Raw genomic sequence first — 57,671 nt, 5'->3', positions numbered from 1 at the left:
GTAGTCGACGCCGGATTTGCGCAGCGCGATCCGGGCCCGGTGCGCCGACTTGCGCGTCCGTGCCGAGAACGATTCGGTTCCCACTCCAGCTGCCATTGCGGTGGACCCTATCCATCCCCGCCGCTCCTCCGCAGGGGGACCCCTGTGACATTGTGTTCGAAATTGGGTCGCTCGAATGCCGGTGGCCTGGTAGGCATGGCATATGACCACCGAATTACGCGTGTTGCGTGCGAGTGAGTGGGACGACTGGTTCGAGGCGGTCGAGCTCGCCTTCGGGGGTGTGCCCGAGAGTGCGGAGGAGCGGGCGTTCGACCGCGCGGTGACCGAGCCGGCCCGCAGCCTCGGCGTCTGGGACGGGCAGCAGTGCGTCGGCACGGCGAGCGCGTTCTCCTTCCGGCTGTCCGTGCCGGGCGGCGCGCTGGTGCCCGCGGCCGGTGTGAGCCTGGTGAGCGTCGCGGCGACGCACCGGCGGCGCGGCGTCCTGACCGAGATGATGCGGCGCCAGCTCTACGACGTGCGGGAATGGGGCGAGCCGCTCGCGCTGCTCACCGCTTCCGAGCCAGCGATCTACGGACGTTTCGGGTACGGCGCGGCAACACAGCAGCTGGCCGCGGAGATCGACACGGCGCGGGTGCGGCTGGAGGTGCCGCCCGGGACGGACGACGTACGGCTGCGGTCCGCCGCGCCGGCGGACGTGCGGGACGCCTGCGAGACGGTGTACGCGCGGAACGTGCCGGCCCGGCCCGGGATGCTCGCCCGCAGGCCGCACTGGGACCGGATGCCGCTGCTCGACCCGGAGAGCGACCGGGACGGCGCGTCGCCGCTGCGGTGCGTACTGGCCGAGCGTGCGGGCGATGTGGTGGGGTATGCCCGGTTCCACTTCAAGCCGGAGTGGAAATGGGCCGGTTCCGACGCCACGGTCGTGCTGCGGGACCTGGAGGCGCTCGACCCCGCGGCGAACGCCGCGCTGTGGCGCTTCCTCTTCGACATCGACCTGGCATCGAAGGTCTGGGTCCGCAACCGGCCCGTGGACGACGCCTGGCAGCACCTTGTCTCGGACATCCGGCGGTGCGACGTACGGGTGCGGGACTCGCTCTATGTGCGGCTGGTGGGGCTGGGGGCGGCGCTGGAGGCGCGCGCGTACCAGGCCCCGGTGGACGTCGTCTTCGAGGTGGCCGACGCCTTCTGCCCCTGGAACGAGGGGCGTTGGCGGCTGACCGGAGACGCGAAGGGCGGTGCGTCGTGCAAGCGTACGGACGAGGCGGCGGATCTGGCGCTGTCCGTACGGGAGCTGGGGGCGGCGTACCTCGGCGGCGTCAGCCTGGCCTCGCTGGCGGCGGCGGGGCGGGTGCGTGAGCTGCGGCCGGGGGCGCTCGCCGAGGCGTCGCAGGCGTTCGGCGCGGGGGTCGCGCCCTGGCTTCCGCACGGGTTCTGACCGGTTCCGGCAACGCAGGTTCCGGCAACGCAGGTTCCGGCGCGTACGTTCCGGCAACGCAGGTTCCGGCCGTGCCGGCTTGGTCGGTTTCCGGTTGGTCGGTTTTGGTCAGCCCTGGCAGCCCGGGCACCAGAAGAGGTTGCGGGCGGCGAGACCGGCGGTGCGGATCTCGCCGCCACAGATGTGGCAGGGAAGGTTCGCCCTGCGGTAGACGTAGACCTCGCCGCCGTGGTCGTCGACCCGGGGCGGGCGGCCCATCGCTTCGGGCATGTGTGCGGGGCGGACCGTGTCGATGCGGTTGTTCCGTACGCCCTCGCGCATGAGGACGGCAAGGTCCTCCCAGATCGCGTCCCACTCGCGGCGGGTGAGGTCCCTGCCCGCGCGGTACGGGTCGATGCCGTGCCGGAAGAGGACTTCGGCGCGGTAGACGTTGCCGACGCCCGCGACGACCTTCTGGTCCATGAGCAGCGCGGCGATGGTGGTGCGGCTGCGGGAGACGCGCTGCCATGCCTTGTCGGGCGCAGCATCGGGGCGCAGGGGGTCCGGGCCGAGGCGGTCGTGTATCGCCTGCTTCTCACCGTCGGTGATCAGGGCGCAGGTGGTGGGACCGCGCAGGTCGGCGTAGTGGTCGGCGTTGACCAGGCGCAGGCGGACCGTGTCGGTGGGGGGTGGAGCGGGGGCCGCGCCGAAGCCGAGCTTGCCGAAGAGGCCGAGGTGGATGTGGACCCAGCCGGTGTCCTCGAAGCCGAGGAAGAGGTGCTTGCCGTGTGCGTCGGCGGCGTTCAGCCCGGCGCCGTCCAGGAGGGCGGCGCTGTCCGCGAACTTGCCCTGGGGACTGGTGACGCGTACCGGCGTGCCCAGGAAGCGGGCGCGGTGGTCGTCCGCCAGGCGGTGGATGGTGTGCCCCTCGGGCATGGCTGCGGTCTCCTGCGGGTCCTGCGGGGTCGGTACCGCGGCGGGTTCGGGCTGCCGGGGGCGCGCCGGGCGTCTCCTCGGGCGTTCGAAACACTCGGGTACTGCCGGGCCGGCCCGGTCGTCCCGCTGCCGGTGTGACGGGTGCGGGAGGCGGTGCCTGTCCCCCGGGCCGGTGGGGCTCGGGAGCAGCTGGGACCCGCACCGGGCGCTGGGGCCCGGTGCGGGACTCGGGCTGCGGGTTACGGCTGCTGGGGGTGGTGGGCCGGAATCGGGGGAGGTCGCCGGTCTGCTCGTACGCCGCCAGCATGTCGATGCGGCGCTGGTGGCGCTCCTCGCCCGAGTACGGGGTGGCGAGGAAGATCTCCACGAACTTCGTCGCCTCGTCCTGGGTGTGCATGCGGCCACCGATGGAGATGACGTTGGCGTCGTTGTGCTCACGGCCGAGCGCCGCGGTCTGCTCGCTCCAGGCCAGTGCGGCGCGTACGCCCTTGACCTTGTTCGCGGCGATCTGCTCGCCGTTGCCGGAGCCGCCGATCACGATGCCCAGGCTCTCCGGGTCCGCGGCGGTCTTCTCCGCGGCACGCAGGCAGAACGGCGGGTAGTCGTCCAGGGCGTCGTAGATGTGGGGGCCGCAGTCGACGGGCTCGTGCCCGTGGGCCTTCAGCCACTCGACGAGATGGTTCTTGAGTTCGTATCCGGCATGGTCGGAACCGAGGTACACGCGCATGGGACGAGTGTGGCACGGGCGGCTCCGGGTAGCCGTCGCCGGGGTGAGGGCCGGGGTGCGCGCCGAGGTGTGGATCCGGGGGCGGATCGGTGCTTGCTTCGGATTTCGTACAACGATCCGGAATCGGGCCTTCCGTCTGCCGTCACTTCCAGTTTGAATGCGGGGGCTCGTAACCCGAGTGCCCCAAGAAGCTAAGGATTGTGCATGAGCGCGCAGCCGACCCTTGCGAAGGCAGGCGGAAACCCGGTACAGCCAGGGAATCCGCAGTCTTCGGACGGTCTCCAGGCCGGTCTCAAGAACCGCCATCTGTCCATGATCGCCATTGGCGGTGTCATCGGCGCCGGTCTGTTCGTGGGATCGAGCGGCGGCATCGCGGCCGCCGGTCCGGCGATTCTTCTGTCGTACACACTCGTCGGCGCCCTTGTCGTCTTCGTCATGCGGATGCTCGGCGAGATGGCCGCCGCGAACCCGACGTCCGGCTCCTTCTCGGCGTACGCGGACCGCGCGCTCGGGCGCTGGGCCGGGTTCTCCATCGGCTGGCTCTACTGGTTCTTCTGGGTCGTGGTGCTGGCGGTCGAGGCGACCGCGGGCGCGAAGATCCTCGAAGGCTGGATACCCGCCGTGCCGCAGTGGGGCTGGGCGCTGATCGTGATGGTCGTGCTGACCGCCACGAACCTGGTGTCCGTCTCGTCCTACGGTGAGTTCGAGTTCTGGTTCGCCGGGATCAAGGTCGTGGCGATCGGCGGCTTCGTCGTCATCGGTCTGCTGGCCGTCTTCGGTGTGCTGCCGGGGTCCGACAACCCGGGCACCGGGTTCGCGCACCTGACCGACAGCGGCGGGTTCTTCCCGCACGGGCCCGGCGCGATCCTGACCGGTGTGCTGATGGTCGTCTTCTCGTTCATGGGCAGCGAGATCGTCACGCTGGCCGCCGGCGAGTCCTCGGACCCGCAGCGCGCCGTGACCAAGGCCACGAACAGCGTGATCTGGCGCATCGGCGTCTTCTACCTCGGTTCGATCTTCGTCGTGCTGACGCTGCTGCCGTGGAACGACAAGTCGATCCTCAAGGACGGCTCGTACGTCGCCGCTCTGAACTCGATCGGCATCCCGCACGCCGGCCAGATCATGAACGTCATCGTGCTGACCGCCGTGCTGTCGTGCCTGAACTCCGGGCTCTACACCGCCTCGCGGATGGCGTTCTCGCTGGGGCAGCGCGGTGACGCGCCGAAGTCGTTCGCGGTCACGAACAAGCAGGGTGTACCCACGGCGGCGATCCTGTCGTCGGTCGCCTTCGGCTTCGTGGCGGTCTTCTTCAACTACAAGTGGCCCGACACGGTGTTCGCGTTCCTGCTGAACTCCTCGGGCGCTGTGGCGCTGTTCGTCTGGCTGGTCATCTGCTTCACGCAGCTGCGCATGCGCGGCATCATCCTGCGCGAGGCGCCGGAGAACCTGATCGTGAAGATGTGGCTCTTCCCGTACCTGACGTGGGCGACCGCCGCGATGATCACCTTCGTGATCGTCTACATGGCGTTCGACGACGCGGCGCGCGAGCAGGTGCTGCTGTCGCTGCTGGTGGCCGCTGTCGTGGTCGGCATCGCGTTCGTGCGCGAGAAGCTGCGGCGCGGCCGGGAGGCGAACGGCCTCGCGGGCGTCGAGACCGTCGAGACTGTCGAGAAGTAGGCAGACATACCGAAGGGCCCGCACCTCAAGGACGAGGTGCGGGCCCTTCCGTATGACCAGGGGGCCTCAGCCGCGGTCGACGAGCTTCCACGCCGTCGGCAGCGCGCCCATCGCCAGCGCCGCCTTCAGCGCGTCGCCGATCAGGAACGGGACGAGGCCCACCGCCACCGCCGCGCTCAGCGACATGCCGGTCGAGAGGGCGAGGTACGGGACGCCGATCGCGTAGATGAGCGCCGAGCCCAGGACCATCGTGCCCGCGGTGCGCAGCACCGAGCGGTCGCCGCCCCGGCGGGCCAGTGCGCCGACCACGGTGGCGGCCAGCAGCATGCCGAGTACGTAGCCGAAGGAGGCGCCGCCCGCGCCCGAGGTGCCGCCCGCGAACCACGGCACGCCGGCCATGCCGACCAGGGCGTACAGCGCGAGGGAGAGGAAGCCGCGGCGGGCGCCGACGGCGGTGCCGACCAGCAGCGCCGCGAAGGTCTGGCCGGTGACGGGGACCGGGGAGCCCGGGACCGGGACCGCGATCTGGGCCGCGATGCCGGTGAGCGCGGCGCCGCCGAGCACCAGGGCCGCGTCGCGGGCGAAGGCCCGCGCGGCGGTGGTGGTGGAGGGCAGCAGGTCGGCGAGGACCGCTCCGGGGCGGGCGGTGGCGGCAACAGTGCTCATCGGGACTCCGCGGGAGGAAGGGCTGGGGCAGGAATGGACCATGTGACCGTAGCCCAGGGGTTAACGAGCGATCACCGTCAGCCGCCGACAAAGGGGAGGTTGACGGTGTGGTGGGGTTCGCACAAAGGGCGGACGGTAATCCGGTGATGGCGTGATGCTCGTCACTGAGGTCGGGGGCTTGGAGCGCGGTTTTGCGGAAGTGGCGCGTGCTCGGCCAGACTGTAGGTTCTTGCCAAATGGCCACTTGGCCCCCTGAACATCTCCAGAGCTGCGAGCACCATGCAAGACGTCACGGCCGAGCCCCTCGCCCACGGGCTCAAGCAGCGCCACCTGACCATGCTCGGCCTCGGCGGGGTGATCGGCGCCGGTCTGTTCGTGGGCTCGGGCGCCGGCATCGCGGTCGCGGGCCCCGGCATCGTCGTCTCGTATCTGATCGCGGGCGCGCTGGCGATGCTGGTGATGCGGATGCTCGGCGAGATGTCCGCGGCGATGCCCGCGTCCGGGTCCTTCTCGGTGCATGCCGAGCGGGCACTGGGGCGTTGGGCCGGGTTCAGCGTGGGGTGGCTGTACTGGTTCCTGCTGGTCGTGGTGCTGGCGGTGGAGGCCACGGCGGCGGCGCAGATCGCGCACGGGTGGCTGCCGGCGGTCGCGCAGTGGGCCTGGGTGCTGATCTTCATGGTCCTGTTCACCTGCGCGAACCTGGCGGCCGTGAAGAACTTCGGCGAGTTCGAGTTCTGGTTCGCCGCGCTCAAGGTCGCGGCGATCGTGCTGTTCCTCGGGCTGGGGCTGCTGGCGGTCTTCGGCGTGCTGCCGGAGACGGAGCCGGTCGGGTTCACGCATCTGACGGGCGCTGCGGGCGGGTTCCTGCCGAACGGGTGGGAAGGCGTCGTCTCCGGCGTGCTCGCCGTGGTGTTCGCCTTCGGTGGTCTGGAGGTCGTGACGATCGCCGCCGCCGAGACCGAGGACCCGGCCCGCAACGTCGCCCGCGCGGTGCGCGCCGCCGTGTGGCGCATCCTCTTCTTCTACGTCGGTTCGATGCTGGTCATCGTCACCGTGCTGCCCTGGACCGCGCAGCAGGCGGGGCTCAGTCCGTACGTCACCGTGCTGGACGCGATCGGCGTTCCGGCGGCCGGGCAGATCATGAACATCGTGGTGTTCGTGGCACTGCTGTCCGCGCTCAACGCGAATCTGTACGGCTCCTCCCGGATGGTGTTCTCGCTCGCCGAGCGCGGCGAGGCGCCGAAGGGGCTGCTGAAGGTATCGGGCGGCGAAGGCGGCGGGGTTCCCCGGCGGGCCGTGCTGGCATCGGTCACCTTCGGATTCGTGTCCGTACTCCTCAATCTCCTGTGGCCCGACACGGTCTTCCTCTACATGCTCAACGCGGTGGGCGCGGTGCTGCTGTTCGTCTGGGGGCTGATCGCGGCCTCGCAGCTGCGTCTGCGCCGACGCATCGAGCGCGAGGCACCGCAGACGCTGACGCTCAGGATGTGGGGCTTTCCCTGGCTCACCTGGGTCACGCTGGCCGGGCTCGGCGGCGTACTCGTGCTGATGCTCACGGACGACGCGGCGCGGCCGCAGGTGATGTGGTCGGCCGGCGCTACCGGGGCGGTGCTCGTGGTGGCGATGGTGAGGGAGTTGCGCGCTCGGCGTGCGTGAGTGTTCACAAGGTGTGAGCGTGGTGTCCGTATAGCGGTCAAGTGTTCCCTGTGAGCGGTGCGCGTACCCAGACTGTGGCGTCTGTTCCCCCCGGTCTCAGCTAATGAACAGGGCACACCCATGTCTCGGACTTCCGCGCCGGCGCCCGTCGAGGGTACCGACGCCGTCGGTTCTGCCGACAACAAGGTCGACTCGCCGCTCACGCACGGACTCAAGCAACGCCATCTGTCGATGATCGCCCTCGGCGGTGTCATCGGCGCGGGCCTCTTCGTCGGTTCGGGTGCGGGCATCGCCGCCGCCGGTCCCTCGATCATCGTCGCGTACGCGATATCCGGGCTGCTGGTCATGCTCGTGATGCGCATGCTCGGAGAGATGTCGGCCGCCAACCCGGCCTCCGGCTCCTTCTCCGTGCACGCCGAGCGGGCGATCGGTCCGTGGGCGGGCTTCACGGCGGGCTGGGCGTTCTGGTTCCTGCTCTGCGTGGCGGTCGGCCTCGAAGGCATCGGCGCCGCGAAGATCATGGTGGGCTGGTTCCCGGACACGCCCGAGTGGGCGTGGGTCGCCCTCTTCATGCTGGTGTTCTGCTGCACGAACCTGGCGGCCGTGAAGAACTTCGGCGAGTTCGAGTTCTGGTTCGCCGCGCTCAAGATCGGCGCGATCACCCTCTTCCTGAGTATCGGCGCCCTCGCGATCCTGGGCATCCTGCCGGGCTCCGACACCCCCTCCCCCGGGGCGGAGAACCTCACGGGCATCGGCGGCTTCATGCCGAACGGTTCCGAGGGCCTCATCGTCGGTCTGCTGGCCTCGGTGTTCGCGTACGGCGGCCTGGAGACGGTCACCATCGCCGCGGCCGAGTCCGAGCGTCCGGTCGCGGGCGTCGCGAAGGCCGTGCGTACGGCGATGTGGCGCATCGCGATCTTCTACATCGGCTCGATGGCGGTCATCGTCACGCTGGTGCCGTGGAACGACAAGGCCGTGGTCGCCAAGGGGCCGTACGTCGCGACCCTTGACCACCTCGGCATCCCGGCCGCCGGTCAGATCATGAACGTGGTCGTGCTCGTCGCCCTGCTGTCCGCGATGAACGCCAACGTCTACGGTGCCTCGCGCATGGCCTGCTCGCTGGTTTCACGCCGTCAGGGGCCGAAGGCCCTGGGCGCGGTGTTCGGCGGCGTTCCGCGCATCGCGGTGCTGGTGTCTTCGGTGTTCGGCTTCGCGTGCGTGCTGCTGAGCTACTGGCGGCCGAACGACATCTTCCTGTGGCTGCTCAACATGATCGGCGCGCTGATCCTGGTCGTATGGATCTTCATCGCCGTCTCGCAGCTGCTGCTGCGGCGGCGGACCGAGCGCGAGGCGCCGGAGAAGCTCGTCGTGAAGATGTGGTTCTACCCGGTGCTGACCTGGGTCGCGCTGGCCGGCATGGCGGCGGTGTTCGTCCTGATGGCCCGTGAGGAAGGCACGCGGCTTCAGCTGTACTGGAGCGGCGGGCTGACGCTGTTCTTGGCTGTGGTGGGCTTCGTGCTGCAAAAGGTGCGGAAGCCGGAGGCTGGCGCCGGCGACGAGGTGACGCCTCCGGTCGCGGTTTCTGTTGCCAAGGCCGATGCCGATGCCGCTGATTCCGGCGCGGACGCTGCCGGCGACGCCGCCGGCGACGGCAAGGCCGCCGGCTCGCCCAAGGACGACTGAGCGATTCGCCGCTGTACGAACGGACCCCCCGGCCCTGGTGGCCGGGGGGTTCTGTGCGTACTCCCCAGGAGGGCCGGGTGGTCCGGGGATCAGGTGTCCAGTCTCGCCAGGGCGTGGGCCGCCACCGGCTTCGGCAGCCAGGACCGGTGTTCCAGTTCGGTGACCAGGCGGGCGTACGGGTCCATGAACGCGGCTGTGCGGGACGGGTCCGGGTCCAGGGTGTGGCGGATGCGGACCATGGAGCGCGCCGCCCCGGCCAGGTCGTCCGCCTCGCCCGCCCCGTACGCCGCCAGTACCGCCATGCCGAGGGCCGGTTCCGTGTGTTCGGGGATGCGGGACGGGCGGCCGAGGATGTCGGTGCGCAGACGGTTCCAGTACGCGCTGCGGGCCGCGCCGCCGGTGAACGTCAAGGGGCCCTCCACCGGCGCGCCCAGGTAGTGGAGGTAGTCCAGGCACAGGCGTTCCGCGTACCCGATGCCCTGGAGCGACGCGGCCCACCGGTCACCCTCCGACGTACCGCCGCCGAGGACGAAGGCCGTGGCCTGCGGGGCGCGGAACGGGAAGCGCTCGCCCCGTGAGGTGAGGGGGTAGGCCAGGGCCACGGAGGGTTCGTGACGGGCGGCGAGGCGGTCGAGGCGCGCCGGGTCCGCGCCCGGGAAGGCGGTTCGCAGGGCGCCCGCGCCTACGCTCGACGCGCCGCCGGGGAGCCAGTTGCCGTCCGGGGAGCGGTGGTTGTAGACGATGCCGGCGGGGTCGCGCACGGGGGTGGCGGCCACGCCCTTGAGGACGAGCGTGGTGCCGAGTACGGAGTTCCAGGCGCCGATGTGCAGGGCGCCCGAGGCGATCTGGGCCGCGCAGCCGTCCGTCATGCCGGCGACGACCGGGGTCCCGGCGGGGATCCCGGTCTCGGCCGACGCCGGTCCGGTGACCTCGCCCAGGCGGGTTCCCGGGCGTACGACGTCGGGGAAGAGGGCGGCGGGCAGGCCGAGGAGGGCGAGGGCTTCCGCCGGCCAGGTGTCGCGCTCCAGGTCGTAGCCCGTCTTCAGGGCGTGGCTGGAGTCGGTGGCGACCGGGCCGCCGGTGAGGCGGGCGGTGACCGTGTCGGCCTGGTGGGCCAGCCGCACCGGACTCCGGCCCACGGTCCCGGCGCGCCGCCGGACCATCCAGAGCGCCTTGGGCAGGCCCCAGCTCGGCGGTACGCCCGCCTCGCCGGCCTCCGGTGCGGCGCGCCCGTCGTCGTACATCAGGCCGGGGGTGAGCGGGTGACCGTACGGGTCGGTGAGCAGGACCGTGCCCGAGGTGGAGCACACCGCCAGCGCGCGGAGTCTGCGCGCCGGTACGCCGCTGAGCGCGGCCCGGGTCGCGGTGCGGACGGCCACCCACCAGTCGCCGGGGTCCTGCTCGTGGCGTACGCCGGTGCGCCGGCCGGTCAGCGGCGCCGAGCCGCTGCCCAGCACGTGGCCGCGAGTGGTCACGACCACCGCCCGGGCGCCCTGCGTACCGAGGTCGATGCCCAGCCAGGCCGCGTCGTCGTGGGACCCGCCGGCCCCGTTGGACCCGTTGGACTCGTCGGACTTGTCGGACCGCACACGAGCCTCCCGCGCGTATCGGCGGCGTCTGTGAAGTTCTCACTGTGCACCGAGATATTCCGTTGCGCGAGGGATTGACGCCCAACTACCGCTGTTCCAAGCTCTGTTAACCAATCGACTGCACGTGTTGGCGGAGGTCGTGATGGAGATGCGCGTACCTGACCGGCGGCGGTTCCTCGCCCTCACGGCGGCCGCTTCCGCCACGCCGCTGCTGAGCGCCTGCGGCGCCGGCTTCGGCGGTGACGGACAGAGCGGGGGCGGCGGGTCGGCCGCCGACGACGTCACCGGCTCCTTCGACTGGAAGAAGGCGAAGGGCAGGACGGTCAAGGCGCTGCTCAACAAGCACCCGTACACCGATGCGCTGATCGCCGACCTCAGGTCCTTCACCGAGAAGACCGGCATCAAGGTCGAGTACGACGTCTTCCCCGAGGACAACTACTTCGACAAGCTCACCGTGGACCTGTCCAGCGGGCGCGCGTCGTACGACATCTTCATGCTCGGCGCCTACATGGTCTGGCAGTACGGGCCGCCCGGGTGGCTGGAGGACCTCGGCCCGTGGATGAGCAACTCCTCGGCCACCGGCGCCGAATGGGACCAGGGGGACTTCTTCCCGAACCTCCTCCAGGCCGACCAGTGGTCGCTCAAGGCCGGCGCGCCGCTCGGACAGGGCGGGCAGTACGCGCTGCCGTGGGGCTGGGAGACGAACGTCGTCGCGTACAACACCGAGGTGTTCAAGAAGCTGGGGCTGAAGCCGGCCGAGACCTTCGACGAACTGCGCGAGATATCCGGCGCCATCAAACGCAGGGCGCCGGGAGCGGGCTTCGACGGGATGTACGGCGTCGCGGTGCGCGGGTCGCGGAGCTGGGCGACGATCCACCCCGGCTTCATGACGATGTACTCGCGGTACGGGCTGAAGGACTTCACGGTCGACGGCGGGAAGATCAAGCCCGCCATGAACACCCCGGAGGCCGTGGCCTTCACCCGGGACTGGGCGGAGATGGTCAGGAAGGGCGGGCCGCCGTCCTGGACGTCGTACACCTGGTACCAGTGCTCCAGCGACCTGGGCGCGAAGAAGGCCGGGATGCTCTTCGACGCCGACACGGCCGCGTACTTCCAGGCGGTGAAGGGCGCGTCGCCCGCCGCCGGGAAGATCGCCTTCCATCCGGGGCCGAAGGGGCCGGGCGGGTCGCTCGCCACGAACATGTGGATCTGGTCGCTCGGCATGAACGCCAAGAGCAAGAACAAGCACGCGGCGTGGCTGTTCCTCCAGTGGGCGACCGGCAAGGAGCACCTGCGCAAGGCGGCGGTCGAGGGCAACCACATCGACCCGGTCAGGAAGTCCGTCAGTCAGGACCCCGCGTACAAGGACAAGATGAAGGGGCTGGAGGGCTTCATCGAGACCTTCGAGACGGTCGTCGACCAGACGAAGATCCAGTTCACGCCGCAGGAGCAGTTCTTCGACGCGACGACGAGCTGGGCGGCCTCGCTCCAGGAGATCTACGGCGGCAAGAACGCCAAGTCGGTACTGAACGGCCTGGCGAGCGACCTGGCCTCCAAGGTCGGGTGACGGCCCGATGTCCTCGCCCCTCACCGAGACCGACCACGGGGCGGCCTCGCACGGGGGAAGCGGGCCGTCGGCGCGTGTCGTTCCGCGCCGACGGCGCGCGCTGCGGCCGTACCTGCTGATCGTTCCGGCTCTGCTGCTGACCGGCGGGATCCTCTACCCCTTCGGGCTCGGGCTGTACTACACGCTCTTCGACTTCGCGGCGAGCAAGCCGAGGCCGGACATGGTCGGGCTGGACAACTACCGGCGGATCTTCGGCGAGTCGTCGTTCTGGGACTCGGCCTGGGTGACGGTGCTGTACGCCGTGGGGGCGGCGGCCGTCGAGACGGTGCTCGGAGTCGCGGTGGCGCTGCTGCTGCACCGGTCGACGCGGGTCGGGCGCGTACTGGAGAAGATCCTCATCCTGCCGCTGATGATCGCCCCCGTGATCGCCGCGATCATGTGGAAGCTGATGCTCCAGCCGAGTGTCGGCGTCGTCAACTACCTGCTGAAACCTTTCGGTATGGGCGGGGTGCAGTGGACGGACACCCCCGCCGGCGCGCTGCTCTCGTCGATCGCGGTGGACGTGTGGGTCTACACGCCGTTCGTGGCGATCCTGGCGCTGGCCGGGCTGCGGTCGCTGCCGGTGTCTCCGTTCGAGGCGGCGGCGGTGGACGGGGCCGGGTGGTGGTTCACCTTCCGGAAGCTGACGCTGCCGATGCTGTGGCCGTACGTACTGGTGGCGGTGATCTTCCGGTTCATGGACTCGCTGAAGGTCTTCGACATCATCTACGCGCTGACGGAGGGCGGCCCCGGTGACTCGACCGTGGTGCTCCAGATCCGGGCGTACCTGGAGGCGATCCGCTTCCAGCGGTACTCGTACGGCATCAGCTACATGATCGTGCTGTGGGCGGTGGTCTACCTGGTGACGATGGTGCTGGTGCGCTATCTCGGGAAGATCCAGAACCGGGCGGCGGAGGTGCCCAAGTGAAGCGCCGGCTCATCGCGATCGCCGCCGACGGGGCGCTGATCCTGTACTTCGTCTTCGCGCTCTTCCCCGTCGCCTGGATGATCATCCTGTCGCTGAAGCCGGCGAACGAACTGTTCAGTACGTACTTCTCGTTCGCCCCCACGCTCGACTCGTACCGGACGGTCCTCGGGGCGGGCCACGACGAGGGGGTGCCGTTCCTGCGGTTCTTCGTCAACAGTCTGGTCGTGTCGCTGGGGGCGGTGGGGCTGTCGCTGGCGATTGGGCTGCCCGCCGCCTACGCGGCCGCGCGGTGGCGGTTCCGGGGCTCGGAGAACCTCATGTTCACGCTGCTGTCCTTCCGGTTCGCGCCCGAACTGACCGTGATCATCCCATTGTTCGTGCTTTACCAGAAGCTCGGGCTCTTCGACACGTACGTCGGCATGATCTGGGTGCTCCAGCTCGTCACGCTGCCGCTGATCGTCTGGATCATGCGCTCGTACTTCTCCGACCTCTCCCCCGAGGTGGAGCAGGCCGCGCTGCTCGACGGCTACACGCGCAAACAGGCGTTCTTCAAGGTCGCGCTGCCGCTGGTCAGGCCGGGCATCGCGGCGGTGTCACTGCTCGCCTTCATCTTCGCCTGGAACAACTTCGTCTTCCCGCTCATCCTCACGTCGTCCGAGGCCCAGACGGTGACGGTCGGCGCGCTGTCCTTCCTCGGCGGCGACCGCCCCAAGTACAACCTGACGGCCGCCGCCGCTCTGGTGTCGGTGGTCCCGCCGCTGCTGCTCGCGCTCACCATCCAGCGCTACCTGGTGCGCGGGCTCTCCTTCGGGGCGGTGAAGTCCTGATGAGCACCGCCGCGATCTCGCTGCGCGGGATTCACAAGACGTACGGCAAGAACATCGCGCTCGACGGTCTCGATCTCGACGTCGGGGAAGGGGAGTTCTTCTGCCTGCTCGGGCCGTCCGGCGCGGGCAAGACCACGACGCTCAAGACCGTCGCCGGGCTGGAGGAGCCCCAGTCGGGGACGGTCTCGCTCGACGGCACCGACATGACGGGAGTCGAGCCGTACGACCGGGGCGTGGCGATGTGCTTCGAGTCGTACGCCCTCTACCCGCACCGCAGCGCGTACGACAACCTCGCCTCGCCCCTGCGCTCCCCCCGGTACAAGCTGCCGGCCGCCGAGGCGCGGGAGCGTATCGGTGAGATCGCCGAGCTGCTCGGCATCGGCGCGCTGCTGGAGCGCCCGGTCGGCGCGCTGTCCAACGGGCAGCGGCAGCGCGTCGCGCTCGGCCGCGTCCTGGTGCGCCCCGCCCGCGCGTTCCTCCTCGACGAGCCGCTGTCCCACCTCGACGCCAAGCTGCGCCAGGCGATGCGCGCCGAGCTGAAGGCGATCGGGGCGGTCCGGCGCACCACCACCCTGTACGTCACGCACGATTCGGTGGAGGCGCTGGCGCTGGGCGACCGTATCGGGGTGATCCGGGAAGGCAGGATCGTCCAGACCGGTACGCGCGAGGAGATCTGGCACCAGCCGTACGACACCTTCGTCGCCCGCTCCTTCGGCAGGCCCCGCATCAATCTGCTGCCGGGGACGGTCACCGCTCACGGGACCTTCCTGTCCGCGGACCGCTTCTTCGAGATCCCGTCGGCCCCGGCGGCGGTACGGTCCGTCGCGCCCGGCACTCCCGTGCAGATCGGGGTCAGGCCGCGCGACCTGTCGCTGGGCTCCGCCGGCCCCGGCCCCGGCGGCATCGAGCTCATGGGCACGGTCTACATCACCGAGGTCCTGGGCCGCGCCACCGAGGTCACCGTGCGGCTCGGCGCGCAGCACCTGTCGCTGGTCGTGCCGCGCGCCGACGCCGCCGGGCTGCGGCCGGACGCCCCGGTGCGGCTGACCGTACGGCCGGAGAGCCTGCTGCTGTTCGAGGCGGACGGCGCGGACGGCGAGCCCGGGAGGAGGATCACCGGATGAGCGGCGACCCGCGGGCGCGCGGCCCCGCACCCCGCCAGGCGGCCATCGCCGAGCGGGTGCTGGCGGCGGGGTCGGCGACCGCCGCCGAGCTGGCCGAGCGCTTCGACGTCAGCCTGATGACCATCCACCGCGACCTGGACGAGCTCGAACGGCAGGGGCTGGTACGGAAGTTCCGGGGCGGGGTGACCGCCCAGCCGTCCGGCGTCTTCGAGTCGAACGTCGCGTACCGGCTCAAGACGATGCGCGCCCAGAAGGCCGCCGTCGCCGAACACGCTCTGCGGCTCATCGAGCCGGGCATGGCGGTGATGCTCGACGACTCGACCTCCACGCTGGAGATAGCACGCCGGCTCGTCGCCCCGGGCGGCTCCCCGGCCGTCACCCCGCTGACCGTCGTCACCAATTTCCTCGAAGCGCTGACGCTGCTGTCGGGGGAACGCGGCATCCACCTGATGGCGCTCGGCGGCGACTACGACCCGCTGCACTCGTCGTTCCTGGGCGTCTCCTGCACGGAGGCGATCCAGCTCCTCCAGGTCGACATCTGCTTCACGTCCACCTCCGCCGTCTCCGGCGGCTTCGCCTACCACCAGGAGCAGCACATCGTCTCCGTCAAGCGGGCCATGCTCGACTCGGCCGCGCGGAACGTGCTGCTGCTCGACCATTCCAAGCTGGGCCGCGTCGCCCTGCACCGGCTCGCCCCGCTGTCCCGCTTCGATCTCGTACTGGTCGACGACGGGGCGGCGCCGGAGCTGCTGCGCGACCTCGACGAGCACAAGGTGCCGTACGAGGTGTGTCCGGCGCTCACCGCCGCGCGTGGGGCGACAGGAGGCCCGGACCATGACTGAGCTGGTACTGCGCGAGCTGCGCAAGACCTACACCTCGCGGGGCCGCCCCCAGGTGGAGGCCGTGCGCGGGATCGACCTGGAGCTGCGCCCTGGTGAACTGCTCGGGCTGCTCGGGCCCTCCGGCTGCGGCAAGTCCACCACACTGCGGATGATCGCCGGGCTGGAGTCGGTGACCGGCGGGGACATCCTCGTCGGCGGCGCGTCGGTGGTGAAGGTCCCCGCCCGGCAGCGCAACATCGGGGTCGCCTTCGAGAACTACGCGCTGTATCCGCCACTCACCGTCGCCGGCAACCTCGGCTTCGGGCTCGCCGCGCGCGGCAGGCCACGGGGCGAAGTGGCGTCCCGGGTACGGGACATCGCCGAGCGGATCGGTCTGTCGGAGCTGCTCGACGCGCGGCCGGGCGGGCTCTCCAGCGGGCAGAAGCAGCGGGTGGCGCTGGCGCGGGCCCTGATCCGCGAGCCGGACGTACTGCTGCTCGACGAGCCGCTGTCGCACCTGGACGCGGCGCAGCGTGACACGACGCGCCGTGAACTGAAGCGCATCCAGCAGGACCTGGGGCACACCACCATCCTCGTCACGCACGACCAGGAGGAGGCCCTGTCGCTCGCCGACCGCATCGCGGTGATGAAGGACGGCGTCATCCAGCAGCTCGGCACCCCGTACGAGATCTACGACAGCCCGGCGAATCTCTTCGTGGCCGACTTCGTCGGGGAGCCCGCGATCAATCTGCTGCCGGGGGTGGCCACGGCCGACGGGTGCGTACGGCTCTCGGACACGGTGCGTCCGGCCGTTCCCGTGCGGCTCGCGGCGGGGCGGGAGGTGGTGCTGGGCATCAGGCCCGAGGATCTGCGCCTGGTGGCGGACGGGGCCGGAGTACGGGCGCGGGTGAGCGCGCACGAACCGCTCCTGGAGTCGGGCATCGCCACGCTCGTCCTCGACGGGGTGGCCGAGCCCCTCGTCGTACAGACCGGTCCCGAGGTGCGCCTCGACCGGGACGACACCGTGCGGGTGGCCGCGGACCCGCGGCTCACGCACGTCTTCGACGCCGAGACAGGAGAGGCCCTGCGATGAGAATCCTGGCAGCCGGTGACCACTTCGTCCTCAACTCGCTCATCCGCGAGGCTCTGGAGGCCGCCGTCACCGCGTCCCCCTTCGAGCTGACCGAACTCACGCTGCCCTGGCCGCTCGAACCCTTCACGAAAGTGGCGGAGGTCGACGAGGCGAGTGACCGCCAGGACGCCCTGATCGAGGCACTGCGGGGCGTCGAGGTGTGCGTGACGCAGATGGCGCCGTTCACCGAGCGGGTGCTGGACGCCTCCCCCGAGCTGCGGCTGATCGTCGTCTGCCGCGGCGGTCCGGTCAATGTCAACGTGGAGGCGGCGCGGGCGCGAGGGGTGAAGGTGTGCTTCGCGCCGGGCCGCAACGCGGCCGCCACCGCCGAGTTCACGGTCGGGATGATGCTGGCCGCGATGCGCCGCATTCCCGAGGCGCACGACTCGCTGGGGCGGCGCGGGGTCTGGGACGGCTCGTACTTCACGTACGAGCGGTGCGGGTCCGAGCTGGAGGACACGCGGGTCGGGCTGATCGGCTACGGGGCTGTCGGCAGCCGGGTGGCGCGGGTGCTGTGCGCGTTCGGCGCGGAGGTGGAGGTGTACGACCCGTACGTGCGCGGTGATGTGCACGGCGTACGGGTGGCCTCGCTCGACACGCTGCTGTCCCGGTCGCGGGTCGTCACCCTGCACGCGCGCCTCACCGACGAGACCCGCGGCCTGCTCGGGGCCCGCGAGCTGGGCCTGCTGCCGCAGGGGTCCGTGCTGGTCAACGTGGCACGGGGGCCGCTCGTCGACACGGAGGCGCTGTGCGACGCGCTGGAGAGCGGGCGGCTGGCGGCGGCCGCGCTGGACACGTACGAGCAGGAACCGCTGCCGGCCGGGACGCGGCTGCGCGGTGCGCCCGGGGTGGTGATGACCCCGCATCTGGGCGGGGCGAGCCGCCAGGTGGCGGAAAAGGCGGCGCGGATCGCTGCGGCGGAGGTGGCGCGGTACGCCGGGGGACCAGCATTGGCGCACTGCCTGACGTGAGGGCGGTGCGTGAGCGGGGTGGTCCTGGTGGGGTCCGCGTCTGGCCCGGCCTTCGTGTGACCTGACCTTGAGGAGGTCGTCCGGGATGTTGTACGTCGGTATCGATGTGGGCACGTCGATGGTGAAGGCGGCGGCCTTCGACGCGGCGGGACGGGAGATCGCGGTCGAGTCCCGATCCGTCGCGCTCGACATCCGTGACGGCTTCGTCGAGCAGGACATGGACGAGGTGTACGCGGCGGTGGTCGAGGTCCTCACGACACTGACGGCCGGCCTGCCGGGCCCCGTCGCCCTGGCCGGGCTCACCGGCCAGGGCGACGGGGTGTGGCTGGTGGACGGGCGGGGGCGCCCGGTGCGGCCGGCCGTGTCCTGGATGGACGGCCGGGCGCACGAGATCCTCGACGCGTGGATGGCGTCGGACGTCTTCACCTCCGTTTTCCGGCGGACGGGCAGCGCGATGTTCCCGGGGTGTCCGGGTCCGGTGCTGGCATGGCTCGACCGGCACGAGCCGAAGGCGCTCGATACGGCCGCCACCGCCCTGTACTGCAAGGACATGGTGTTCCAGCGCCTGACGGGGGTCCGGGCGACGGACGTCTCGGACGCGTCCATGCCGTTCCTCGATCCTCGGACCCGGACGTACGACGACGAGACCCTGGAGTTGCTGGGCCTCGGCCACCGGCGCGGTCTGCTCGCCCCGGTCGCCGACCCCGTCGCGGTCGGCGAGACGCGCGGCCCCGGTCTGCCGCCGGGGACGCGGATCGCGGACGGCCCGTACGACCTGCCCGCGTGCGCGCTCGGCGCGGGGTGACGCGGCCGGGGGACGGGCTGCTGATCATCGGTACGTGCCTGGCGTCGCTGGTCGCTACGGACGTGCTCGACCTGGAGGGCGGTGAGCCCGCCGGGCTCCACATCTCGACCGACCGGCAGGGGCAGTGGCTGCGGGCCATGCCGGCGATGGTGGGCACGGCGGCGCTGGACTGGGTGCTGAAGACGACCGGCGTACGGCACACGGAGGTCGACGCGCTGCTGGAGGCGACGCCGCCGGGGGCGAACGGGGTGCGCGTCCTGCCCTACTTCGCGCCTTCGGGGGAACGGGCGCCGTTCGTCGAGCCGCGGCTGCGGGCGGAACTGACGGGCGTTTCGCTGGAGACGACGGCGGGGGACCTCGTACGGGCGACGTGTGAGGGCATCGCCTTCGCCGCCCGGCACTGTCTGGAGGCTGCGGGCCTCACCGGCACGCTGGCGGTGTGCGGGGGAGGAACGCGTTCCCCCGCGTGGCTGCGGCTGTTCGCCGACGTGCTCGGCCGTCCGATCCGCGTGGTCGAGGGCGAGGTGGGGGCGCGGGGCGCGGTGCTGGCGGCTGCGGCGCGGTACGGGGTGGAGCTGGACGTGACGGAGTGGACCCGCCCCACGGCCGTGGCGGAACCGGACGCGGGGCGGGTGGAGCTGTACGGGGTGGAGTACGCGGCGCACTTGGCACGCCTGGCCGAGTCCCGCGTACGGGCGCGGGCACGGGCGGCGGGTCGCGCCGACGGCGCGCGTTGAACTCCCGTGCCCGGGGCTCCCGCTGGGTACTTGGCGGCTCGGCGGGCCGGCTTCGGGGGCGGTGCCGCGCCGGGGCGTCTCCTCGGGCGCCGAACCTTCGGGCAGCGCTGCAGCACGTACGGGCCCGCCGCGTTCGACACCCTGCGGGGAGCACCCCGCCACGCCCCCTCCCGGCACCGTGGCCGGGTCGCGGGGTCGGGCTGTCCGCTCCGGCGTACCGAGTGACGCCGGCGTGGCCTGCGACCGGCCACTGCGTGAAATGAGGGCTTAGCGCCGCCCGGGACAGCAGAGGGGCGGCCTATCGTGCACTCGCGCCGCCCCGAATCCACCTAGCAGGGAGACTCGTATGCCCGCATCACAGCCGAGACGCCGCTCCTTACTCCTCGCCGTCGGGGCCACCACCGCCGCCGTCGCCGCGACCTCCCCCACGGTCGCCGCCGAGCCACGGCGGCCCAGGGGCCCCGTGGTCATCGGGCATCGCGGCGCGGCCGGCTGGCGCCCCGAGCACACCGCCGCCTCGTACATACACGCCGTCCAGTCCGGTGCCGACTGGATCGAGCCCGATCTCGTACCGACCAAGGACCATGTCCTCGTCGTACGGCACGAGAACGAGATCTCCGGGACGACGGACGTCGCGCGACACCCCGAGTTCGCGTCGCGTCGTACGACGAAGACCGTGGACGGGCGGTCCGTCACCGGCTGGTTCACGGAGGACTTCACGCTCACCGAGCTGAAGACGCTGCGCGCCGTCGAGCGCCTGCCGCTCGTCCGGAACAGGAACACCGTCTTCGACGGCCGCCTGGAGGTCATGACCTTCCAGGAGGTCGTGGATCTGGCGAGGAAGCTGTCGAAGCGGTACGGGCGCACCATCGCCGTGTTCCCGGAGACGAAGCACCCCGGCTACTTCCGTTCGATCGGCCTGCCCCTCGAACCGGCGCTCGTCGAAGTCGTCCGCCGCAACCGGCTCGGCGCCCACGAGTGCGTCGTGCAGTCCTTCGAGCCGTCGAGCCTGCTGCGGATGGCCGACGCGCGGCTGCGGCTGCCGCTGTGGCAGGCGCTGGGGACGGCGGGCGGGCCCTACGGGCACCCGGAGACGTACAAGGACATGATGACGCCGGACGGTCTGCGCCGGATCGCGGAGTACGCCGACTGGATCGGGCCCGACAAGTCGTCGGTGGTGGCGCCGTCGCCGCTGCTCGCGGACGCGCACGCGGCGGGGCTGAAGGTGGGGGCGTACACGTTCCGCTGCGAGAACCAGTTCCTGCCCGCGCAGTTCCGCCGGGGCACCGCGCCCAACGACTTCGGTGACGCCTTCGCGGAGTACGCCCTGCACTACGGGCTCGGCGTCGACGCGGTCGTGACCGACTTCCCGGACCTCGCGGTCCTCGCGCGCGACGCGGCCCGGTCCCGAGACCGGGGGACGACCGGGGACTGATCCACTTCGAGCCCTCCTGCTGCTAATCTGCACTTGCACATCGGTCGCAATAAGCAGTCGGAGGGCTCGGACATGGCCATTTACACACTTCCTGAACTTCCGTACGACTACGCGGCGCTCGAACCCGTCATCAACCCGCAGATCATCGAGCTGCACCACGACAAGCACCACGCGGCCTATGTGAAGGGCGCCAACGACACGTTCGAACAGCTCGAAGAGGCGCGCGACAAGGAGTCGTGGGGAGCGATCAACGGGCTGGAGAAGAACCTCGCGTTCCATCTCTCCGGCCACATCCTGCACTCCATCTACTGGCACAACATGACCGGCGACGGCGGCGGCGAGCCGCTGGAGAAGGACGGCGTCGGTGAGCTGGCCGACGCGATCGCCGAGTCCTTCGGCTCCTTCGACAAGTTCAAGACCCAGCTGACCAAGGCATCCGCAACGACCCAGGGTTCGGGCTGGGGCGTGCTCGCGTACGAGCCGGTCAGCGGCCGCCTGATCGTCGAGCAGATCTACGACCACCAGGGCAATGTCGGCCAGGGGTCGGTGCCGATCCTGGTCTTCGACGCCTGGGAGCACGCCTTCTACCTTCAGTACAAGAACCAGAAGGTGGACTTCATCGAGGCGATGTGGAAGGTCGTCAACTGGCAGGACGTGGCGAAGCGTTACGCGGCGGCCAGGAAGAGCTCGTACAACCTGCTGTCGGCTCCGTAAGGGCCGGGAACGCGCCGCACAAGGACCTCCTGCTCGTGATCGTCTTCTCAACCTTCACGTGCGGGCGGATGAAAACGGCCGGCCCCCACGAGGACGTGACTCGTGGGGGCCGGCTGCGTCCCGGGCGGCACCTCGCCCGGGACGTCAGTCGAAGACAGGGCCCTGCGTGCGCGTGCGCTTGATCTCGTAGAAGCCGGGGATCGACGCCACCATCAGCGTGCCGTCCCACAGGCGCGCCGCCTCTTCGCCCTTCGGCGCCGGGGTGACCACCGGGCCGAAGAAGGCGATCTCGTCGCCGTTCGGGCCGGGGACGGAGATCACCGGCGTGCCCACCTCCTGGCCGACCTTGTCGATGCCCACCTTGTGCGACGCGCGCACCTCCGCGTCGTACGTGTCCTTGTCGGCGTACGCGATCAGGTCCGCCGGAAGGTCCACGTCCGCCAGCGCGCCCGCTATCGCCTCCAGGGTCGCGCCCTCGTCCTTGTTGTGGAAGCGCGTGCCGAGCGCCGTGTAGAGCGGGCCGACGACGTCGTCGCCGTGCAGCTCACGGGCCGCCGTCACCACACGCACCGGGCGCCAGCCCTTGGGGCCGAGCAGCTCGCGGTACTGCTCCGGCAGCTCGTCGAGCTTGTCCTCGTTCAGTACGGCCAGGCTCATGACATGCCAGCGAACCTCGACATCGCGGACCTTCTGGACCTCCAGCATCCAGCGGGACGTCATCCAGGCCCACGGACACAGCGGGTCGAACCAGAAGTCCGCCGTGGTCTTGCCGTTCTGCGAGCTCTCCGACATGTCTCTCCTCAATAGCGCGGTCGCAACCTGACCGTGCCAACACCACCGGCCACCGGAGGCATTCCCCCGCTCGGGGCGCCGGCGCCGCGTGCGAGGATCGGGAGGTTCAGACGAGACACGAAGGAGTGCCCGTGCCCGGTGAGAATCTGTCCCGCGACGAGGCCCGCGAGCGGGCCGAACTGCTGTCCGTCGACGGGTACGAAGTTGCCCTCGACCTGCGATCGGCGGTCGGCGAGACCGGGGACGGCGGGGAGAGTGCCGCGGACGGGCCACGGACGTTCCGCTCGGTCACCACCATTCGCTTCCGGTGCGCGCGGCCCGGCGCCGCCACCTTCGCCGATCTGCTGGCCCCGTCCGTGACGGCCGTCACCCTCAACGGCGAGCCGCTGGACCCCGCCGCCGTCTTCGACGGCAAGCGCGTCGCCCTGTCCGGGCTGCGCGAGGAGAACGTGCTGGTCGTGGACGCACAGTGCGCGTACAGCCGTACCGGCGAGGGCATGCACCGCTTCGTCGACCCGGAGGACGGCGAGGTCTACCTCTACACGCAGTACGAGCCCGCCGACGCCCGCCGCGTTTTCGCCAACTTCGAACAGCCGGACCTGAAGGCGCCGTTCCGGTTCGAGGTGACCGCCCCCGACGGGTGGACCGTCTGGAGCAACGGCGCCGGCGAGGTGGCGGACGACGGTGTCTGGCGGTTCGCGGAGACCAAGCCGATCTCGACGTACATCACCGCCTTCGTCGCCGGGCCGTACCACTACGAGAGCGATCTCTACCGGCGGACGTTCGACGACGGCACCGAACTGGAGATCCCGCTCGGCGCGATGTGCCGCAAGGGACTGGCCCGGCACTTCGACGCGGACGACATCTTCACCGTCACGAAGCAGGGGCTCGACTTCTTCCACGACACCTTCGATTTCCCGTACCCCTTCGGGAAGTACGACCAGGCTTTCGTGCCGGAGTACAACATCGGCGCCATGGAGAACCCCGGCTGTGTGACGTTCCGCGAGGAGTACGTCTTCCGCGGGAAGGTGACCCGGGCGTCGTACGAGCGGCGGGCGAACGTCATCCTCCACGAGATGGCGCACATGTGGTTCGGCGATCTCGTCACCATGCAGTGGTGGGACGACCTGTGGCTCAAGGAGTCCTTCGCCGACTTCATGGGGTCGTACTCGATGGTGGAGGCCACCCGCTTCACCAACGGGTGGATCACCTTCGCCAACAACCGGAAGGCCTGGGCGTACCGCGCCGACCAGCTTCCCTCGACGCATCCGATCACGGCCGACATCCACGACCTGGAGGACGCGAAGCTCAACTTCGACGGGATCACGTACGCCAAGGGCGCGTCCGTGCTGAAGCAGCTCGTCGCGTACGTCGGGAAGGACGCCTTCATGGAGGGCGCCCGGCGGTACTTCAAGCGCCACGCGTACGGCAACACCCGGCTCCAGGACCTGCTAGCCGTACTGGAGGAGACCTCGGGACGGGATCTCGCGTCCTGGTCGGGGGCGTGGCTCCAGACGGCCGGGGTCAACTCGCTGACGCCGCAGGTCGTGTACGACGCTGCCGGACGGATCACCGAGCTGGCGGTGTTCCAGGAGAGCGCCGAGTCGCACCCCGAGCTGCGACCGCACCGGGTGGCCGTCGGGCTGTACCGGCGCGAGGAGGGCACGGGTGCGCTCGTGCGCTACGCGCGGGCCGAGGTGGACGTCGCCGGGCCGCGCACGGTCGTGGCGGAGCTCGCGGGCAGCGAGAAGCCGGATCTGGTGCTCGTCAACGACGACGACCTGACGTACTGCAAGATCCGTTTCGACGCCGAGTCGCTGGCCACGCTGCGCGCCCACCTCGGCGAGGTGACCGACCCGCTGGCGCGCGCGCTGTGCTGGTCCGCGCTGTGGAACCTGACGCGCGACGCGCTGATGCCGGCGCGGGACTTCGTGGATCTGGTGCTGCGGTTCGCGGGGCGCGAGACGGACATCGGCGTGCTCCAGATGCTGCACGCGTGGACACGGTCCGCGCTGACGCACTACGCGGCGCCCGAGTGGCGCGAGCAGGGCGGGCAGTCGCTCGCGGAGGGCGCCCTGCGGGAGCTGCGGATCGCGGAGCCGGGCAGTGAGCACCAGCTGACGTGGGCGCGGTTCTTCGCGGCGACGGCCTGCCGGGCCTCCGACTTCCAGCTCCTCCAGGGGCTGCTGGAGGACACGGCCAAGATCGACGGGCTGGAGGTGGACCAGGAGCTGCGCTGGGCGTTCCTCGGACCGCTCGCGTCGCACGGCGTCGCCGACGAGAAGGTGATCAACGCGGAGCTTGCGCGGGACGACACCGCTTCCGGCAAGCGGCACCAGGTGCGGTGCCTCGCGTCGCGTCCCTCCGAGGCGGTCAAGGCGCAGGCGTGGGCGGCGGTCGTGGAGTCCGACTCGCTGTCGAACGCGCTGGTCGTGGCCACGATCGACGGCTTCGTGCAGCCGGGGCAGCGGGAGCTGATCGCCCCGTACGCGCAGAAGTACTTCGCGGCGATCGAGCGGGTGTGGTCCGAGCGGTCCATCCAGATCGGGATGGACGTGGTGTCGGGGCTGTTCCCCGGGCTCCAGGACCACCAGGGCACGCTGGACACGACGGACGCGTGGCTCGCCGGCCACCCGGACGCACCGCCGGCGCTGCGGCGGCTCGTCCTGGAGGCGCGGGACGACCTGGCGCGTGCGCTGCGCGGGCAGGCGTGCGACCGGGGGGCGGCGGTGTGAGCGGCCGGCCGGGCTCGCGGCGGCGCGTTGAGCGCCGCTCGTGCGGCGGGTGGGGTTTCGGCAATCGAACGGCCGTACTTTAGTGCGGGGTTGTCCCGGAATGTCGACGGCTGTGTAACAGCGGTTAGGGGGTGGGGGGCCAGTGGGAAACCCCGGGACATGAACCACAACACCCCGGTCTCCCCCCGCCCCCTCAGCCACCTCACCGACGCCCGGCGCCGCGTGCTCTGCGCCGCGCAGCTGCGGGCCCACGGCGTGTCCGCCGCCAAGGCGGCCGCGCAGTGCCGGCCCGGCGGGCCCTGGCAGCAGATCCTGCCCGGCGTCTACGTCCTGCACGCGGGGCCGCCCACGAGCGAGGAGCGACTGCACGCCGCCCTGCTGTACGCGGGGCGGCCCACCGGGTCCGCCCTCGGCACGGTGGTTCCGGCGCAGGTCCGGACGGAGGGCGAGGCCGGCTCGTACGGAGAGGTCATGATCACCGGGCTGGCCGCGCTCGCCCTGCACCGCTTCTCCGCCGCTCCCTCCCCGCTCTCCCTGGAGCGGATCGACGTACTGGTGCCGCGCACCCGGCGGCTGCGCTCCACCGGCTGCGCGCGGCTGATCCGGGTTCACGCCATGCCGGCGGCCCAGAAGGCGGGTGGCCTGCCCGTCGCCCCGGTCGCCCGCGCCCTCGCCGACGCCGTCGCGCACCTGACCGACGCCGACGCCGTACGCCGCCTGCTCACCGAGGCGGTGCGCGGCGGGCACTGCGAACCAGCCGCCGTCGTCAAGGAGCTCACCCTCGCGCGGCTGCTCTCCCGGCCGCACGTCATCGACGCCGTCAACTCGCTGCTCGCCGAAGGGCGGGCCATCGCCGAGGACCGGCTGTACGCGCTGGTGCGGAACAACGGGCTGCCCGACCCCCTGTGGAACGTCGACCTGCGGCTGCCCGGCGGCCCCCACCTCGGGGGTGTCGACATCTACTGGCCCGACCAGGCCGTGGCCGTGGAGCTGGACACACGTGCGCCCCGCCCGAACGAGGACGCCCCGGGGTCTCCCGAGCGAAGCCGAGAGCTCGGCGAATGGTCGGAGTACGCCCGCAAGCGGGAGCACCTGGAGCGGCTCGGCATCACCGTCGTACACATCACGCCGAAGAAGCTGCGGGAAACCCCGGAGCAGCAGGCGACCGTCGTACGGACCGCCCTGATGGCGGCGGGCGACCGGGAGCCGCCCGCCTATGTGGTGGTGCTGCCGCGCTGACGGTCCGGCCGTCTCAGCGCTTCTTCAGCAGCAGTTCCGTGTTCCGGGCCTCCGGCGGGCCCGCCAGGTTCTGCCGGGCTCCCGGGGCGTTGAGGGACAGCTCGCGGTAGAGCGCCGCCAGGCCCGTCTGGGAGAGGTCGTCGTAGTCCGTGCGGTGGGGGGTGGCCGACTCGATCAGCGTGGTGAACAGGGAGAGCGTGCCGTCGTGGTTGTCGGTCAGTTCGACGATGCGGGCGAGCTGGGGGAACTCGACGTGCGAGGCGGTGGAGATCTCCCAGAAGCCGCCGTGCGCGAGGATCTCGTTGCGGTGGCTGTGTCCGTTGATCCAGGCGACGACATTACGGTTCCGCTTGAGGAGGGCGACCAGCTTCTCGCCGCCGCCGTCGTCGAAGGTCCAGCTGTTGTGGTGGCTGAAGACGATGACGTGGTCGTCCCGGTGGGCGAGCAGCGTGCGCTTCAGCCAGTCGAGCTGGGCTCTGCCGATCGAGCCCGCGAAGTGGCCGCCCTTGTCGGTCGTGTCGAGACTGATGCCGAGCACGCCGTCGGAGATGCGGAAGGAGTAGTGGAGGTTCCCCGTGTCCGCGTTCTCGCGGGTGTAGCCGTGGCCGGCCGGACCCGCTCCGGCGTAGGCCGGGTCGAGGTGGGCCTCGACGTACTCGCGCGGGGTGAAGGGGGCGCGGGAGGCGTCCGGGGTGACGCGGCGCATGCGGCGGGTCTCGCGGCGCAGGAGGTCGGTGAAATAGCCGCCGCGCGGGTCGGTCCCCTTCCTGAGTACGGCTTCGAGCGCCCGCGCCTCCCCGACCGGGAGCGACAGCAGTTTCCGGCCGCCGACGGCGAACTCGGCGAGGTAGCCGGAGCCGTTGCCGTTGGCGAAGCAGCCGCTGGGCAGGTCGTCGTGGTTGCCGACGGTAGAGTACCAGGGCAGGCGCAGGCCGGGGCTCGTCACGGGGCGGCGGGCGGCGGCGAGGTAGCCCTCCAGGCGCGGGAAACCGCGCTGCTTGTCGGCGTCGCGCAGGGCGGCGTCCGGGTGCCAGTACAGGGGCAGACCGGAGTCCTGGACGCCTTCGTAGCGGGCGGGGTCACCGGTGTCCGGGGTGATGCGGCCGCCGCTCATGGTCCGCAGGAACCAGTCGAGTTCGGCCTTGCAGTTGTTGTCCGTGTTGTCGCCGGTCGTCATCACGAAGCCGAGGTCCGCTCCGGTGACCGGGCCGCCGCGCAGCGCGTTGACGCGCTCGACGAGCGAGATCGCGCCGTGCACGGTGAGGGCCTCCTGCGGACGCCAGGCGCCGGCCGCCTGCGCGCGCAGGTATTCCGTACGTACGGGGTGCTGGACGTCGGTGAGGTGGAGGTCGGTGAGCTGTACGAACGAGGCGAGGGCGGTACGCCGCTCCGCGCGCCCGGAGCGGGCGGCGGCGAGCTGCGTCCGTATGACGCGCTTCCAGCCGGGGCCCGGGCCGAGCCGGCGGTAGCCGGAGGCGGAGCCGCGCGGTGTGGCGACGGTACGCAGGGTCGTGGGGAACCACCCCGGGACGGGGACACGGGGCGGTGCGGCCGGTGACGCCCCCGGGGCGGCGGGGGCGGCCGGTGCGGCGCCGGGCGGGCCGGCAGCGGCGACGGTGCGGGCGTGGGTGTCCGGGCGCAGCGCGAGCCCGATGCCGGCGGACACGCCGACCGCTCCGGTCGCGGCGAGGAAGGAACGGCGATCGAGGGCGGCTTCGGCTGCGGAGCGTAGGCGTGACATGGCGCGGTCTCCCCGGGGTGCGGTGTCGCATCGGCCGGGCAGGGGGCGGACCCGGCGGGCGGGACCCCTTGCCTCCTCTGGATCGTTGACACCGGGAATGGCCTGAGCGTTAACGGCTCCGCAACGCGCAACGCCGATCACCGAACAGGGATCACCCGGGGGTGGGGAGTGCCGGGTGCGGTTCGGGTGCGGCTGTGGGACGCGGGTTCGGGTGCGCGAGTGCGGGTGGGGGCGGGTGTGCGGCGGGGTATGGCTGCCCGCCGGGCAGGAAGCTCAACCCGCGCCCTCCCCGCACCCGCGCCCCGCCCTCACACCCCCCGCAGCGCCACCCGCCCCGCCGCCGGCTTCGTGCGCCACAGTTCCATGCCCGTGTCGACGAGCTCCACGTGGTCGAGGCCGGGGACGTCCTCCAGGGGGTGCCAGGCCGCGAGGTCCGTGGAGCCGGTGGTCTCGTGGCGGAGTTCGCCGCCGGTGATCTCGCCCTCGTACACCACGCGCAGGCCCTGGAAGTCGGCGAACGTACCGAGCCTGCGCGGGTAGCGGCGGGTGATGGAGTCCACGCCGAGCAGCCGGACCGGTTCGACGGCGTAACCCGTCTCCTCCTCCACCTCTCGGATCACCGTGTCGTAGGGGTCCTCGCCGTGGTCCATCCCGCCGCCCGGCAGCGTCCACCGCTTCGCGCCGTCGGGCGCCACCCAGCGGGCCAGGAGCACCCGCCCGTTCCGCACGCACACGGCGTAGGCCGCCACCCTGAGCTCTCGGTTCATTGGGTGAGGTTATGGGAGTACGCCGCGAGGCCGCCCGGAATCTGGCGATTCGGCCCCGGTGGCGCATACCGCGCGGTGGCGGATGTGTGCCACGACCGCATTCCGTTCCCGGCAACTCTCCCCAAACAACCATCACTTAGGCAAGGCTGAGCGGTCATCCGGCACCGTATTCCGGACGACAGTCCGGAGGCTCGCGAACGGCAGCCCGGACCGACTCCTTCTTCACATACAGGGAAGCCCATGACCCTCGAATCATCCGGCTCCATACCCGGGGCCAGACCCGCGGCCCGCATAGCGCTCGCCGCCGGTCTGGTCGCCGCGCTGTGTGCGGCCGCACCGCTGCCCGCCGTGGCGGCCGGTTCCGACGACCCCGCGCCCGCGCCCAAATCGGCGGCGGCGAAGCTGGGTTCCGCCGACGCGCAGCTGCTCGCCGAGGCCGAGGCGGAGGGCGCGAAGAGCATCACGCTGATGGTCGCCACCGCCCCCGGCGCCACCGAGCAGGTCGCGCGGCAGCTCGACTCCGTACAGGGCGGCCTGGTCGGCCGTACGGACGACAAGCTCGGTTACGTACGGGCCACTCTGCCCACCGGTGAGGCGGGCGAGGCCATCAAGGCCGCCGCCAAGCTCTCCTCCGTCCACGGCATCGACCTCAAGCACGAGATCGCGCTGGACGACCCGACGCCGGCCGCCGACCGCGCCAAGGGCGCGGAGACCGCCGCCGCCGGCACGTACGCCGGCCCCGGGAAGCGGACGCCCGCGAAGAACCCGTACAACCCGTCCTTCGAGACGGGCGCGGTCGAGTTCGTGGAGGACCACCCGAAGGCCGACGGCCGCGGGGTCACCATCGGCATCCTCGACTCGGGTGTCGACCTCGGCCACCCGGCGCTCCAGAAGACCACTACCGGCGAGCGCAAGATCGTCGACTGGGTGACGGCCACCGACCCGGTCGCGGACGCCGACGGCACCTGGCGCCGGATGAAGGACACGGTCGACGGCCCCACGTTCGCGACCGCGGGCCGCACGTGGTCGGCCCCCGCCGGCAGCTACAAGTTCAACCTGTTCCGCGAGGACGCCACCAAGGGTGGCGACATGGCGGGCGACCTGAACCGCGACGGTGACACCACCGACGTCTGGGGCGTGCTGTACGACGCCGCCGCCGGCACGGTCCGCGTCGACCTCGACGACGACGCCGACTTCGGCGACGAAGAGGCGATGAAGCCGTACAAGGACGGGCACCAGGTCCGGTACTTCGGCAAGGACGACCCGGCGACCGACGTCGTCGAGCAGATCCCGTTCGTCGCCGAGATCCGCAAGGACGTCGTCTACAACGCGGCCGGCGCCAAGGCCGACTACGTCAACATCGGCATCATCGAGGGCTCGCACGGCACGCACGTCGCCGGTATCGCCGCCGCCAACAGCCTCTTCGGCGGCCGGATGAACGGCGCCGCCCCCGGCGCCAAGCTGGTCTCCTCGCGCGCCTGCACCTGGAGCGGCGGCTGCACCAACGTCGCTCTCACCGAGGGCATGATCGACCTCGTCACCAAGCGCGGTGTCGACATCGTCAACATGTCGATCGGCGGCCTGCCCGCGCTGAACGACGGCAACAACGCGCGCGCCGAGCTCTACACGCGCCTCATCGACACCTACGGCGTGCAGCTGGTCATCTCGGCCGGCAACAGCGGCCCGGGAACGAACACCATCGGTGACCCGTCCCTGGCCGACAAGGTCGTCTCGGTCGGCGCGTCCATCTCCAAGGAGACTTGGGCCGCCAACTACGGCTCCGTCGTGGAGAAGCGGTACGCGATGATGCCGTTCTCCTCGCGCGGCCCGCGTGAGGACGGCGGCTTCGCGCCGACCATCTCCGCGCCCGGCTCCGCCATCAACACCACCCAGACGTGGTCGCCCGGCGGCCCGGTGAAGGAGGCCGGCTACCAGCTCCCGGCCGGTTACTCGATGCTCCAGGGCACTTCGATGGCCTCGCCGCAGGCGGCGGGCGCGAGCGCGCTGCTGCTGTCGGCCGCGAAGCAGAAGAAGATCGACCTGGCGCCGGCCGAGCTGCGCACCGCGCTGACCAGCACCGCCAACCGCATCAGCGGTACGCAGGCGCACGAGCAGGGCTCCGGCCTGATCGACATCGTGGACGCCTGGCAGTCGATCAAGGACGGCGCGACCGCGCACACCTACGGGGTCAAGGCCCCGGTCGACACGGCGATCGACTACGCGCTCAAGACGCCGGGCTTCGGCACCGGCCTCTACGACCGCGAGGGCGGCCTAAAAGCCGGGCAGAAGAAGACGTACGACGTGGTCATCACGCGTACGAGCGGCCCGGACCGCGCGATCGAGCACGAGCTGGACTGGAAGTACAACGACGGTACGTTCCGGCTGCTGGGCGACGGCGACGTCGACCTGCCGCTGAACCAGCCGGTCACCGTCAAGGTGCAGGCCAAGCCCGGCTCCGCCGGTGTCCACAGCGCCGCCCTCGAGGTGGACGACGAGGACACCGAGGGCGTCGACAAGCAGATCCTGGCGACCGTGGTCGTGTCCAAGGACCTGGTGAAGCCGTCGTACACGGTCTCGGACTCCGGCTCGGTGCAGCGCAACAGCAGCAAGTCGTACTTCATCAACGTCCCCGAGGGCGCGAAGTCCCTGGAGGTCGCGCTCGGTGGTCTGGGCAAGGACAGCCAGACCCGCTTCATCGGGATCCACCCGTACGGCGTGCCGGTCGACTCCACCTCGTCGATCGTCTGCTATCCGAACTACCCCAACCCGGCCAACACCTGCCGCCCGGACGTGCGTTCGTACCCGAACCCGCAGGCCGGTGTGTGGGAGGTCGAGGTCGAGTCGCGTCGTACGTCGCCGCTGCTCGACAACCCGTACAAGCTGGACGTGACGGTGCTCGGCGCCGCCTTCGAGCCGGCCGTCCAGACCATCCCCGAGGCGAAGGTCGGCACGCCGGCCCCGGTCGAGTGGAAGGTCACCAACGGCTTCGCCGCGCTGGACGGCAAGCTCAAGGCCGGTTCGCTCGGCTCGTCGAAGGACGCCCGTCCCTCGATCAAGAAGGGCGAGACGCAGACCACCACGGTCACCGTCGGTGAGGGCGTCGAGCGTCTCGACGTCGCCATCGGCGGAGTCTCGGACACCGCCGCCGACCTGGACCTGTCGGTCAAGAAGGACGGTGTCGAGGTCGGCTCGGCCGCGGACGGCGACTCGGAGGAGGCGGTCAGCCTCGTGAAGCCCGCCGCCGGCACCTACACCATCGAGGTCGTGGGTTACGCGGTCGGCGACGCCGGCACCGAGTACAACTACCGCGACGTGTACTTCGCGCCGTCGCTCGGCCAGGTCAAGATCGACGACGCTCAGGTCGTCAAGCTGGCCAACGGCGCCTCGGCGCAGGTCAAGGCCGAGGTCGTGGTGGCCGGCGCGGCTCCCGAGGGGCGCAAGTTCTTCGGTGAGGTGCAGCTGGTCAACGCGCGCGGCACGGTCGCGGGCTCCGGCAGCGCGCAGATCGAAAAGGTCACGCCGTAACAACTCCCCTCAGGGGGAGATGAGTTGCTGAGGAGGGGCGGGCGCCCGCACAGGCGCCCGCCCCTTCGCCCTTTCCCTCGGGCATCCGCCCCGCAATAACCCGCAATACATCGAACTGCGCATCGACTTCACATCATCTTCACTGTCACCATGGTCCCCATGACGCACCTCACCAAGGGGGCCAACACCCTTGTGCCCAGCGACCTTCTCCGCGTGGCCGTGTGCCGCCAGAACGTCGCCGGAGCCCCGGCCGTGGACGCATCGGCCCTCCTGCTGGACGCGAACGGCAAGGTACGGGGGGACGCCGACCTGGTGTTCTACAACCAGCCGCAGCATCCGTCCGGCACCGTGCGGCACCTGGGCACCAACGAGGGCAACGGGCAGCTCGCCGAATGGCTGGAGATCGACCTGCCGCGCGTCGAGCCCGCCGTGCAACGGGTGCTGATAGCCGGTTCCTGCGACGGCGGTGTCTTCGGCTCCGTACCCGGCCTGTACGTCCAGGTCCTGACCGGCGCCGGAGCGCCGGTCACCCTGTACGCGGTGGACGACGCGACGACCGAGACCGCCTTCGTCGTCGGCGAGTTCTACCGGCGCGACGGCGGCTGGAAGTTCCGCGCGGTCGGGCAGGGTTACGCGTCGGGGCTGGCCGGGCTCGCGACCGACTTCGGCATCGCGGTGGACGGGGCCGAGACGCCCCAGCCCCACATCCAGCCCCAGCCCCAGCCCCACACCCAGGCCGCCGTTCCGGCACCGGCAGCGGCACCCGCGTCCGCGCCCGTCGTCCAGGACGCGGTGCCCGCGGCGCCCGTGCGGGATCGCGTGCCCCACTCCTTCGGCCCCCAGTTCTCCCCCTTCGTACGCCGGGGCCACGGCAACGACGTCGTCACCGTCGACGGCCCCGTCCCGCCCGGCCCGGTGATCGTCGAGGCGTGGCACGAGGGGGACGGCTACTTCTGCGTCGAGACGCTCGACCACCGCAACAAGGACGACGAGCTGCTCTTCAACACCACCCTCACCACCTTCCGCGGCCGGGCGCTCGTCCAGAACCGGGCCGACCGCCCGCTCCGGCTGAAGATCGACGCGGACAACGACTGGACCCTGATGGTTCAGCCGCTGTCGGTCGCACGCGACATGACCGAGGGAATCCGCGGTTTCGGCCCCGATGTCCTCGTCTACAACGGCCCGGTGGCCGACCTCGACGTGGAGTTCGCGGGCGACGAGGACGAGGGCGGCTACTTCGGCGTGTGCGGGAGCGGGAGCGCCGACCGGTTCAAGGACCGCAGCGACCTCCTCGTCAACGAGACAGGCCCGCTGCGGCAGACCGTACCCCTCACGACCGGCCCCATGGTGATCACCGTCGAGGCGGACGGCCCCTGGTCGCTCACCCCACGCCCGCTGCCCGTCTTCGACGCGGCCGTAGCCCGGGCCACCGGCGTCCACCAGGGCCGCGGCGGGACGACGCTCACCCTCGTGAACCCGAACCCGGGCCGGCCGGCCGTTCTGGAGTACGCGATCCGCAGCGACGGCGCGCTGTTCGGTCACACCGTCACGATGCTCGACGAGTACGACGACGAGGACCGCTTCCTGAGCGGCACCGACAACGGTGAGCAGGGCCGCACCCTCCTCTTCCGCAAGGGCGAGCCAGAGGTGCGGCTGCGCGTCGACAACGCCGTCGACTGGTCCCTGCGGCTGCTGCCCGCCGACCAGGCCCCGGCGCTCACCGGTCCGGTGCAGGGCGTCGGCAGCGCGGTCTTCCGCTACGACGGGCCGCCCGCACTGCTGGGCCTGCGCCGCACCACCTCCGACGACGACCCGCTCTCGACCCGTACCGTCCAGGCCCACGGCAAGACGGTGATCTCCGCCGACACCCGGGGCAGGCGCCGCCCGGTCGTCGGTCCACTGTGGGTGACGCAGGCGGGCCACTGCTACGTCCTGGTCACCGCTTCCGGGGAGACCGGCTGGCAGCTCGACCCGATGACGGCCACGACCGCCCCGGCCCTCGACAGGGCCGCCGGGGGCCAGGTCTCCGGGCAGGGATACGCCGTCGTACACCACACCGGACCCGAAACCGGGATGATGATCACCCACGAGCCCAAGGGCGCCCTGGACCTGCCCGTCGTCTGGGCGCTCGACGAGCGGCTGGAGCCGGTACGGCGGATCGCCACCGCTCCCGGTCTGCACACCCTGCCGGGCGGATTCCTCCAGATCAGGACCGGTGGAGCGTGGAGCCTGGAGATCCGGTGACGGCCGTGTGACGGGCGTGACAACGCTCACCCCGTCCAGGGGCCGGACAATGGATTGGACAAGGCTGCCCAGGACATACGCATTATGGACAGCACCAGGTCAAGCGCGCAGCAGCACGTTCGTACGTACGAAGGAGTCCTCGTGAGGGTCGGAATCGTCGGAGCCACCGGTCAGGTCGGCACAGTCATGCGCAGGATTCTGGCCGAGCGCGCATTCCCGGCCGACGAGCTTCGTCTCTTCGCCTCCGCCCGTTCCGCGGGCTCCACCATCGAGTGGCAGGGCAAGGAGATCACCGTCGAGGACGCGTCCACGGCCGACTACTCCGGTCTGGACATCGTGCTCTTCTCCGCCGGCGGCGCCACCTCCAAGGCGCTGGCCGAGAAGGTCGCCTCGCAGGGCGCCGTCGTGATCGACAACTCCTCCGCCTGGCGCCGCGACCCCGAGGTGCCGCTGGTCGTCTCCGAGGTCAACCCGCACGCGGTGGCCAACCGCCCCAAGGGCATCATCGCCAACCCGAACTGCACCACGATGGCCGCGATGCCGGTCCTCAAGCCGCTGCACGCCGAGGCCGGGCTGACCGCGCTGGTCGCCACCACCTACCAGGCCGTGTCCGGCTCGGGCCTGGCCGGTGTCGCAGAGCTCGACGGCCAGGTCAAGAAGGTCGTGGACCAGGCCGCCGAGCTGACCCACAGCGGTGACGCCGTGGACTTCCCGGAGCCCGGCGTCTACAAGCGCCCCATCGCGTTCAACGTGCTGCCGCTGGCCGGCTCCATCGTCGACGACGGGTCCTTCGAGACCGACGAGGAGCAGAAGCTCCGCAACGAGTCCCGCAAGATCCTGGAGATCCCGGAGCTCAAGGTCTCCGGCACCTGCGTGCGCGTCCCCGTCTTCTCCGGCCACTCGCTCCAGGTCAACGTGCGCTTCGAGCGTCCGCTGAGCGTGGAGCGCGCGACCGAGCTGCTCGCCGGGGCCCCCGGTGTCGCCCTGTCCGAGATCCCGACGCCCCTCCAGGCCGCCGGCCAGGACGTGTCGTACGTCGGCCGCATCCGGCGTGACGAGACCGCCGAGAACGGCCTGGCGCTGTTCCTCTCCGGCGACAACCTCCGCAAGGGCGCGGCGCTGAACGCCGTGCAGATCGCGGAGCTGGTGGCGGCCGAGCTCAAGGGCTGACCTCTTCGCACGTACGTCACGCCCGGTGGGGCGGGGTTCTCCGGAGCCCCGCCCCACCGGGCGTCCGCGTACGGTCCGCCGCCGGGTTCACGCCCGGCGCACCTCGAACTGGAAGCAGCCGTACTCCACGGCCCTGACGTGCACGAGCGCCACGTCCGGATCGGCGAAGGCGTCGGCGAAGGCGGCGTCGAAGCCCGCTGTCGGGTCGTCCGGGAGTTCCAGCAGCCGGCCGCCGGCGATCCTCCCGTCGGCGCTGTAGCGGCGGACCGCGCGCAGGGCGCCGGAGCGGGCGAACGGGTACCCGCCTGCTGCCGCCGGGCCTCCGCACTCCTCGGCGTGGACGAAGACGGGACCCTGTTCGTCGTACGCCCCGGGCACGGCCGACGTCTCGGCCGCCCAGCGGCGCAGCGGCGCGTACGAGACGAGCGCGATCCGCTCCCCCGCCCCGCTCGGGCGCAGGCAGCACCGCAGCGGCGCGCCGCCCTCCTGGTCGGTGTACGGGACGCAGGCGCGCCCGGCGTCGTCGATGTCCCGGAGCTGCTTGAGCGCGGCGGGCCCGATGGGGCGCGCGGTGTACGTCGTGGCCGTCATCCGACCAGCTTCGGCACCCTCGCGGCGGCGCACCGGCGGTCTTCGGACCTCGCACTCTGTCAGCTGCAAGCTGACTCAGCAGTCATTACAGGAGCGGCGTGGAAGGATGGCGAAAAACGACCCACCTTGAGGAGATGACCGGGTGCCTGGCACGAATCTGACCCGCGAAGAGGCCCAGCAGCGGGCGAGCCTGCTCACTGTTGACGCGTACGAGATCGAGCTCGACCTGAGCGGCGCCCAGGAGGGCGGCACGTACAGGTCCGTGACGACCGTGCGCTTCGAGTCCGCGAAGGCCGGGGCCGAGACCTTCATCGACCTGGTGGCGCCGGCGGTGCACCAGGTCGTGCTCAACGGGAAGTCGCTCGACGTCGCCGCCGTCTTCCGGGACTCGCGCATCGCCCTCAAGCACCTCGAAGCCGGCCGGAACGAGCTGAAGGTGGTGGCCGACTGCGCGTACACGAACACGGGTGAGGGCCTGCACCGCTTCGTCGACCCGGTCGACCAGCAGGCGTACCTCTACACCCAGTTCGAGGTGCCGGACGCCCGGCGTGTCTTCGCGTCGTTCGAGCAGCCGGACCTGAAGGCGACGTTCCAGTTCACCGTGAAGGCGCCGTCCGGCTGGACGGTGATCTCGAACTCTCCGACGCCCGAGGCGCCGCAGGACGACGTGTGGGTCTTCGAGCCGACGCCGCGCATCTCGACGTACATCACCGCGCTGATCGTCGGTCCGTACCACTCCGTCCACAGCTCGTACGAGAACGCGAACGGCCAGAGCGTGCCGCTGGGCATCTACTGCCGTCCGTCGCTCGCCGAGTTCCTGGACGCGGACGACATCTTCGACGTCACGCGGCAGGGCTTCGACTGGTTCCAGGAGAAGTTCGACTACGCGTACCCCTTCGCGAAGTACGACCAGCTCTTCGTGCCGGAGTTCAACGCGGGCGCGATGGAGAACGCGGGCGCGGTGACCATCCGCGACCAGTACATCTTCCGCTCGCGGACGACGGACGCGGCGTACGAGCGGCGCGCCGAGACCATCCTGCACGAGCTGGCGCACATGTGGTTCGGCGACCTGGTCACCATGGAGTGGTGGAACGACCTGTGGCTGAACGAGTCGTTCGCGACGTACACGTCGGTCGCCTGCCAGGCGCACGCGGAGGGCTCGAAGTGGCCGCACGCGTGGACGACGTTCGCGAACTCGGAGAAGACCTGGGCCTACCGCCAGGACCAGCTGCCCTCCACGCACCCGATCATGGCCGAGATCCGTGACCTGGACGACGTGCTGGTCAACTTCGACGGCATCACGTACGCGAAGGGCGCCTCCGTCCTGAAGCAGCTCGTCGCGTACGTCGGCCAGGACGAGTTCTTCAAGGGCGTGCAGGCGTACTTCAAGGCGCACGCGTTCGGGAACACGCGCCTGCCGGACCTGCTCGGCGCGCTGGAGAAGACGTCCGGCCGCGACCTCAAGACGTGGTCGAAGGCGTGGCTGGAGACGGCCGGCATCAACATTCTCCGCCCGGAGATCGCGACGGACGCGGACGGCAACATCACGTCGTTCGCGGTGCGGCAGGAGGCCCCGGCGCTCCCGGCGGGCGCGAAGGGCACCTCCACCCTGCGTCCGCACCGGATCGCGGTCGGCTGCTACGACCTGGACGGCGCGGGCAAGCTGGTCCGTACGAACCGGATCGAGATGGACGTGGACGCGGCCGAGCTGACCGAGGTCCCCTTCCCGGCGGGCACGCCCCGCCCGGCGGTGATCCTCCTCAACGACGACGACCTGAGTTACGCGAAGGTGCGTCTGGACGCGGACTCGCTGGCCATGGTCACGGCCCACATCGGTGACTTCGCCGAGTCCCTGCCGCGCGCGCTGTGCTGGTCGGCGGCGTGGGACATGACGCGCGACGGCGAGCTCGCCACCCGCGACTACCTGGCGCTGGTGCTCTCGGGCATCGGCAAGGAGTCGGACATCGGCGTCGTCCAGTCCCTGCACCGCCAGGCGAAGCTGGCGGTGGAGCTCTACGCGGCGCCGCAGTGGCGCGAGACGGGTCTGGCGCGGTGGACGGCGGCGACGCTGGAGCACCTGCGCGCGGCCGAGCCGGGCAGCGACCACCAGGTGGCGTGGGCGCGGGCGTTCGCCGCGACGGCCCGTACCGACGAGCAGCTGGACCTGCTCCAGGGTCTGCTGGACGGTACGGAGGCGGTGGACGGCCTGGCCGTCGACACCGAGATGCGCTGGGCGTTCGTCGGGCGTCTCGCGGCCACGGGCCGGGCGGACGAGAAGGTGATCGCGGCGGAGCTGGAGCGCGACCGGACGTCGGCGGGCGAGCTGCACGCCGCGTCGGCGCGGGCGGCGCGGCCGACGGCCGAGGCCAAGGCGGAGGCGTGGGCGTCGGTGATCGATTCCGACAACCTCCCGAACTCCACCCAGGAGGCGCTGATCGGCGGCTTCGTCCAGACCGACCAGCGTGAGCTGCTGGCGCCGTACACGGAGAAGTACTTCGCGGCGGTCAAGGGCATCTGGGAGTCGCGCAGCCACGAGATGGCGCAGCAGATCGCGGTCGGCCTGTACCCGGCGGTCCAGGTCTCCCGGGCCACGCTGGACGCGACGGACGCCTGGCTGGCCTCGGCGGACCCGACCCCGGCTCTGCGCCGCCTGGTCCTGGAGTCCCGCTCGGGCATCGAACGCGCCCTGAAGGCCCAGGCAGCGGACGCGGCGGCAGCGTAACTGCCGCCCCGCTCCGGCGCATACGGGAGGGCGCCCCCGCCAACGCGGGAGCGCCCTCTCGTGCACCGGTTGAAACCGCCCGACGGCCGGGCGCTGTGCCGCTGCCGTCCGCCGGGCGGGGTCTACGGCCGGAACTACTGGCCGGCCACGTCCTCGAACCGCGCCCGCAGCTCCGCCGCCCCCTGCTCGGTGAGCGCCCCGTGCAGCCGCATCCGGGCGACGCCGCCGTCGGGGAACGCGTCGAGGCGGACGTGGGTCGCCACGGCCTGCGCTGGGAGCTTGAAGCGGTGCAGCGTGTCGGGCTGGAGTTTGGTGCGCGGGATGATCTCGAACCACTCACCGCTCTCGCCGTTGCGCCCGCTCAGCGCGATCCAGCCGGCCGAGTTCCCCTTGAGGTACGCCGTGTCGATCTCGACGGCACGGATCGCGCCCTGCGCGACGAGGCGGAACCGCACCCAGTCGTTGGTGTCGCGGACACGGCGGCGCCGGTTCTCCCAGCCGTCGTCCATCTTCCGCGAGGTCCCCGGCAGGATGATCTGCGTCGGCGACGAGTAGAACTTGTCGGAAGCGTCTTCGTACACACCCCCGTTGAGTACGGAGACGAGGTCGACGGTGCCGAGCAGGTCGAGCCACTCGGGGTCGGGCACGACTTCGCCGTGCACGCGGAGGCGGGCCACGCCGCCGTCGGGGTGCTGGCAGAGCCGGATGTGCGTGTAGCGGCGCCCGCTGCTGATCTCGAACCCGTTGGCGGCGTGTCCGCGCACGGGCGTCACCGGAACGATCTCCTCCCACTTCACGTCAGCCGCGAGCAGCCGCTCGGGGCTGGGCGAACCCTCCACGGCGGTGGCCTGAATGCTCACGCGCTGCGGGTAGTTGCCGCGGAAGTGGGCGGTGTCGACGACGATGCCGCGGATGACGCCGGGCGCGCCGAGACGGACGATGGCCCAGTCGTGGTCGTCGGGCGCCGGAAAGGGCTGCGCCCCGTCGGCGCCGCGCCGTCGGCGGGTCTCCCAGCCGTCCATGATCTTGCCCTTGTGCCCGAAGTGCTCCGGGTCGAAGACGGCACGCTCGCGGACGAGGAGGTTCTCGCGCTCGGCGAAGAACTCGTCGTTGGCGGCGACGACCCCGGCTCCCAGGCGCCGGTCGGCCAGGTCGACGAGCTCGGTGAAGGGGAAGTCCCCACCCCGGTAGTCGGCGTACGGGTCGCCTCCCCCGTAGGGAGCGGCGTCGTTGGCGTGCGGATCTCCGGCTTGCGCGGCAGTGGTGGTCGTCGTCATGCGTCGACTGTCACATCAGCGGAACGGTCAGGTCCATCGAAAGTTTCTGGACAGGCTTTGAAGCAAAAACGAATGGTTACCGGGGAAGGGGCGTGTGCGCCCGACAGCGGTCGCCGCAAGCCCACAGCCGCCGGCGGCCGCCCCCGCTCACACCGGCCGCGCGGTCGCCACCTCGCGCAGGGCCGAGAGCACGCGGGCCACCGCCGGCCCCGCCTCCGCGCCCCGGCGTACCGCCGCCACGACGTGGCGCTGGGGCTGGTCCGCGCTCAGGACCCGCATCACCACGCCCGTACGCCGCTCCGCCGCCGCCATGCGCGGCACCAGCGCCACGCCCATCCCCGCCTCGACCATGGCCAGGATCGCCGTCCAGCCGGCGGCGCTGTGCGCCTGTTCCGGTACGAAGCCCGCCGCCTCGCACGCGTGGCGGGTGATCTCCGACCACGGCCCGCTCCCGCCGAAGATCCACGGCTCGCCCGAAAGGTCCGCCAGCCTCAGCCCCGGCGCCGCCGCCAGCGGGTGTCCCGCCGGGAGCGCCACGTCCATCGGGTCCGCCAGCAGCGGGACGCGGGCCAGCTGGAGGTCCCGGGCGGTCGGGGCGTGCGCCGCGAGTGACAGCGCCAGGTCCACCGCCCCGCCCGCCAGCAGCTCGTACGCCTCCGCCGCCTCCGCCTCCCGCACGCGCACCTCCAGCGCGGGATGCGTCGCACGCAGGCGCTGCACCGCCGGTACGACCAGCGCGGGCACGGCGGTCGAGAACGCCCCGACCCGCACCTCCCCCGCCTCGCCGCGCACGTAGCCCGTCAACTCGGCGTCGGCCTGCTCCAGTTGGGCGAACACCACCTCGGCGTGCCGCAGCACCAAGTGGGCGGCGTCCGTCAGCCGCACCCGCCGCCCGTGCGCCTCCAGCAGGGGTACGCCGAGCTGTTTGCCGAGGTTCGACAGTTGCTGCGAAACGGCCGACGGCGTCATCAGCAGCGCCTCGGCCGTCGCGGTCACGGTCCCCCTGTCCCGCAGGGTCCGCAGGATCCGCAGCTTCTTGATGTCCCACTCGATCATGGGACGGAATGTATCCCGGCACCCTTCCCGGCCGGAGGCGGAAAGCCCTCCCGTCACCGCCCCCGTCCCGCCCCCAGCATCACTCCGCCGAGGATCAGCACCATGCACACGATCTGCGTCGGGCCCGTCGTCTCACCCAGCAGGGCGAAGGACAGCAGCACCACGCACACCGGCTGGAGGTAGTAGACGACGCCCGCCCTCGCCGCACCGATCAGCGCGATCGCCTTGTTCCAGGCGAAGAAGGCGACCGCCGACGAGAAGACACCCACGTACACCAGCGGTCCGACCGTTCCCGCCGTCGGCTCGAAGCCGCCCTGGAGCGCGAGGCTGACGGCGTACGCCGGCAAAAGCATCAGCGCGCCGAGCACGAACGTAGCGAACAGAAAGGCCGGTCCGCCGATCCCGGCCGGCTTGCGGCGCAGCAGCGCGCTGTACGAGGCGAAGCAGACCGCCGCCGCCAGCATCCACAGGTCCCCGGCGGCGAAGTCCATGGCGAGCGAGCCCTTGCCGACCAGAAGGAGTACCCCGGCGCAGGCCACCAGCATCCCGGTGGTGCGGCGGGCGCCGAGCCGGGCGCCGCCCAGACGTTCGTACAGGGCCATCAGGACCGGCGAGGCGGCCATGATCATGCCCATGTTGCCGGCCGACGTGGAGAGCCCGGCCTGGTTGACGAGGGTGTTGTAGACGCTCACACCGAGGAGCGAGGCCAGAGTGACGAAGCCCAGATGACGTCGGAGCAGGGCCCGTTGACGCCACGCCTCACGCGCCGCGAACGGCGCCACCGCGACGATGGCCACGATCCAGCGCCAGAAGGCGGCCTGGACCGGCGGGACGGAGTCGTGCAGGGCGCGGGAGGCGACGAAGCTGCCGGACCAGACGACCGTCGCGACGGCGGCGAGGACGAGACCGAGGGCCGCGGCCCTCTCCGCGTTCGCGGCGCCGCCGGGGGAGCCGCCGGGGCCCTCTCCTCGGGCCACCGGCTCGTTGCTGCTGCGGACGCGGTCCCGGACTGCCACTGAACATCCCTTCCACCTGGACGAACTCGGTTACGGGACCTACCGTCGCACCGCACTATCCATCAGGTCCATCGAATCTTTTCGATCAATTCGTTCAGTTTTACTGAACTTTTGGTCGCCGGTGTCACCGCCGGACCCCCTCCGCGACCCCCTCATCTGACCCAGCAGCGTCGCCCCGAACGCGATCGCCATCCCCAGCAGCTGCACGGGCGTCAGCGCCTCCCCCAGCGCCGCCCACCCGATGACCGCCGCCGTCAGCGGGGACAGCGGGCCGAGGAAGGTCACCGACGTCGCGGTGAGCCGGCCGATGCCCCGGAACCACAGCCAGTACGCGACCGCCGTGTTCACCAGCGCCAGGTAGAGGTATCCGGCGACGGCCCGCCCGTCCAGCACCGGCGGAGCGCCCTCCACCAGGAACGCGACCGGCGCGATGAGCAGCCCGCCCGCGGTCAGCTGCCAGCCGGTCATGACCAGCGGGCCCACGCCCTCGGGGCGGCCCCAGCGCTTGGTCAGTACGGTGCCGGCCGCCATCGAGGCGGACGACGCCAGCGCCGCCAGCACTCCGATCGTGTCCAGCTCGGCGGTCGCGCGCAGCACCACCAGGCTCACGCCGAGCGCCGCCGCGATCCCGGTCAACAGCGTGCGTACCGTGGGCTTCTCGCTCAGCAGCAGCACCGCGAGGCCGGCCACCCACAGCGGCCCGAGCGACCCGAACACCGCCGCCATCCCTCCTGGCAGCCGGTACGCGGAGAGGAAGAGCAGCGGGAAGAACGCCCCGATGTTCAGCGCCCCGAGCGCCACGGCCTTCCCCCACCAGACGCCGCGCGGCAGCGTCCTGGCGACGGCCAGCAGCACGAGCCCGGCGGGCAGAGCGCGCATCAGTCCGGTGAACAGCGGCCGGTCCGGCGGCAGGAACTCGGTGGTGACGGCGTACGTCGAGCCCCACGAAACGGGGGCGAGCGCGGTGAGAGCGATTGTCCCGGCACGGTTCATGACTGCTCGGCCCCCGAAGCCAGAAGGTAGGTTGGTAGAAAGTAGCTTACTCGTAAGCTACTTTCCGTCAAGCAACTTTCTTGCGGCCGAGCGGAGGTCTCCGGATACTGCGGGCATGACGACCAAGGCGACCAAGGCGACCCAGACCCCCAAGGACCCCGTCGACGCCATCACCGCCCAGTGGGCCGAGGTACGCCCCGACCTCGACACCGCCCCGATGGCCGTCTTCGGCCGCGTCTACCGCATCGCGCGCGCCATGGGCGACCGCATCGAGAAGGCGTACGGCCGGTTCGGGATCTCCCGGGGCGAGTTCGACGTCCTCGCGACGCTGCGCCGCTCCGGTGAGCCGTACACCCTCTCACCGCGCCAGCTCTCCGCGACGCTGATGCTCACCACCGGCGGGATGACGGGCCGGCTCGACAAGCTGGAGCGGGCCGGGCTGCTCAGCCGCAGCCCCGATCCGCACGACCGGCGGGGGCTGCGGGTCACGCTCTCCGAGCGCGGCCTGGCGATCGTCGACGAGGCCGTGGCGGCGGGCCTGGAGATCCAGCACGAGGCGCTCGCGGGGCTCGGCGACGAGCAGGTGGAGCAGCTCCAGGGGCTGCTGCGGCAACTGCTGGCCGGATCGACCCGGCCCTAGAACCCGGCCCTGGAACCCGGCCCGGAAGCGGCCCCTGGAACCCGGCTCCGGAAAACGCGAGGGCGTCCTCGTCCGTACGCGTGGTCGCGTACGGACGAGGACGCCCTCCAAGACGTGTCGGCGCGTGGCGTCAGACCTGCTTCTTGGACTTGTCCAGCACCATGACGAGACCCGTGATCACCAGGAACAGCGCGATCGGGGCCACGACGTACAGGCCGAGCGTCTCGGCCACACTCAGGCCGGGACCGGGGTCGTCACCGTCGTCGCGCGTGAGCGCGAGCGCGGGGGACGACATGAGCAGCATCATCAGCGTCGTACCGGCCGCGACGGCGCCGGCGCGCAGGGCGTTCTTCTTGTCCACGGTGCAAACGTAGCGAACGCCTAGGAGAGCCGCGCGCCCGGGGGTGCCGTACGCGTCCGGAAGGCTGCGACCAGGTCGTGCAGGCGGGGGGATGCGGCCAGTTCCTCCAGGGTTACGGGGCGCCCCTCGGCGTCGGCCACGGGCAGGCGCCAGTTGGGGTACTGGTCCCAGGTGCCCGGAAGATTCTGCGGCCGGCGGTCGCCGACGGCGTCCGGCAGCCAGATGCCGGCCATCCGGGCGGGGGTGCGCAGCAGGAAGCGGTACACGGCGCGGATCTCGCCCTCCTCGTCGCCCGCGCCTTCCGGCAGCAACCCGAGCCGGGCCAGGTACGACAGCCAGTCGGCCACCTCCACGGCCGCCTCCGCCCGCTCCTCCTCCAGCGGGCGCGTGAGCAGCCCGAGCCGGTGGCGCAGCACCACGTGCTCGCCGGTGAGACGGGCGGCGGTGGACGGCAGATCGTGTGTGGTGGCCGTGGCCAGGCAGTTCTCGCGCCAGCTCTCCGGGGGCAGCGGTTCGCCCGTACCGGCCCAGTCGCGCTCGAACCACAGCACGGACGTGCCGGACACGCCGCGCTCGGCGAGCGCGTCCCGGACGCCGGGTTCCACCGTGCCCAGGTCCTCCCCTATGACGCTCGCGCCCGCCAGGTGTGCCTCCAGGGCGAGTACGGCGAGCATCGCTTCCGCGTCGTAGCGGACGTACGTCCCCTCCGTGGGCTCCCGGCCCTCCGGGATCCACCAGAGCCGGAACAGCCCCATGACGTGGTCGATGCGCAGGGCGCCCGCGTTGCGCAGGAGGCCCCGCAGCAGGCCCCGGAAGGGGGCGTACCCGCCGGCGGCCAGGACGTCGGGGCGCCACGGGGGCAGGCCCCAGTCCTGGCCGAGCGCGTTGAAGGCGTCCGGCGGGGCGCCGACGGACATGCCCCGGGCGTACGCGTCCTGCTGGGCCCAGGCGTCCGCGCCGCCCGGGTGCACGCCGACGGCCAGGTCGTGGACGATGCCGACGGGCATGCCGGCCTCGCGGGCGGCGCTCTGCGCGGCGGCCAGCTGGGTGTCGGTGAGCCAGGCCAGCCAGCCGTGCAGGTCGACGCGGTCGTACAGCTCGTCGCGGGCGCGCTCCACGGCGGCGGAGCGCGGATCGTCGCGCAGCTCGGCCGGCCAGGCGTGCCAGTCGGGCCCGTGCACCTCGGCCAGCGCGCACCAGGTGGCGTGGTCCTCCAGCACCGTGCCCTGCTCGGCCAGGAAGTCGCAGTACGCGGCGCGACGGCCGGGGCCGAGCGGTACGGACCGTACGAGCTCCAGGGCCTGCTTCTTCAGCTGCCACACCGCGTCGCGGTCGATCAGCTCGCCCTTGCGCAGAACACCGTCGCGCAGGGTGGCGGCTCGGTCGAGCAGGTCGTCGATACGGGCCCGGTCCGCCCGGGGTACGTGGGCGTACTCCGGCACGTCCTCGACCCGCAGGTGCACGGGGTCGGGGAAGCGGCGGGAGGACGGGCGGTACGGCGACGGGTCGGTGGGCGTACCGGGGACGGCCGCGTGCAGCGGGTTGATCTGCACGAATCCGACGCCCAGGGAGCGCCCGGACCAGGCCGCGAGCTCGGCGAGGTCGCCGAGGTCGCCCATGCCCCAGGAGCGCCGGGAGAGCAGGGAGTAGAGCTGGACCATGAACCCGAAGGTGCGGCCGGGAGCCTGCGGGACGCGGGCGGGCGCGACGACGAGCGTGGCCGAGTCCTCGCGGCCCTCCGGAGTCCGCACGCCCAGCCGGTGCACGCCCAGCGGAAGTTCCGCCCAGCCCTCGCGCGGGGCGGGAGGCGGCGGCGCCGCGCCGGCCTGGGGCGCTGCCCCGGGGGTCGGGTCGTCCGGCGGCGGCCCGGCGGGCAGCGCCTCCCACTCCACCGCCGGCCCCTGCTCCGTCTCGACGCGCAGCCGTGTGCCCGGAGGCAGGCCGGCGACGGCGGGCGGCGGCTCGGGGCCGCTCGGGCCCGTCCAGGACACCAGCGTGGCGGGCAGCAGACGGCGGGCGGCGGTCTCGTGCGCTTCGAGGGCCGTACGCACCGCGTCGGGCGTGCGCGCGTCGACGCCGAGGGCGGCCAGAACGGCCACCACCGTGTCGTCGGGGACCTGGAGCGTGCGGTGCGCCGAAGGCTGGTAGGACGTGGCGACGCCGTGAAGGGCCGCAAGCCGGGCAAGGCCCATCTAGACCCCCGTGGGCTCCATGCCCGATGCCGTGCCGTGGGCGGTCGGTTCGCTGGTCAGGGGGGCGGCGTCGGCCATCGGCGGCTCACTGGTGAGCGGGGCGGCGTCTGCCATGGGGGGTTCGCTGGTCAGCGGCGGCTCGGAGGTGAGCAGCGGCTCCGCGAAGCCCGCGTCGTCGAAGGGGAACGCGTCGTCGAGCTGGGCACGGGGGGCGGGCACGGGTTTGGACAGGGCTGAGAGGAGAAGCTGTGCAGCGGCCACAGGGGCCTCCCTACGGTGGGGCTAAGTGGACACAGCAGCCCTACCCAAAGGACACGGCCGCAGACGTATACGTTCCATCAACGTGTCCCGCGTCACACCCGCTTCCCTGTATGAAAATTGACACCCGGCCGGACGGGTGGTGGGCTCGGGGCCCACAGGGGAAGACTGACGCGACTGAGGAGACGGCCGTGCAGTTGGGGCGCAAGAGGGGCGCGAGGGGTACGGGCGCTGTCGCGGTCGCGGTGATCGGTGGGCTGCTCGGCGGTTCGCACGGAGCGGTCGCGGCCCCCTCCGATCCCGACCCGGGCGCCCCCGCCGCCACGAAGCCGGACAACGCGAGCGACGCGGCGCTGCCCGCCGTCTGGCCCCGGCCGCAGTCGATACGGGCGGCCGGGCAGCCGGTGCCGGTGGGCGCGGAAGCGGTGCTCGTCGCCGAGGCGGGCACGGACCCGTACGCCCTGGAGGCCCTCGGGGACGTGCTGCGCGACGCGGGCGTGCAGACGCTGTACACCGTGCGGCCCGACGAGCCGCTGCCCGCACGCGGCCTTGTCGTACGGGCCGGAGGCACCGGCGCGAGCGACGCGCTGCGCGCCCTGCGCGCGCCCGAACGCGCCGATCTGCCGTCCGGGGGCTACCGGATAGCCGTCGGCAGTGTCGACGGGCGGGACACGGTCGCGCTCGACGGGGTCGGCGAGGACGGCCTGTTCCACGCGGCGCAGACCCTGCGGCAGCTGGTGACGGATGACCGGGGGAAGCGGATCGCGGGCGCCCTGGTCCGCGACTGGCCGGGGACGGCCGTACGCGGTATGACCGAGGGGTTCTACGGGCAGCCGTGGACGCGCGAACAGCGTCTCGACCAGGTCGACTTCATGGCCCGTACGAAGCAGAACCGGTACCTCTACGCCCCCGGTGACGACCCGTACCGCCAGGCCCGCTGGCGCGACCCGTACCCGGCGGACCGGCGCGCGGACTTCCGGGCGCTCGCCGAGCGGGCCCGCAGCAGTCATGTGACGCTCGGCTGGGCCGTGGCGCCGGGGCAGGCGATGTGCATGTCGTCCGACGGTGACATCAGGGCGCTGAACCGCAAGTTCGACGCGATGTGGGCGCTCGGGGTCCGCTCCTTCCAGCTCCAGTTCCAGGACGTCAGCTACAGCGAGTGGCACTGCGAGGCGGACGCGGACACCTTCGGCTCGGGCCCGGAGGCGGCGGCGAAGGCCCACGCGCGGGTGGCCAACGCGGTGGCGCGGCACCTCGCGGAACGGCACCCGGGGTCCGAGCCGCTGTCGGTGATGCCGACGGAGTTCTACCAGGAGGGCGACACCGAGTACCGGCAGGCGCTCGCCGCCGAGCTGGACGGCGGGGTGCAGGTCGCGTGGACGGGCGTCGGCGTCGTACCGAAGACGATCACCGGGCGCGAACTCGCCGGGGCGCGCGCGGCGTTCGCGCATCCGCTGGTCACCATGGACAACTACCCGGTCAACGACTACGCCCAGGACCGCATCTTCCTCGGCCCCTACACGGGCCGCGACCCCGCCGTCGCCGGCGGCTCCGCCGCCCTCCTCGCCAACGCGATGGAGCAGGCGTCCGCCTCCCGCATCCCGCTGTTCACGGCCGCCGACTACGCCTGGAACCCCCGTGGTTACCAGCCGCAGGAGTCCTGGCAGGCCGCGATGGACGACCTGGCGGGCGCCGACCCGGCGGCCCGCGAGGCGATGCGCGCCCTGGCGGGCAACGACGCGTCGTCCGTACTGGGCGGCGAGGAGTCGGCGTACCTCCGGCCGCTCATCGACGGTTTCTGGGCGACGCGGGCGTCCGCCGACGGGCGGGTGCGGGACGCGGCGGCGCGGAAGCTGCGCGACGCGTTCACGGTGATGCGCGAGGCCCCGTCACGGCTCCGGGGCCCGGCGGGCGGCGCCTTCGACGCCGAGGTACGGCCGTGGACCGAGCAACTGTCGCGGTACGGGAGGGCGGGCGAGCTGTCCGTCGACCTGCTCCAGGCGCAGGCGCGCGGCGACGGCACGGCCGCTTGGCGCGCGTCGCTCGACCTGGACGCGCTGCGGGGCTCGCTGGAGGCGAGCCGGGTCACCGTCGGCAAGGGTGTGCTCGACCCGTTCCTGACGAAGGCCGTCGAGGCGGCGGACGCCTGGACCGGCGCGGACCGCGAGGCGGGCAGCGTCTCGCAGGACGCCGGTTCGTACACCGTACGGCTGGACAGGGCGCGCCCGGTCGAGGCGCTGACCGCCATGACCGAGCCGGGTACGGGTGAGGGCGCGGCCGTCGAGGCACTGGTGCCGGGCGAGGGCTGGCGGCGCGTCGGCACGCTGTCCGGCAGCGGGTGGACGCAGACGGACGCGGAGGGTGCGCGGGTGGACGCCGTACGCCTGACCTGGGACGCGGACAGTGGCGGCGGCGCTCCCGTCGTGCACCGGCTGGTGCCCTGGTTCGGGGACGAGCCGCGGGCGGGGCTGCGTCTTGAGCGCAGCGAGACGGACGCGGAGATCGGCGGCAGCCGGCCGGAGCGCGTCACGGTGCGGCTGACCGGGCAGCGCCCCGGCGAGGTGCGGGGCCGGCTGACGGCCGAGGCGCCGAAGGGCATCGAGGTGCGGGCGCCCAGGGCGACGACGGTGCCGCGCGGCGCGTCGACCGCGGTCCCGCTCGATGTCCGGGTCGGCAAGGCGGTGCGGGCGGGCGAGTACCGGGTGCCGGTGTCCTTCGACGGACAGGACAGTGTGCTCACGGTGCGGGCGTTCCCGCGCACGGACGGGCCCGATCTCGTCCGGGGCGCGGGCGTGCTGGTGTCGTCGTCCGGCGACGAGACCGCCGACTTCCCGGCGCCGCACGCCGCCGACGGCGACCCCGCGACCCGGTGGACCTCGCCGATAGGCCCCTCGGCGTGGTGGCAGGCGGAGTTCGCGGAGCCGGTGCGGCTCGGGCAGGTCGTACTGCACTGGCAGGAGGCGTACGCGAAGAGGTACCGCGTCCAGGTGTCGCAGGACGGCCGCACGTGGCGCACGGCCGCGACGGTCCGGGAAGGGCGGGGCGGGCGCGAGGCGGTCCGGATGGACGCGAAGGACGCGCGGTTCGTGCGGGTGCAGTGCGACGAGCGGGCGCTGCCGTTCGGCTACTCGCTGTTCGGGGTCGAGGCATACGCGGTGGCGGCGGACTAGCCCCGGCGCGGGTGGCTGCCGGGGCTCCGTCCCGGCCCCCGCTCCTCGAAGGGGGACGGGCTCCGAGGGAGCCCGTCCGGCGATCGAGGACACATCCCGAGGGGGTCCGCCGGATCTCAGGCCGAGATGCCGTCGATCCGGGCCAGCGCGTCGTCCGCGCCGAACGGCTGCAAGTACGGCAGCCAGCGCGGGTCCCGGTGGCCGGTCCCGATGATGCGCCAGGCCAGCCCGGACGGCGGCGCCGGCTGGTGGCGCAGGCGCCAGCCGAGCTCCATGAGGTGCCGGTCGGCCTTGACGTGGTTGCAGCGGCGGCACGCGGCCACCACGTTCTCCCAGGCGTGCTGTCCGCCCCGGCTGCGCGGGACCACGTGGTCGACGCTGGTTGCGACGCCACCGCAGTACATGCAGCGCCCGCCGTCCCTGGCGAAGAGCGCACGGCGGGTGAGTGGAACGGGCCCCCGGTAGGGGACCCGCACGAACCGTTTCAGCCGCACGACGCTGGGTGCGGGGACAGCGCGGGTCGCGCTGTGCATGAAGGCGCCGGATTCCTCGAGGCAGAGAGCCTTGTTCTCCAGGACGAGGACGAGCGCGCGGCGGAGCGGTACGACGCCGAGCGGCTCGTACGACGCGTTGAGGACCAGGACATGCGGCACGGATGCCTCCTATAACGCCGGCGGCGCGTGGCTCGCGCCGGGACGATCTGCTCTCAGTCTCCCCTCATGCCTGGTCGAAACGCCACCACGTCCGGGTAACGGGCTCGGAGTGTTTTCGACCACACCGTCTTCATGCCCTGGTGAGTCTTGTCTCTCCCTCGAACACCGCGCCGGACCATGCGGGATGCCCCGTTAGTGTGGTTGGTCTGTTGTCGTCCCACCCCGCCTGGAGGTCCCGCCGTGCTCTGGTCCGTCCTGTCGGCCGTTGATCCGTCGCCCGAGCCCGTCACTCTCGACGAGGCGGCGCAGCAGGCGAACGACGCCGCGAGCTGGGTCGAGCAGAACTGGTCCACCTGGCTGAGCGTCGGCCTGCGCATCCTCCTGATCGTCGTGATAGCCGCCGTACTGCGTACGGTCATCCGCCGCTCGCTGACCAAGCTGATAGCCCGGATGAACCGCAGCGCCCAGGCGGTCGAGGGCACCGCGCTCGGCGGCCTTCTGGTCAACGCCGAGCGGCGCCGCCAGCGCTCGGAGGCGATCGGGTCGGTCCTGCGCTCCGTCGCGTCGTTCCTGATCCTGGGTACGGGCGCCCTGATGGTGCTCGGCGCGCTCAACATCAATCTGGCGCCGCTCCTCGCCTCGGCGGGTGTCGCGGGTGTGGCGCTCGGTTTCGGCGCCCGCAACCTGGTCACCGACTTCCTCTCCGGCGTCTTCATGATCCTTGAGGACCAGTACGGCGTCGGGGACAGCATCGACGCGGGTGTGGCGTCCGGCGAGGTCATAGAGGTCGGCCTGCGCGTGACGAAGCTGCGCGGTGAGAGCGGCGAGATCTGGTACGTCCGCAACGGCGAGATCAAGCGCATCGGCAACCTGTCCCAGGGCTGGGCCACGGCCGGGGTCGACGTACAGGTACGTCCGACGGAGGACCTGGACCGGGTGCGCGAGGTCATCGTGGAGACCGCCGAGGAACTCGCGAAGAGCGAACCCTGGAACGAGCTGCTGTGGGGCCCGGTGGAGGTCCTCGGCCTGGACTCGGTGCTGCTCGACTCGATGGTCGTGCGGGTCTCGGCGAAGACGATGCCGGGCAAGGCCCTCAGGGTCGAGCGGGAACTGCGCTGGCGCATCAAGCAGGCGTTCGACCGGGCCGGCATAAGGATCGTCGGCGGTCCGGCCCTGCTCGGCGACGAGGCCGCTCCGGGCGACCCGACGGCCGGCATGTCGGCGCCGTCCGCACTGGCCAGCCCGACGTCCCCGCAGTCCCTCGCGGCGTCCCCCATCCCGCCGCCCACCCCGAATCTGCACAAGTAGCCCGTACGACGGACCGCGCCCCCGCAGGTAACGCTTCGGTTGCCGCGGGGGCGCTGTGCGTGGACGCCCTTGACGGCCGGCTGACGGGCCCTTACTTTCGTCCCAACTCAACAGGAAACTTTCCTAACAGTGACCCGGCCCTGGCGCTCGGGAGATACTGACTGGCCGAGTGGGAGCCGAAAGGTGGGTGCATCGCCATGGCCGGGACACCGGGCACACCGGGCACGCCGGGCACGCCGAGCGTGCTGCGGGCCATGAACGACCGTGCCGCCCTCGACCTGCTGCTGGAGCACGGCCCGCTCTCCCGTACGAGGATCGGCAAGCTCACCGGGCTGTCCAAGCCCACGGCCTCCCAGTTGCTCGTCCGCCTGGAGAGCGCCGGTCTCGTGGTCGCCACCGGCACGACGGAGGGGCGCCCCGGGCCGAACGCCCAGCTCTACGCCGTCAATCCGCGCGCCGCGCACGTCGCCGGCCTCGACGTCACGCCGGAGCGCATCCGCGCCGCCGTGGCCGACATCACCGGCGGCACCACCGGCGAGTTCGAACTGCCGACCCCGGGCCGCCGCGCCGAGTCCGTCGTGCACCGGGTCACCGAGGCGCTCGACGGCGCCGTGAAGGCCGCCGGGCTCGTACGGTCCGACGTGCACCGGGTCGTCATCGCCACCCCGGGCGCCTTCGACCCCGGCACCGGGCGCCTGCGGTATGCCTCCCACCTCCCCGGCTGGCACTCGCCCACCCTGCTCGACGACCTGGCGGCAGCGCTGCCCATGCCCGTCGAGTACGAGAACGACGTGAACCTCGCCGCCGTGGCCGAGCAGCGGCTGGGCGCGGCCCGGGGACACCAGGACTTCGTACTGCTGTGGAACCACGGCGGGCTCGGCGCCGCGCTGGTGATCGGCGGCCGGCTGCACCGCGGCTGGACCGGCGGCGCCGGAGAGGTCGGGTTCATGCCGGTGCCGGGCACTCCGCTCGTGCGCCGGGTGACCAAGGCCAACTCCGGCGGCTTCCAGGAGCTGGCCGGCGGCCAGGCCGTGCCCCGGCTGGCCCGGGAGCTGGGCATCGCGGTCCCGCCCGGCGATACGTACATCGACGAGGCCGTCGCGCTGCTCGGCGAGGCGTCGCGGGCCACCGACGGTCCGTACCGGCAACTCCTCCACGCCTTCGCGACCGGGCTGGCGACCGGTCTCGCCTCCATGGTCGCCCTCCTCGACCCGGAACTCATCGTGCTGTCCGGCGGGGTGCTCGTCGCCGGCGGCGAACCGCTGCGCGCCCTGGTCCAGGCCGAGCTGGCCGAGCTGGCAGCTCCCCGGCCGCGGCTCGTCGTCGGTTCCGTACAGGAGGACCCCGTGCTGTGCGGCGCGTTGCAGAGCGCCCTCGCCATCACGCGCGACGAGGTCTTCGACACCACCTCCCGCTAGCCCTCCCCCACTTCTCCGGTCCTGCCTTCCCGCTGTCCCCTCACCCGTCTCTGGGAGCTTCGCCATGCGCAAAAACAGCCGTACCAGCGGAACCAGCCGTACCAGCCGGCTCACCCGCGACCGACGCCTCGTCACCCCGGCCGTCGCCGTCGCCGCGCTGTCCGTACTCGCCACCGCGTGCACGGGCCAGTCCCGGTCCCAAGCGACCGACGACCCGAACGCGAAGACCAGGATCACGTTCTGGCACGGCTGGAGCGCCCCTGCCGAGGTGAAGGCGATCCGGGAGAACGTCGACCGCTTCGAGGCCCGGCACAGGAACATCAAGGTGGACGTCGTCGGCAACATCAACGACGACAAGCTCAACCAGGCGCTGCGGGCGGGCGGTTCGAAGGGCCCGGACGTCGTGTCGTCCTTCACCACGTCGAACGTCGGGAAGTTCTGCTCGTCGGGCGCCTTCGCCGACCTGGGGCCCTTCATCGAGAAGTCGAAGCTGGACCTGGAGAAGACCTTCCCGAAGGTGACGCTGGAGTACACACAGTTCGAGGGCAAGCGGTGCGCGATGCCGCTGCTGGCCGACGCGTACGGCCTCTACTACAACAAGGACGCCTTCGAGAAGGCCGGCATAAAGACGCCGCCGAAGACCATGTCCGAGCTGCGGGCGACCGCGAAGAAGCTGACGAAGACCAGGGGTGACAGCTACGAGCAGCTCGGCTTCATGCCGAACTACCACGGCTACGAGACGACCGTCGAGCACTACATGGGCAGCTGGGACCAGACGTACTTCGACGCGGAGGGCAGGTCCAACATAGCCAGGGACCCGGCGTTCGCCGCCATGTTCACGCAGCAGAAGAAACTGGTCGACGAGCTGGGCGGTTTCCGGAAGCTGGAGAAGTACCGCGGCACGTTCGGGGACGAGTGGGGCGCCAAGCACCCCTTCCACACCGGTCAGGTCGCGATGCAGCTCGACGGCGAGTGGCGGCTCGGCATGGCCGAGGACGCCAAGGTGCCGTTCGAGATCGGTGTGGCGCCGATGCCCGTCGCCGACGACGAGGCCGGCAGTTACGGCAAGGGCTTCCTGTCGGGCACGGTCATGGGCATCGCCCCGCAGAGCAACAAGCAGAACGCGGCCTGGGAGCTGGTCAAGTTCATGACCACCGACACGGAGGCCGTCGTGCAGTTCGCCAACGCGATCCGCAACGTGCCGTCCACCTTCGCCGCGCTGAAGTCGCCGGACCTCGAGCTCGACCCGCGCTTCAAGACGTTCCTGGACATCGCGCGGCACCCGAAGTCCAGTACCCCGGCGGGGGCGGTGAACGGCGCGACGTACCTCCTGACGCTCCAGGAGTTCGGCTACCAGTACGAGAAGGGCGCGGTGAAGGACCTGAAGGCCGGTCTGGAGAAGACCGCCGCGCAGATCGACACCGACATCGCGAAGGCGAAGTAGCCGCCCGATGAGTACGACCACCCATCCCCTGCGCCCGGAGCGCCGCAGGCCGCCGACGCCGGCGGCGAAGCGCCGGAAGGCGGCACTGCGGACGGCGGCCTTCATGTCGCCGTGGCTGATCGGCTTCAGCGTGTTCTTCGCGTATCCGCTGCTGTCGACCGTCTATTTCTCCTTCATGGACTACGACGGCTTCGCGGCCCCCGCCTTCAACGGGCTGGACAACTGGACGTATGTCTTCCGCGACTACCCGATGTTCTGGCCCGCGATGGGCAACACCCTGTGGCTGGTACTGGTCCTGGTCACCTGCCGGGTCGTCTTCGGGCTGGGCACCGGCCTGCTGATCACGAAGATCAAGACGGGTACGGGGATCTTCCGCACCCTCTTCTACCTGCCGTTCCTGGCGCCGCCCGTCGCCGCGACGCTCGCCTTCGTCTTCCTCCTCAACCCGGGTACGGGGCCGGTCAACTCGGTCCTCGGGGACCTGGGACTGCCGGCCCCCGGCTGGTTCAACGACCCGTCCTGGTCGAAGCCGGCGCTCACCGTGCTCGCCGTGTGGGGCATCGGGGACCTGATGGTGATCTTCATGGCCGCCCTGCTCGACGTACCGAAGGAGCAGTACGAGGCGGCGGAACTGGACGGTGCGTCCGCGTTCCAGCGCTTCCGCTTCGTCACGCTGCCGAACATCTCGCCGATCGTGATGTTCGCCGTCGTCACCGGCGTGATCCAGACCATGCAGCACTACACGCAGCCGCTGGTGGCCGGGAAGGTCGCCTCCGGCGTCATCGGCGGCTCGGGCCAGCAGTTCGAGCCCGGCTATCCCGACAAGTCGACCCTGACGCTTCCCCAGCTCGTCCACAACCTCGGCTTCCAGCGCTTCGACTACGGGGCGGCGTGCGTGGTCTCCCTCGTGCTCTTCGCCCTGGCCATGGCCTTCACCGCGCTGCTGATGCGGCGCGGCGGCATCCTCCGGGCAGGTGAGTGACCGCCATGACGCAACTCCTCGACACACCGGTGGAATCGGCGGCGACCGCCTCCCCCGCACCCGCCGGGCGCACTGCGCACCGCAGGGCGCTGCTGCACTGGATCGCCGTCCACGCGCTGGGGATCGCGGCCGCGCTCTTCTTCGTGCTGCCGTTCGTGTTCGTCGTACTGACGTCCCTGATGAACGACCAGCAGGCGCTGACCCGCGATCTCACGCCCAACACCTGGGAGTGGGGCAACTACGTCAGGGTCTTCGAGACGCCGGGCTTCCTGACCTGGTGGAAGAACACCCTGCTGTACGCCGGCCTCGGCACCGTGCTGACGGTGGCCTCGTCGATACCGGTGGCGTACGCACTCGCCAAGTTCCGCTTCCGGGGCCGCAAGCTGTCCCTGATGCTGGTCGTCTCCATGATGATGCTGCCGCCACAGGTGATCATCATCCCGATGTACCTGTTCTGGGCGAAGCAGCTCGATCTGTCCGGCACGCTGTGGCCGCTCATCGTCCCGATGGCGTTCGGTGACGCCTTCTCGATCTTCCTGCTGCGCCAGTTCCTGGTGACGATTCCGGACGAGTACCTGGACGCGGCGAAGGTCGACGGCTGCGGCGAGTTCCGCACGCTGATCCGGGTCGTCCTGCCGATGGCGAAGCCGGGCATAGCGGCCGTTGCCCTGTTCCAGTTCTTCTACGCCTGGAACGACTACTTCGGACCGCAGATCTACGCCTCCGAGAACCCGGCCGCCTGGACGCTGTCGTGCGGACTCGAATCCTTCAAGGGCGCGCACCACACCGACTGGAACCTGACCATGGCCGCGACCGTACTGGTCATGGCCCCTGTGATCGCCGTCTTCTTCTTCGCCCAGAAGGCGTTCGTCGAAGGCGTCACACTGACCGGAGTAAAGGGCTGATGACGACGGTGAACGGCATGAAACTCGCGGTGGTGGGCGGCGGGTCCACCTACACCCCCGAACTGATCGACGGATTCGCCCGGCTGCGGGACACCCTGCCGATCGCGGAACTCGTCCTGGTCGACCCGGCCGCCGACCGCCTCCGCCTGGTGGGCGGACTCGCCCGCCGGATCTTCGCCAAGCAGGGCCACCCCGGCCGCATCACGACCACCTCTGACCTGGACGCGGGCGTCGCGGACGCCGACGCGGTGCTGCTCCAGCTCCGGGTCGGCGGCCAGGCCGCGCGCGACCAGGACGAGACGTGGCCGCTGGAGTGCGGGTGCGTCGGGCAGGAGACGACGGGCGCGGGCGGTCTGGCGAAGGCGCTGCGTACGGTCCCGGTCGTCCTCGACATCGCCGAGCGGGTACGCCGCGCCAACCCGGACGCCTGGATCATCGACTTCACCAACCCGGTCGGCATCGTCACCCGGGCGCTGCTCCGGGCCGGCCACAAGGCGGTCGGCCTGTGCAACGTCGCGATCGGCTTCCAGCGGAAGTTCGCGAAGCTGCTGGAGGTGGCGCCCGCCGACGTACACCTGGACCACGTGGGCCTCAACCACCTCAGCTGGGAACTGGGGGTACGCCTCGGCGGGCCCGGGGGCGAGGACGTGCTGCCGAAGCTGCTCGCCGAGCACGGCGAGGCGATCGCCGGTGATCTGCGGCTGCCGCGCGCGGTGCTCGACCGGCTCGGTGTCGTCCCGTCCTACTACCTGCGCTATTTCTACGCGCACGACGAGGTCGTACGGGAGCTCGGCACGAAGCCGTCGCGGGCGGCGGAGGTGGCGAAGATGGAGGCGGAACTCCTTTCCCTGTACGGCGACCCGGCGCTGGACGAGAAGCCGGCGCTGCTCGCCCGGCGCGGCGGCGCGTTCTACTCGGAGGCGGCGGTGGACCTGGCGGCTGCCCTGCTGGGCGACGGCGGCAGCGCGGTGCAGGTCGTCAACACGTACAACAACGGCACGCTGCCGTTCCTGGCGGACGACGC

Annotated in this window: 43 protein-coding genes and 2 pseudogenes (2 of these 45 running past the window's edge); 28 read left to right on the top strand and 17 right to left on the bottom strand. The window is 71.4% G+C overall.

The window, feature by feature from the left end; genetic code table 11:
- Positions 1-96, bottom strand: the 5' end (the start) of a protein-coding gene (locus AS594_RS22780; protein ID WP_069928758.1) for a PP2C family protein-serine/threonine phosphatase. The gene continues 1,050 nt to the left of window position 1, outside the view; the window shows 96 of its 1,146 coding nt (coding positions 1-96); the start codon lies at positions 94-96; its stop codon lies off the left edge, out of view.
- Positions 97-202: 106 nt separating this feature from the next.
- On the opposite strand from AS594_RS22780, the gene AS594_RS22775 reads away from it, so the two are divergent.
- The gene (locus tag AS594_RS22775; protein ID WP_069928757.1) at positions 203-1,435 is read left to right on the top strand and encodes a GNAT family N-acetyltransferase; all 1,233 of its coding nucleotides are present in this window, start codon (positions 203-205) and stop codon (positions 1,433-1,435) included.
- Between the two features lie 108 nt (positions 1,436-1,543).
- Here AS594_RS22775 and AS594_RS22770 read toward each other — a convergent pair whose 3' ends face one another.
- Both AS594_RS22770 and AS594_RS41230 read right to left on the bottom strand, forming a co-directional pair.
- Positions 1,544-2,350, bottom strand: coding sequence for an Fpg/Nei family DNA glycosylase (locus tag AS594_RS22770; protein ID WP_069928756.1), 807 nt, complete (start codon positions 2,348-2,350; stop codon positions 1,544-1,546).
- Positions 2,351-2,589: 239 nt separating this feature from the next.
- A pseudogene (locus AS594_RS41230) lies at positions 2,590-3,077 on the bottom strand (ribose-5-phosphate isomerase).
- A 204-nt stretch (positions 3,078-3,281) separates the two neighbouring features.
- Here AS594_RS41230 and AS594_RS22760 point away from each other — a divergent pair.
- Positions 3,282-4,754, top strand: a complete 1,473-nt coding sequence (locus AS594_RS22760; RefSeq protein ID WP_069928754.1) for an amino acid permease — start codon at positions 3,282-3,284, stop codon at positions 4,752-4,754.
- Positions 4,755-4,820: 66 nt separating this feature from the next.
- Here AS594_RS22760 and AS594_RS22755 read toward each other — a convergent pair whose 3' ends face one another.
- Positions 4,821-5,420 carry a biotin transporter BioY gene (locus tag AS594_RS22755; RefSeq protein WP_069928753.1) on the bottom strand — a complete coding sequence of 200 codons (600 nt, stop codon included), beginning with the start codon at positions 5,418-5,420 and terminating at the stop codon, positions 4,821-4,823.
- A gap of 279 nt (positions 5,421-5,699) precedes the next feature.
- Here AS594_RS22755 and AS594_RS22750 point away from each other — a divergent pair, with 279 nt between their 5' ends.
- Both AS594_RS22750 and AS594_RS22745 read left to right on the top strand, forming a co-directional pair.
- A complete protein-coding gene (locus tag AS594_RS22750; RefSeq protein WP_069935324.1) occupies positions 5,700-7,076 on the top strand; it encodes an amino acid permease in 1,377 nt (458 codons plus the stop codon).
- A 120-nt stretch (positions 7,077-7,196) separates the two neighbouring features.
- Positions 7,197-8,759 (top strand): amino acid permease, encoded by a 1,563-nt coding sequence (locus tag AS594_RS22745; protein WP_079148735.1) that lies wholly within the window; start codon positions 7,197-7,199, stop codon positions 8,757-8,759.
- Positions 8,760-8,848: 89 nt separating this feature from the next.
- Here AS594_RS22745 and AS594_RS22740 read toward each other — a convergent pair whose 3' ends face one another.
- The gene (locus AS594_RS22740) at positions 8,849-10,348 is read right to left on the bottom strand and encodes an FGGY-family carbohydrate kinase (RefSeq protein WP_079148123.1); all 1,500 of its coding nucleotides are present in this window, start codon (positions 10,346-10,348) and stop codon (positions 8,849-8,851) included.
- 142 nt (positions 10,349-10,490) lie between these two features.
- Here AS594_RS22740 and AS594_RS22735 point away from each other — a divergent pair, with 142 nt between their 5' ends.
- The 10 genes and pseudogenes from AS594_RS22735 to AS594_RS22690 all read left to right on the top strand — a co-directional run bounded on the left by AS594_RS22735 (position 10,491) and on the right by AS594_RS22690 (position 21,448).
- Positions 10,491-11,915 (top strand): ABC transporter substrate-binding protein, encoded by a 1,425-nt coding sequence (locus AS594_RS22735; RefSeq protein WP_069932291.1) that lies wholly within the window; start codon positions 10,491-10,493, stop codon positions 11,913-11,915.
- Positions 11,916-11,922: 7 nt separating this feature from the next.
- Complete coding sequence (locus AS594_RS22730) at positions 11,923-12,882, top strand: carbohydrate ABC transporter permease (RefSeq protein ID WP_079144456.1); 960 nt, start codon at positions 11,923-11,925, stop codon at positions 12,880-12,882.
- A complete protein-coding gene (locus tag AS594_RS22725) occupies positions 12,879-13,709 on the top strand; it encodes a carbohydrate ABC transporter permease (RefSeq protein WP_069928750.1) in 831 nt (276 codons plus the stop codon). Before AS594_RS22730 ends, AS594_RS22725 begins: the two co-directional genes overlap by 4 nt.
- The gene (locus AS594_RS22720; RefSeq protein WP_069928749.1) at positions 13,709-14,833 is read left to right on the top strand and encodes an ABC transporter ATP-binding protein; all 1,125 of its coding nucleotides are present in this window, start codon (positions 13,709-13,711) and stop codon (positions 14,831-14,833) included. Before AS594_RS22725 ends, AS594_RS22720 begins: the two co-directional genes overlap by 1 nt.
- Positions 14,830-15,675, top strand: coding sequence for a DeoR/GlpR family DNA-binding transcription regulator (locus tag AS594_RS22715; RefSeq protein ID WP_069928748.1), 846 nt, complete (start codon positions 14,830-14,832; stop codon positions 15,673-15,675). Before AS594_RS22720 ends, AS594_RS22715 begins: the two co-directional genes overlap by 4 nt.
- A complete protein-coding gene (locus AS594_RS22710) occupies positions 15,668-16,747 on the top strand; it encodes an ABC transporter ATP-binding protein (RefSeq protein WP_069932292.1) in 1,080 nt (359 codons plus the stop codon). Before AS594_RS22715 ends, AS594_RS22710 begins: the two co-directional genes overlap by 8 nt.
- Positions 16,744-17,757 (top strand): 2-hydroxyacid dehydrogenase, encoded by a 1,014-nt coding sequence (locus AS594_RS22705; protein WP_069935323.1) that lies wholly within the window; start codon positions 16,744-16,746, stop codon positions 17,755-17,757. The genes AS594_RS22710 and AS594_RS22705 overlap by 4 nt, the downstream gene beginning before the upstream one ends.
- A gap of 88 nt (positions 17,758-17,845) precedes the next feature.
- A pseudogene (locus tag AS594_RS22700) lies at positions 17,846-19,299 on the top strand (FGGY family carbohydrate kinase).
- A gap of 346 nt (positions 19,300-19,645) precedes the next feature.
- Positions 19,646-20,734 (top strand): glycerophosphodiester phosphodiesterase family protein, encoded by a 1,089-nt coding sequence (locus tag AS594_RS22695; RefSeq protein WP_069928744.1) that lies wholly within the window; start codon positions 19,646-19,648, stop codon positions 20,732-20,734.
- A 72-nt stretch (positions 20,735-20,806) separates the two neighbouring features.
- Positions 20,807-21,448, top strand: a complete 642-nt coding sequence (locus AS594_RS22690; protein WP_069928743.1) for a superoxide dismutase — start codon at positions 20,807-20,809, stop codon at positions 21,446-21,448.
- A 144-nt stretch (positions 21,449-21,592) separates the two neighbouring features.
- Here AS594_RS22690 and AS594_RS22685 read toward each other — a convergent pair whose 3' ends face one another.
- Complete coding sequence (locus tag AS594_RS22685; RefSeq protein WP_069928742.1) at positions 21,593-22,240, bottom strand: mycothiol-dependent nitroreductase Rv2466c family protein; 648 nt, start codon at positions 22,238-22,240, stop codon at positions 21,593-21,595.
- A 131-nt stretch (positions 22,241-22,371) separates the two neighbouring features.
- Between AS594_RS22685 and pepN (AS594_RS22680) the strand changes: the two genes are divergently transcribed.
- Positions 22,372-24,975, top strand: coding sequence for an aminopeptidase N (pepN, locus tag AS594_RS22680; RefSeq protein WP_069935322.1), 2,604 nt, complete (start codon positions 22,372-22,374; stop codon positions 24,973-24,975).
- A gap of 159 nt (positions 24,976-25,134) precedes the next feature.
- A complete protein-coding gene (locus AS594_RS22675) occupies positions 25,135-26,214 on the top strand; it encodes a hypothetical protein (protein WP_069928740.1) in 1,080 nt (359 codons plus the stop codon).
- Between the two features lie 13 nt (positions 26,215-26,227).
- On the opposite strand, the gene AS594_RS22670 is transcribed toward AS594_RS22675, so the two are convergent.
- Positions 26,228-27,955 carry a TIGR03767 family metallophosphoesterase gene (locus AS594_RS22670; protein ID WP_069928739.1) on the bottom strand — a complete coding sequence of 576 codons (1,728 nt, stop codon included), beginning with the start codon at positions 27,953-27,955 and terminating at the stop codon, positions 26,228-26,230.
- Between the two features lie 308 nt (positions 27,956-28,263).
- The gene (locus AS594_RS22665) at positions 28,264-28,722 is read right to left on the bottom strand and encodes an NUDIX hydrolase (protein WP_069928738.1); all 459 of its coding nucleotides are present in this window, start codon (positions 28,720-28,722) and stop codon (positions 28,264-28,266) included.
- A 240-nt stretch (positions 28,723-28,962) separates the two neighbouring features.
- Here AS594_RS22665 and AS594_RS22660 point away from each other — a divergent pair, with 240 nt between their 5' ends.
- The 3 genes from AS594_RS22660 to AS594_RS22650 all read left to right on the top strand — a co-directional run bounded on the left by AS594_RS22660 (position 28,963) and on the right by AS594_RS22650 (position 35,661).
- Entirely contained in the window at positions 28,963-32,247 is a 3,285-nt protein-coding gene (locus AS594_RS22660) for a S8 family serine peptidase (protein ID WP_069935321.1), read from the top strand.
- A gap of 159 nt (positions 32,248-32,406) precedes the next feature.
- Positions 32,407-34,491, top strand: a complete 2,085-nt coding sequence (locus AS594_RS22655; RefSeq protein ID WP_070343934.1) for a TerD family protein — start codon at positions 32,407-32,409, stop codon at positions 34,489-34,491.
- Positions 34,492-34,632: 141 nt separating this feature from the next.
- Entirely contained in the window at positions 34,633-35,661 is a 1,029-nt protein-coding gene (locus AS594_RS22650; RefSeq protein ID WP_069930709.1) for an aspartate-semialdehyde dehydrogenase, read from the top strand.
- An 87-nt stretch (positions 35,662-35,748) separates the two neighbouring features.
- On the opposite strand, the gene AS594_RS22645 is transcribed toward AS594_RS22650, so the two are convergent.
- Positions 35,749-36,252 carry a DUF1203 domain-containing protein gene (locus AS594_RS22645; RefSeq protein WP_069928735.1) on the bottom strand — a complete coding sequence of 168 codons (504 nt, stop codon included), beginning with the start codon at positions 36,250-36,252 and terminating at the stop codon, positions 35,749-35,751.
- Between the two features lie 142 nt (positions 36,253-36,394).
- Between AS594_RS22645 and pepN (AS594_RS22640) the strand changes: the two genes are divergently transcribed.
- A complete protein-coding gene (pepN, locus tag AS594_RS22640; RefSeq protein WP_069928734.1) occupies positions 36,395-38,974 on the top strand; it encodes an aminopeptidase N in 2,580 nt (859 codons plus the stop codon).
- Between the two features lie 134 nt (positions 38,975-39,108).
- On the opposite strand, the gene alc is transcribed toward pepN (AS594_RS22640), so the two are convergent.
- The 4 genes from alc to AS594_RS22620 all read right to left on the bottom strand — a co-directional run bounded on the left by alc (position 39,109) and on the right by AS594_RS22620 (position 43,316).
- Positions 39,109-40,251 carry an allantoicase gene (gene alc / locus AS594_RS22635; RefSeq protein ID WP_069928733.1) on the bottom strand — a complete coding sequence of 381 codons (1,143 nt, stop codon included), beginning with the start codon at positions 40,249-40,251 and terminating at the stop codon, positions 39,109-39,111.
- Between the two features lie 147 nt (positions 40,252-40,398).
- Positions 40,399-41,307, bottom strand: coding sequence for a LysR family transcriptional regulator (locus AS594_RS22630; RefSeq protein ID WP_069928732.1), 909 nt, complete (start codon positions 41,305-41,307; stop codon positions 40,399-40,401).
- 53 nt (positions 41,308-41,360) lie between these two features.
- Positions 41,361-42,284, bottom strand: a complete 924-nt coding sequence (locus AS594_RS22625; protein WP_069930708.1) for a DMT family transporter — start codon at positions 42,282-42,284, stop codon at positions 41,361-41,363.
- 78 nt (positions 42,285-42,362) lie between these two features.
- Positions 42,363-43,316 carry an EamA family transporter gene (locus AS594_RS22620; protein ID WP_069935320.1) on the bottom strand — a complete coding sequence of 318 codons (954 nt, stop codon included), beginning with the start codon at positions 43,314-43,316 and terminating at the stop codon, positions 42,363-42,365.
- A gap of 115 nt (positions 43,317-43,431) precedes the next feature.
- On the opposite strand from AS594_RS22620, the gene AS594_RS22615 reads away from it, so the two are divergent.
- Positions 43,432-43,956, top strand: coding sequence for a MarR family winged helix-turn-helix transcriptional regulator (locus AS594_RS22615; protein WP_069928730.1), 525 nt, complete (start codon positions 43,432-43,434; stop codon positions 43,954-43,956).
- A gap of 130 nt (positions 43,957-44,086) precedes the next feature.
- Here the strand turns inward: AS594_RS22615 and AS594_RS22610 are convergent, their stop codons facing one another.
- The 3 genes from AS594_RS22610 to AS594_RS22600 are packed head-to-tail and all read right to left on the bottom strand — an operon-like array spanning position 44,087 to position 46,770.
- Positions 44,087-44,317: a hypothetical protein gene (locus tag AS594_RS22610; RefSeq protein ID WP_069928729.1), complete on the bottom strand. Its 231-nt coding sequence runs from the start codon at positions 44,315-44,317 to the stop codon at positions 44,087-44,089.
- 20 nt (positions 44,318-44,337) lie between these two features.
- Entirely contained in the window at positions 44,338-46,509 is a 2,172-nt protein-coding gene (gene malQ, locus AS594_RS22605; RefSeq protein WP_069935319.1) for a 4-alpha-glucanotransferase, read from the bottom strand.
- Entirely contained in the window at positions 46,510-46,770 is a 261-nt protein-coding gene (locus AS594_RS22600; protein ID WP_069928727.1) for a hypothetical protein, read from the bottom strand.
- A 188-nt stretch (positions 46,771-46,958) separates the two neighbouring features.
- On the opposite strand from AS594_RS22600, the gene AS594_RS22595 reads away from it, so the two are divergent.
- The gene (locus AS594_RS22595) at positions 46,959-49,937 is read left to right on the top strand and encodes a glycoside hydrolase family 84 protein (protein WP_069928726.1); all 2,979 of its coding nucleotides are present in this window, start codon (positions 46,959-46,961) and stop codon (positions 49,935-49,937) included.
- A 116-nt stretch (positions 49,938-50,053) separates the two neighbouring features.
- Here AS594_RS22595 and AS594_RS22590 read toward each other — a convergent pair whose 3' ends face one another.
- The gene (locus tag AS594_RS22590; protein WP_028814500.1) at positions 50,054-50,590 is read right to left on the bottom strand and encodes an HNH endonuclease; all 537 of its coding nucleotides are present in this window, start codon (positions 50,588-50,590) and stop codon (positions 50,054-50,056) included.
- Between the two features lie 240 nt (positions 50,591-50,830).
- On the opposite strand from AS594_RS22590, the gene AS594_RS22585 reads away from it, so the two are divergent.
- The 6 genes from AS594_RS22585 to AS594_RS22560 all read left to right on the top strand — a co-directional run.
- Entirely contained in the window at positions 50,831-51,898 is a 1,068-nt protein-coding gene (locus AS594_RS22585; RefSeq protein ID WP_069928725.1) for a mechanosensitive ion channel family protein, read from the top strand.
- Between the two features lie 197 nt (positions 51,899-52,095).
- Complete coding sequence (locus tag AS594_RS22580) at positions 52,096-53,316, top strand: ROK family transcriptional regulator (RefSeq protein ID WP_069928724.1); 1,221 nt, start codon at positions 52,096-52,098, stop codon at positions 53,314-53,316.
- A 64-nt stretch (positions 53,317-53,380) separates the two neighbouring features.
- On the top strand, positions 53,381-54,760 hold the full coding sequence (locus AS594_RS22575; RefSeq protein ID WP_079144461.1) for an ABC transporter substrate-binding protein: 1,380 nt from the start codon (positions 53,381-53,383) through the stop codon (positions 54,758-54,760).
- Positions 54,761-54,767: 7 nt separating this feature from the next.
- Positions 54,768-55,742: a carbohydrate ABC transporter permease gene (locus AS594_RS22570; protein ID WP_069928723.1), complete on the top strand. Its 975-nt coding sequence runs from the start codon at positions 54,768-54,770 to the stop codon at positions 55,740-55,742.
- A gap of 5 nt (positions 55,743-55,747) precedes the next feature.
- The gene (locus tag AS594_RS22565) at positions 55,748-56,647 is read left to right on the top strand and encodes a carbohydrate ABC transporter permease (protein WP_069935318.1); all 900 of its coding nucleotides are present in this window, start codon (positions 55,748-55,750) and stop codon (positions 56,645-56,647) included.
- 17 nt (positions 56,648-56,664) lie between these two features.
- Positions 56,665-57,671, top strand: the 5' portion of a protein-coding gene (locus tag AS594_RS22560) for a 6-phospho-beta-glucosidase (RefSeq protein WP_069930706.1). It continues 259 nt past the right edge of the window; the window shows 1,007 of its 1,266 coding nt (coding positions 1-1,007); it begins with the start codon at positions 56,665-56,667; the stop codon falls past the right edge of the window.

The sequence above is a fragment of the Streptomyces agglomeratus genome, assembly GCF_001746415.1.
GTDB classification, from domain to species: Bacteria; Actinomycetota; Actinomycetes; order Streptomycetales; family Streptomycetaceae; genus Streptomyces; species Streptomyces agglomeratus.
Note: the sequence above shows the minus strand (reverse complement) of the source record. Positions and strands in the feature narration are given on the sequence as shown.

Excerpts from the sequence above, each read along its gene's own strand:
- AS594_RS22655 (WP_070343934.1), top strand. The coding sequence starts at position 32,407 with ATGACGCACCTCACCAAGGGGGCCAACACCCTTGTGCCCAGCGACCTT.
- AS594_RS22620 (WP_069935320.1), bottom strand. The coding sequence starts at position 43,316 with ATGAACCGTGCCGGGACAATCGCTCTCACCGCGCTCGCCCCCGTTTCG.
- AS594_RS22645 (WP_069928735.1), bottom strand. The coding sequence starts at position 36,252 with ATGACGGCCACGACGTACACCGCGCGCCCCATCGGGCCCGCCGCGCTC.
- AS594_RS22775 (WP_069928757.1), top strand. The coding sequence starts at position 203 with ATGACCACCGAATTACGCGTGTTGCGTGCGAGTGAGTGGGACGACTGG.
- AS594_RS22690 (WP_069928743.1), top strand. The coding sequence starts at position 20,807 with ATGGCCATTTACACACTTCCTGAACTTCCGTACGACTACGCGGCGCTC.
- AS594_RS22670 (WP_069928739.1), bottom strand. The coding sequence starts at position 27,955 with ATGTCACGCCTACGCTCCGCAGCCGAAGCCGCCCTCGATCGCCGTTCC.
- alc (WP_069928733.1), bottom strand. The coding sequence starts at position 40,251 with ATGACGACGACCACCACTGCCGCGCAAGCCGGAGATCCGCACGCCAAC.
- AS594_RS22770 (WP_069928756.1), bottom strand. The coding sequence starts at position 2,350 with ATGCCCGAGGGGCACACCATCCACCGCCTGGCGGACGACCACCGCGCC.
- AS594_RS22735 (WP_069932291.1), top strand. The coding sequence starts at position 10,491 with ATGGAGATGCGCGTACCTGACCGGCGGCGGTTCCTCGCCCTCACGGCG.
- AS594_RS22760 (WP_069928754.1), top strand. The coding sequence starts at position 3,282 with ATGAGCGCGCAGCCGACCCTTGCGAAGGCAGGCGGAAACCCGGTACAG.
- AS594_RS22730 (WP_079144456.1), top strand. The coding sequence starts at position 11,923 with ATGTCCTCGCCCCTCACCGAGACCGACCACGGGGCGGCCTCGCACGGG.
- AS594_RS22570 (WP_069928723.1), top strand. The coding sequence starts at position 54,768 with ATGAGTACGACCACCCATCCCCTGCGCCCGGAGCGCCGCAGGCCGCCG.
- AS594_RS22750 (WP_069935324.1), top strand. The coding sequence starts at position 5,700 with ATGCAAGACGTCACGGCCGAGCCCCTCGCCCACGGGCTCAAGCAGCGC.
- AS594_RS22710 (WP_069932292.1), top strand. The coding sequence starts at position 15,668 with ATGACTGAGCTGGTACTGCGCGAGCTGCGCAAGACCTACACCTCGCGG.
- AS594_RS22615 (WP_069928730.1), top strand. The coding sequence starts at position 43,432 with ATGACGACCAAGGCGACCAAGGCGACCCAGACCCCCAAGGACCCCGTC.
- AS594_RS22685 (WP_069928742.1), bottom strand. The coding sequence starts at position 22,240 with ATGTCGGAGAGCTCGCAGAACGGCAAGACCACGGCGGACTTCTGGTTC.
- AS594_RS22630 (WP_069928732.1), bottom strand. The coding sequence starts at position 41,307 with ATGATCGAGTGGGACATCAAGAAGCTGCGGATCCTGCGGACCCTGCGG.
- AS594_RS22575 (WP_079144461.1), top strand. The coding sequence starts at position 53,381 with ATGCGCAAAAACAGCCGTACCAGCGGAACCAGCCGTACCAGCCGGCTC.
- AS594_RS22745 (WP_079148735.1), top strand. The coding sequence starts at position 7,197 with ATGTCTCGGACTTCCGCGCCGGCGCCCGTCGAGGGTACCGACGCCGTC.
- AS594_RS22705 (WP_069935323.1), top strand. The coding sequence starts at position 16,744 with ATGAGAATCCTGGCAGCCGGTGACCACTTCGTCCTCAACTCGCTCATC.
- AS594_RS22695 (WP_069928744.1), top strand. The coding sequence starts at position 19,646 with ATGCCCGCATCACAGCCGAGACGCCGCTCCTTACTCCTCGCCGTCGGG.
- malQ (WP_069935319.1), bottom strand. The coding sequence starts at position 46,509 with ATGGGCCTTGCCCGGCTTGCGGCCCTTCACGGCGTCGCCACGTCCTAC.
- AS594_RS22660 (WP_069935321.1), top strand. The coding sequence starts at position 28,963 with ATGACCCTCGAATCATCCGGCTCCATACCCGGGGCCAGACCCGCGGCC.
- AS594_RS22565 (WP_069935318.1), top strand. The coding sequence starts at position 55,748 with ATGACGCAACTCCTCGACACACCGGTGGAATCGGCGGCGACCGCCTCC.
- AS594_RS22715 (WP_069928748.1), top strand. The coding sequence starts at position 14,830 with ATGAGCGGCGACCCGCGGGCGCGCGGCCCCGCACCCCGCCAGGCGGCC.
- AS594_RS22665 (WP_069928738.1), bottom strand. The coding sequence starts at position 28,722 with ATGAACCGAGAGCTCAGGGTGGCGGCCTACGCCGTGTGCGTGCGGAAC.
- AS594_RS22675 (WP_069928740.1), top strand. The coding sequence starts at position 25,135 with ATGAACCACAACACCCCGGTCTCCCCCCGCCCCCTCAGCCACCTCACC.
- AS594_RS22720 (WP_069928749.1), top strand. The coding sequence starts at position 13,709 with ATGAGCACCGCCGCGATCTCGCTGCGCGGGATTCACAAGACGTACGGC.
- AS594_RS22755 (WP_069928753.1), bottom strand. The coding sequence starts at position 5,420 with ATGAGCACTGTTGCCGCCACCGCCCGCCCCGGAGCGGTCCTCGCCGAC.
- AS594_RS22580 (WP_069928724.1), top strand. The coding sequence starts at position 52,096 with ATGGCCGGGACACCGGGCACACCGGGCACGCCGGGCACGCCGAGCGTG.